Raw genomic sequence first — 57,671 nt, 5'->3', positions numbered from 1 at the left:
ATAAGACTAAGATTCAAAAGGGCAAGCGAATCAGTGTACCCGGCTGCCATGCAACGGGCTTTATTTCCTTACTATATCCACTGATAACAAAAGGAATTCTCCCTGGGGACTATCCGGTCAGCAGTTTCTCCCTTACAGGATACAGCGGCGGCGGAAAAAAAATGATAGCGGAATATGAGGATGCTAATCGCCTGGCAGAGTACAATGCTCCCAGAGAGTATGCCTTAAACCAGCAGCATAAGCACCTGAAAGAGATGAAGTATATAACCGGCCTTAGTAGAGAACCTTTATTCTCTCCTATTGTAGCAGATTATTATAGCGGTATGCTGGTCTCGGTTCCTTTCTATCTGGATATGTTAAAGGGAGTTTCTTCGCCGGAGTTTGTACAGGAGCTTTTGACGGAATACTACAAGAATGAGCTCTTTGTTCAAGTCATGCCCTTTGGGGCAGAAGCCGATAAACATGGCTTCTTAAGCGGCAATAGCTGTTCCGGCTGGGACGGACTTAAGATCTATGTTACCGGTAATAAGGAACGGATTGTTTTATCCGCACATTTTGACAATCTGGGGAAAGGTGCTTCCGGTGCAGCTATTCAATGTCTGAATCTGATGCTTGGCTGTAAAGAGGAAGAAGGCCTGGTATTATAAAGGCTGTTGCTTTTCTAAAAAGTATGTTATGATAGAGTTAATATCAGTTAAGGATGAATCTGGAACTGCAGCTGGTGTATTATCATAAAGGAAAGCATCCTTTTTATTAGAAAGGAAAGTAAATGGAGAAGAAAACCACTGCACGGCTTAGTAAGAAAGTGCATGCACATATCCTGGATGGCGCTACAAGCTATACTCACACTCATGAAGATGGCGAAGAACATAAACACAGTCACCAAAATACAAAGGCAGTCTTAAACCGGTTATCCCGGGCCTCCGGTCATTTGGAATCCGTAAAACGGATGATTGAGGATGGGAAGGATTGCAGCGAGGTACTCATCCAGCTTTCGGCAGTAATTGCAGCTCTTAACAGTACCGGAAAGATAATACTGGAAGACCATATTCAGAATTGTATTGTGGATGCAATTGAATCGGGAGACAAAACTTCCCTAGAGAATCTTAACAAAGCGATTGATAGATTTATTAAGTAAATAGATACCTATAAACATGCCCCTATCCCTATCCGGGGCATGTTTTGTATCTTATAGTAAAATATTCTTCCTGTTTGTTCTACCTAATGCATATAAATACCAGTCTGAAATATTCTGAAAAATTTTGCATAAATATCCCCCCCATAGGCTTGTTTTTAGCTGCAGGTCCGCTATAATTCAGATAGATTGTTAAACAGAAGGAGATTAATTATGCATATGGCAGATGCTCTTATTGCACCCGCTGTTGCAGCGACTATGTATGCTGCTTCCGGTGTAACAACGGCTTATTCAATAAAAAAGGTAAGACTTGAAAATGATCCTAAGAAAATACCGACTATGGGAATTATGTCAGCCTTTGTTTTTGCAGCCCAGATGATTAATTTTACAATTCCGGGCACCGGCTCCAGCGGACACTTATGCGGCGGGCTGCTGCTATCCATATTATTAGGACCTTACGCAGGATTTCTGTCAATGGTATCGGTTCTGCTGATACAATGTCTGTTATTTGCAGACGGAGGGTTATTGGCATTGGGAGCTAACATATGGAATATGGCTTTCTATGGATGTTTTGTAGGATATCTTTTAATCTACCGTCCTCTTACCGGCAAGACAATAAACAAAAAAAGTATAATGATAGCTTCTGTATTGGGAAGTGTAATAAGTCTTCAGTTGGGGGCATTCAGTGTGACCTTGGAGACCTTGTTCTCCGGTATTACCGCTCTGTCCTTCGGACAATTTTTAGCACTGATGCAGCCTATTCATCTTGCTATCGGTACCGTAGAAGGATTGATAACAGGGGCAGTTGTAATATTTTTATATAATACGAGACCGGAGCTGATTCAAAAAGGTGCACCGGAAGGAAGTTATAGTTTTAAAAAGGTAATGGTAATCATGGGAATCGCAGTACTTCTAATCGGCGGAGGGTTATCCCTTGCAGCGTCACAGCATCCGGACGGCCTTGAATGGTCTATTGAGAAAATTACAGGAAATACAGAGTTAGCTGCTAAGGATACATATTCAGATGCCGTACAATCAGCAGAAAAAATACAGGAAAAGACCGCAATATTACCGGATTATTCCTTCCCAGACAGTAATTCTCCTGTTGGAACCTCCTTTTCTGGAATTATCGGGGCTGGAATTGTAGCAGTGCTTACCATTGGCTGCGGCGTTTTGTTCAAGATGTTTCGAAGAAAAGACAGCACGGCGGAATAAAAAAACATACGAATCTTTTATCAGGAAGGCAGCTTCTTCTATTAGAGGAACTGCCTTCCTCTTCCTGCATTTCATCCCATTGCCCAAAGTTTGCAGGTAACGGAAAGGACATAAGTTATGGCTAAAATAACAGATGCAATATTTGCCGTTCATGAATTGGAGGAAATGGCAGAGAGAAAGACGGAAGTTAACAGAGTACATCCTCTGGTGAAATTAGTTGTTACCCTGATATATATGATAATAGTAGTATCTTTTCAAAGATATAATTTTTTTGGTTTATTTCCCTTCATAATATATCCTGTTATCCTATTAAAACTCTCGGACATACCTCTTAAAACATGTCTAAAAAAGATAAGCGGACTTATTCCGTTGCTTCTATTTATAGGAATATTCAATCCTATTTTTGACAGAACACCTGTATTCATTCTTGGAAGAGTTGGAATATCCGGAGGAGCAATATCCATGGTTACACTGTTCCTAAAAGGAATGTATTGCATCTCAGCTTCTTTCCTATTAATTGCAACCACAGGTATTGATGGTATTTGCTATGCATTAAGGCTTCTGCATGTACCTAATCTGCTGGTTACACAGTTTTTGCTTACCTATCGCTATATTACGGTGCTAATGGCAGAAGCCAACGATGTGTATCAGGCCTATTCCTTAAGAGCCCCCGGAGAAAAGGGCGTGAAATATAAAATATGGGGTTCTCTTCTTGGACAACTGCTGCTTCGCTCTATCGATAGGGCAGGTAATCTATATGAAAGCATGTTGCTGCGAGGATTTAACGGTGAATTTACTTATATTAGGAAGACCAGGATGCAAGATAAGGATTATGCCTATTTGGCCTTATGGCTTGGGATATTTGCAGCACTCTTTATTGGAATAAAGATATTAGTTCGGTAAGATACCGGAAAGGGCGGTTTACTATGTGGATGACAAAAGGAAAAGATACGAATAAACAAATGAAGGACAATCTTACAAAGGATACGAAAGATAGAGGTTTAATAGAATGCAGTAATTTATCATTTTCCTATGAAAGTGGTGCTCAAATCCTAAAGGATATTACCTTCTCTACGAAGGAAGGAGAGGCTGTGGGAATTGTGGGTGCCAACGGAGCAGGTAAATCCACACTTCTTCGAATACTGGTCGGGTTGGAAACAGCTTATAAGGGAGAGGTGTTAATAGATAAGATTACGGTAAAGCGGGATACTTTAGCTGCGGTAAGAGCCCATGCCGGTTATTTATTCCAGGATTCCGATAATCAGCTTTTTACTCAAAGCGTCTATCAGGATGTTGCTTTTGCACCGAGAAACTATGGACTGGAAGAGAAGGAAGTTGATAAAAGAGTTATGGAGGCCCTTGAGACCATGGGAATTACTCATTTAAAGGACAAGCAGATCTATAAGATGTCCGGAGGAGAGAAGAAAATGGCTTCCATAGCCACCTTGTTATCTATGACACCGGATATTCTATTATTTGACGAACCCTCCATAGCACTTGACCCCAGTAACCGCAGGACTTTGATTAATGTACTTAACCGCCTGAAGCTGACAAAACTGATTGCTTCCCACGACTTGGATTTAATACTGGAGACCTGTTCCAGGGTTATCTTGATTTCAGAAGGACGGATTGTAAAGGATGGACCGGCAGAGGATATCTTAAAGGATAAGGCTGTTTTGGAGGCAAATCATTTGGAATTGCCGTTATGTATGCAAGGATATATTCCGTATAAGGATGCTATTGACAAGGGAAGCAAAGAAGGCGCAGAATGATAGTAATCAGGTTAAAAAAGTATTTTTCCAACTACGTATTCAGGAGTACTAAATCGATGAATTAATATTCACGAAAGGAGTTTAAGATGGATTTAGAAAATATGCCAAGTCAGAGGCTTCGTAAGATTGCTCCGGAACTGGACCCTTTGAGAAGAGGGATGGGCTGGAGTATTGAAGATTTATCAAAACCTCAGATTATGATAGAAAGCACATTTGGGGACAGCCATCCGGGCAGCGCCCATCTTTTCGGACTGGTGGAAAAGGCCGTTAAGGGAATAGAAGGAGAGGGAGCCAAGGCTTCCAGATATTTCACTACTGATATATGTGACGGCATGGCTCAGGGGCACGACGGAATAAACTATTCGCTGGTATCCAGGGAGACCATTGCCAATATGATTGAGATTCATGGGGGAGCAACACCCTTTGACGGAGGAGTCTTTATCGCCAGCTGTGACAAAGGTGTTCCTGCTCATTTGATGGGAATCGGAAGATTAAATATACCTTCAATTATGGTTACAGGGGGAGTAATGGAGGCAGGTCCGAAGCTTCTTACCCTGGAACAAATAGGCGCTTACAGCGCGATGTACAGGCGCGGTGAGATCTCAGAAGAAGAGTTAAATTATTATAAATACAATGCCTGCCCGTCCTGCGGAGCCTGTTCTTTTATGGGGACTGCCTCCAGTATGCAGATAATGGCAGAGGCACTGGGGCTTATGCTTCCCGGAAGTGCCTTAATGCCGGCTACCTGTGAGGACTTATTAACCCAGGCGAAGGCAGCAGGAGAACAAGTCGTTAAACTTGCCAGAGAGGGAATCAAAGCAAGAGATATTGTAACATTAAAGTCCTTTGAGAATGCAGTTATGGTGCATGCTGCCATATCGGGCTCAACCAACTGCCTTCTCCATATGCCCTCTATTGCCAGAGAGTTTGGCATTGAATTGGATAGTGACAGTTTCGACAGGCTTCACAGAGGGGCTCATTACCTGTTAGATATACGGCCTTCCGGTAAATGGCCTGCCCAGTATTTCTACTATGCAGGAGGTGTGCCGGCGGTAATGGAGGAAATTAAGAGAAACCTTCATTTAGAAGTATTAACGGTTACCGGAAAAACTCTGGGAGAGAATCTGGAAGAGCTAAAGAAGAACGGATATTATGAGAAATGCTATTCCTATCTGAAAGATACAGGATTAAAGAGGGAGGATATTATTCGTCCCTATGACAACCCTATCGGAAAAGACGGAACCATAGCAGTATTAAAGGGAAATCTGGCACCGGAAGGGGCAGTGGTAAAACATTCGGCTGTCCCGAAGGAAATGCACAAGGCACTTCTTACCGCAAGACCGTTTGACAGTGAGGAAGAGGCTATAGAAGCAGTACTTAGTAAAGCAATAAAACCGGGAGATGCAGTTATCATCCGTTATGAGGGACCCAAAGGAAGCGGTATGCCGGAGATGTTTTATACCACGGAAGCTATTTCCTCTGATCCAGAGCTTGGCAAAACAATTGCCTTAATCACCGACGGACGCTTCTCCGGTGCATCAAAAGGCCCTGCCATCGGTCATGTTTCACCGGAGGCGGCAGAAGGCGGCCCCATTGCTCTGGTGGAGGAAGGGGATTTAATCTTACTGGATATAGAGAATCGTATTCTTAAACTAGCCGGAGTAAAGGGAAAGGACTTATCAGAGGAAGAGATGGGAAATGTTCTCGAGGAAAGACGTAAACATTTAAACGCAAGAGAACCTAAATATAAAACCGGTGTGTTAAGCATCTATGGAAAACATGCGGTATCCCCTATGAAGGGCGGCTATATGGAGTAGGCAAATGCCTAAGCTTAAGTTATTAAGTTATATTGGTACTATAGTAATATAATAATACAAAACTTCATATGAACATCAAAAGTCTTGTTTTAAAACATATACAGGCAATTTTAAAAAAGCAGAAAGAACGAGTGCGCCTTGGAACCAGTAAATGCGCTTTGAAACCAGCGAATGCGCTTTGGAACCAGCAAATGCGCTTTAGAATCAGCGCAGGAGTCTTTCTGCTTTTTGAAAATTGCGGTCCCATTGTGAAAGACTGTCTTTATGACTAAAAATTCTTTAAAATAAAAACATATAACTTGGAAGATACTATCATGGATAACATTTAATTTGATATGCAAATGAAAGGAAAAACCATGAGACCTTCCAAGATATATTATGAACCGGATGTTTTAGGGTATAAGTTAGGCAGGGAGCTGCAAGAAAAATACAAGGACCTTGAATGGGTAGAGATAGAAAGCCATAACAATATTGAAGAGCTTAGAACAAAAGAAAACAAGGAATTTAAAGAGTTAAAGACTCTTTTAATCCTTGGCACCAGAAAGACCCACAAGTATTCACCGAATTTTAAGGTATCCGATTATCTGGTACCCTTTACGTCTTCGGGCTGTACGGCTATGTGCCTTTATTGCTACCTGGTTTGTAATTATAATAAATGCTCTTACTTAAGAGTATTTGTCAACCGGGAAGAAATGATGAATAAGCTTATCCGCTTTTCAGAAAGAAGTGATGCGGAAAATGTTTTTGAAATCGGCAGTAACAGTGACCTGATTCTCGAGAATACGATTACCGGTAATCTGCCCTGGATTTTGGAGGAGTTCCTAAAAGCCAGTAAGGGGAAGCTTACATTTCCCACTAAATTTAATATGGTGGAGCCGATGCTAAACATAAACCACCAGGGCAGAGTTATTTTTCGGATGTCTGTTAATCCTCAGTATATTATCAGCAATATTGAAATCGGCACGGCTTCTCTTATGAACCGGATTGAAGCGCTGAATAAGGTGGCAGAAGCCGATTACCCAGTGGGTATTCTGATAGCACCGGTGATATTTCTGGATAATTGGAAGGAACTTTATAGTGAACTTCTGGATGTTTTAATGGAAAAGCTCTCTCCTAAAGTGAAAAAATCTATGTTTATAGAGATTATCTTTATGACCTATAGCTTTATTCACAGGAGTATAAACAAGGAAGCCTTTCCGGAAGCGGTTGACCTTTATGATAAAGAGCTTATGAAGGGCAGAGGTATGGGAAAATACTGCTATCGGCCGGAGCTTCGGGAGGAAGGAGAAAGCTTTTTATTAGAAGAGATAGATAAAAGATTCGGAAGGGATAAGATTCTCTATTTTAGTTAAATATAATAGGCTGGGCAGGCAGACTAATATTACAATGAAAGCTAGCGTTTAATAAAAAACCGGTTAAGACAGCAAAAAAAGCCTTAACCGGTTTTTTGATTGTATAAATCACGTAAAGAAGTTTACAGCAGGATAAGATAATATCCATATAGATGCTCACTAGGTTACTAGACAAGGCTAGTGTATATCTTAACGAATAAAATTAGTAAATACCCTTTCTTCTGGTTGAGGCAGAGGAACTCCTGTATTTTTACCCGCTTCAATACATTTAAGCAGCCAGGCCATATTCTTTCCAAGATTTCTCATAACCTGCATGCCTTCTAAATCCTGACGTACTTCCTCAGGAGTATTTCCGTGCACCATGTTCCAGTACTGGGAAGAAACTACCGGCATATTGGATATTGTAAAATATTTATTTAGCTGATCCAGGGAAGCGGTAGAACCTGCTCTTCTGCAGCTTACTACAGCAGCACCGGGTTTGTAAGAAAATCCGGTACCGGAATAAAAGAAACGGTCTAAAAAGGATGTAATGGCTCCGGAAGCCGAAGCGTAATGAACAGGGGCGCCAAAAATAAATCCATCCGCTTCTTTTGCCAGTTCCAGCGCTTTGTTAACAGTGTCATCATCATAAGCACATTTCCCGGGGAATTTATAACAGACTCCGCAATCCATACAACCTCTTATCGGTTTATTTCCTATGTGAAATATTTCAGCAGATATCTGCTCCTTCTCTAAAGTACCGGCGATTTCCTCCAGTGCTGTATATGTACAGCCGTGAATGTTAGGACTTCCGTTAATAAGTAAAACTTTCATAAATAACCATGCCCTTTCAAATCGAATTATATTTTTATTAGTAAAAATAGCTACCTTTAAATAATAACACTTAAATTCTAATCGGAAAAGAGGAAAAAGGTTGTTTTTACGAGGGGATTTGATACAATGAATGATAACTATAGAAAGTTTTAAGAAAAAAGAACATTTGAACTATGAAAGAGTGGTATTCATAAATGGATTTATATCAGAGTTTATTAAAATACAGGGAAGAAGGATACTACCCGATGCATATGCCGGGGCATAAGAGAAATACAGACTTACTCCAGATGGTAAATCCCTATTCCATTGATATTACAGAAATTGATGGTTTTGATAACCTGCACAGGCCGGAGGGTATTATAAAGAACGGCATGGAACGCTGGGCAAGAATCTATGGCTCCCTGGATACCTATTATTTGGTGGGCGGAAGTTCTGCCGGAATTCTTGCCGGAATCTCTGCTGCCACGAATAGAGGAGACAAGATTTTGGTAGCCAGAAACAGTCATAAATCCGTCTATCATGGAATCTATCTAAATGGGCTTAAGCCGGTTTATCTCTATCCGGAGAGGATAAAGAGCTTTGGTATAAACGGCAGCATTTCCCCAAAAACGGTGGAAGAAATTCTGGAGAGGGAAAAGGACATTCGATTGGTGGTAGTTACTTCGCCTACCTATGAAGGAGTGGTATCGGACATAGAAGGGATAGCTAAAGCAGCCCACCGGTACAAAATACCCCTTATGGTGGATGAGGCCCATGGTGCCCATTTGGGATTTCATCCCGGCTTCCCAAAGAACTCTGTCGCCTGTGGTGCTGATATTGTGGTTCAAAGTATTCACAAAACGCTGCCGGCCTTCACCCAAAGTGCCCTGCTTCATGCAAATAGCAGCCTGATAGCTAAGGACAAGCTTTTAAGGTATCTTTCCATTTATCAAAGCACAAGCCCTTCCTACATACTGATGGCAGGGATGGATAAATGCAGGGAGCTGCTGGAAAGCAGAGGAAAAGAACTGTTTGCAGCTTATTATGAAATGTTAACAGAGTTCTTCAAGGCGGCAGAAGAATTTAAGAATATCAGGCTATTAACCGATAATATAGTTAGGGCAGAAGGCAGTTATGCTTTTGACCCATCAAAATTGAACCTTAGTGTCAGAGGAACGGAGTATACCGGAACAAAGCTCTATCATATGCTTCTTACAGAATATAAGATACAGATGGAAATGGCAGCAGGAGACTATTGTCTGGGAATGACCAGTATTGGCGACCGGAAGGAAGGCTTTGACAGGTTGTTCCGGGCACTGTTCGAAGTGGATAAACGCTTGAGCCTGGATAACCGGCATAAAGAAAAAGCTTCTGCTAGTAAGTCCATAGATTACAGCATAAGTCCCGCCAAGGTCTTAACTACCTGTGAAGAGGCTCAGAATGCCGAAACAAAGACCATCTCCTTAGAGGAGAGCAAAGGCTTAATTGCAGCGGAGTATGTTTATCTGTACCCGCCGGGAATACCTTTATTGGTACCGGGGGAGGAGATTACAGAGGATATACTTCACCTGATAGCTGTGTATAAAGAACAGGAATTGACCATACAGGGACTAAGTGATTTTAATGCCTGCAAGATAAAGGTTGTAGTTTAGATAAGTTCATAAAAAATATATAAATAAAAGGAATGGGTAAAGGAATGCATAAGCTGTTTGTTGTTATGGGCAAAAGCGCATCAGGAAAAGATACGGTATTTAGGGATATTACTCAAAGAGAAGAGCTTTCCTTAAAAACAATTGTAGGATATACCACAAGACCGATAAGGGACGGCGAGCAGGATGGCAGAGAATATTTCTTTGTCAGTAAGGAAGCTCTGTTAACTTATCAGGATGAAAATAAAGTTATTGAACACAGAGCATATGATACCATGCACGGTGTATGGGACTATTTTACCTTGGATGACGGACAGATTGATTTCGAAACGGGCAGTTCCATTATGCTTGGCACGCTGGAATCCTATGGGCAGATTAGAAGATACTTTGGAGAAGAACGAGTGTATCCGATCTATCTGGAGGTGGAGGATGGACTACGCCTGGAGAGAGCTCTGCTGCGGGAAAAGACTCAGAAGAAACCGAAATATGCAGAGCTTTGCAGAAGATTTTTGGCAGATGAGGAAGACTTTAAAGAAGAAAATCTGAAGGCTCTTGGGATTATAAAGAGATACGACAATACAGACAGAGAACTATGTCTGGCAGAAATCCTAAAGGATATCAGGTTAAATATGGGAATTTAAAATTCTTCTATATATTTTTTTCCGGTTATGCTATAATGGAAACTGGAATTAGCATATGCAAAAACTTAAGGCACGGGTGAAAGGAAGAGAGAAGGAGAGGGAAGTATGGACATAAAAGTAAATCAAATGCAACCTGTTAATCAAACCCAACCCACTGCACCTTTGCCGGAAGCAGACGGTTCTTTTAAATTTACCCTAATCAGCAATATTGAGGAACAGGGACTAAAAGAACGGCTGAACCTGATGATGGAAGAAATCACTCAGCAGGGTAAGAAACTGGGAAAGCATATGGATGTCCGGGATATGAGAAAGTACCGGCAGCTAATCAAAGATTTTATGAATGAAGTGGTGAATCGTTCTCACAAGTTCAGCAGAGAGAACTTTCTGGACAGGAGAGGCCGGCACCGTGTATATGGTATGATAAAGCTCATCGATCAGAATTTGGACGAGTTAGCCCTAGAACTAATAAAAGATGAGAAAGACACCATTGCCATATTAAATAAAATAGATGAAATTAAGGGATTACTTTTAGATATACTTGCATAACGAAGGGACGGTAGGAAATGGCTGGATTTGGACAGATAATTGGTCATGAACAGATGAAGGAACATCTAAAGACTGCCATCAGGACGGAAACAGTCTCTCATGCCTATATCTTCTCCGGTGAAGAGGGGATGGGCAAGAAAACCTTAGCCTGGGCCTTTGCAAAAGGCATCCAGTGTGAGAATAGGGAACAGGACGGAGACGGCTGCGGTCATTGTAAATCCTGTCTGCAGGCAGAATCAAAAAATCACCCGGATATTATTTATGTGACTCACGAAAAGGCAAGTCTCGGGGTGGATGATATCAGAAATCAACTGAATAATGATGTTCTGATAAAACCCTATAGCAGCAGCCGTAAAATATATATTATTGAAGATGGGGAGAAGATGACAGAGCAGGCTCAGAATGCTTTGCTAAAGACTTTGGAGAATCCTCCCTCTTATGCGGTTATTATTCTTCTTACCAATAACATCAATGCATTTCTTCCTACGATTCTTTCAAGATGTGTTATTCTGAAATTAAATCCGGTAGGTGAAGAAGACATCAAAACATTTTTGATGCAAGTCTATAAAACACCCGATTACCAGGCAGAGCTTAGTGCGGTATTCGCCCAGGGAAACATAGGCAGGGCAATCTCCTATGCGTCCAGTGAGAATTTTGCGGCTATGAAGGACAAGGTTCTTCATCTGTTAAGGTATATAGATCAGATGGAATTATATGAACTGATTGACGGACTTAAGGATTTATCAGGGCAAAAGGAAAATATAGACGAGTATCTGGATCTTATTACATTATGGTATCGTGACATCTTAATGTTTAAGGTTACAAAGGATATTAATCTTTTATTATATAAGGGTGAATACTCTGAAATACAACGTCAGGCCAGTAAGAGAAGTTATGAAGGCCTGGAAGAGGTTATTAAGGCAGTGGAGAAAGCAAAGGTTCGCCTTAATGCCAATGTAAATTTTGACATTGTAATGGAACTTATGTTTCTTACCATAAAAGAAAACTAAGGAAAGAGGAAAGGTTATTTTATGACGACGGTAATAGGAGTTCGTTTTAGAAGAGCCGGTAAGATTTATTTTTTTGATCCTGCCGGATATGAGATAAATCAAGGCGATAATGTAATTGTCGAAACAGCAAGAGGCGTTGAATACGGTCATGTGGTAATAGGGCCAAGGGACGTAGAAGAGAACAAAATTATTCAGCCTCTAAAGCCGGTAATCAGAACCGCCACACCGGAAGACGATGAGATAGAAATTAAGAATAAAGTGAAAGAAAAGGAAGCTTTCCAGATCTGCCTGGAAAAGATTAAGAAGCATGAACTGGAAATGAAGCTCATTGATTCAGAGTATACTTTTGATAACAACAAAGTATTATTTTATTTCACTGCAGACGGAAGAATTGACTTTAGGGAACTTGTAAAGGATTTGGCAAGTGTTTTTAAGACCCGAATCGAGTTACGCCAGATTGGTGTAAGGGATGAAACAAAGGTAGTGGGAGGCATCGGCATCTGCGGAAGACCTTTATGCTGCCATACACACCTTTCTGAATTTGCACCGGTTTCCATTAAGATGGCAAAGGAACAAAATCTTTCACTGAATCCTACCAAAATATCCGGAGTCTGCGGACGTCTTATGTGCTGCTTAAAACATGAGGAAGAAGCTTATGAGGATTTAAACAGCAAGCTTCCTAATGTCGGAGATATGGTTACTACAAATGACGGCCTTCGAGGTGAAGTTCAGAGTGTAACAGTATTAAAGCAATTGGTTAAGGTTATTGTAACCCTTGAGAACGATGAGAAGGAAGTACGGGAATACAAAGCCTCCACGCTTAAGTTCAATGCGAAAAAGCGTAAAGAAAAAGTTGCTCTGGATGAAGAGCTTCGAGTACTTGAAATGCTTGAAATGAAGGAAGGAAAATCCCATCTGGATGATGTATAACAATGAGAGATGAGAGCAAGACCCCTGATATTACCCAGGAAACAATAGAGAATAAGAACAGGGCTTTAAAAGATAGTCAGGTAAGTCCGGAAACCAAGATAAACGGTGAAAGCTTTTTGCTTCCTGGAGAGAGAATAGATGAGCTGCAGCGAAACGGTTATAAGATTATACAGAACAGTAAGAAATTTTGTTTTGGTATGGATGCAGTACTCCTGTCCGGTTTTGCAAAAGTAAAGGAAGGCGAAAAAGCGCTGGATCTGGGTACCGGTACCGGGATTATACCGATTCTTTTAGAAGCAAAGACAAAAGGAGAGCACTTTACAGGCCTTGAAATACAGGAAGAGAGTGCCGATATGGCAAGGCGAAGTGTGGCTCTAAATAAGCTGGAGCAAAAGATATCAATTGTAACAGGAGACATTAAGGAAGCAGGAAATCTCTTCGGAGCTGCTTCCTTTCACGTAGTTACCAGTAACCCGCCCTATATGAATAATCTTCATGGGTTAAAGAACCCGGACCTTCCGAAAGCGATAGCAAGGCACGAGATTCATTGTACCCTTGAGGATGTCGTAAGGGAAGGAGCCAGAGTACTAAAACCGGGAGGCCGGTTTTATCTGGTTCACAGGCCTTTTCGCCTGATTGAGATAATTAATACCTTAACGGCTTATAAACTTGAGCCAAAACGTATGAGGATGGTTCATCCCTTTCTGGATAAAGAACCCAACATGGTTTTGATTGAAGCGGTAAAGGGAGGGGGCTCTATGATAAAGGTGGAACCTCCGCTTATTGTTTATAAAGAAGTAAATCAATATACAGATGAGATTTATGATGTTTATGGATATTGATTAATAATAAATTAATTATCACAAAGATTGTACCTGTGAAATCCTCTGCCCTTCTTAGGTTGTGCTGTAGAGGTAAAAATACCGGAAGTTGATTTCATAGTATGAGAAAAGAGGACAAGAAGCATGGCCGGAACATTGTATCTATGCGCCACTCCTATCGGCAATTTGGAGGACATCACTTTAAGGGTTCTTCGCACTTTAAAGGAAGTAGATTTGATTGCAGCGGAGGATACAAGACATAGTATAAAGTTGTTAAATCATTTTGAAATAAATACACCTATGACGAGCTATCATGAGTACAACAAGATTGATAAAGGACATTATTTGATCGGGCGTCTCCAAGAGGGAGAAAATATTGCCCTGATAACCGATGCCGGAACACCTGGAATATCAGATCCCGGAGAAGAACTTGTGAAAATGGCATATGAAGCAGGAATTACAGTGACATCACTTCCCGGACCTTCCGCTGTTGTTACCGGATTGACTCTTTCCGGTCTTCCTACCAGGCGATTTGCCTTTGAAGCCTTTCTGCCGTCGGACAAAAAGGAAAGACAGAATATCCTTAAGGAATTAAAGACAGAGACCAGAACAATCATTATATACGAAGCGCCCCACAGACTCTTAAAGACCTTAAAAGAGTTGGAGGAAACACTGGGGGACAGAAAAGTATCTGTAATCAGGGAGCTTACGAAAAAGCATGAAACAGCTTTTCTTACCAGTCTGTCTCAGGCAGTAAGCTACTATACGGAAGAAGAACCCAAAGGTGAATGCTTGTTAGTACTGGAAGGGCAAAAAGCAGAAGTGCTGGCAGAAAAATTGCGGGAAGAGTATGAGATGCTCTCCCTCAATGACCATATGAAGATATACCTGGATAAAGGCATGGATAAAAAAGAAGCCATGAAAGCAGTTGCCAATGACAGAGGAGTATCTAAAAGGGATATCTATCAGATGCTTTTATCAGAATAATATTCTAAAATTCCAATATTGGCTGTAAAAAATAGTTTTTAAAATAAAAAAGAAGCCTGCACAGAAACGATTATTTCGCATCTACAGGCTTCTTCTTTTGAGCTGTATTATTCGATAATACCTACTAATTTTGCTAGCTCTACAATAGATTCTTTAGAAATCTTCTTTCCATGATAATCAATAAGATTATCTTTGGATCCGTTGAAGATATCAGCAGGCTCATATTTTCTTAATATGATTCTGTCCTCGTCAACAAAGATTTCAAGGGGATCTCTTTCCCCAACTCCAAGGGTTCTTCTGAGCTCGATGGGAAGAGTGATTCTTCCTAACTCATCAAGCTTTCTAACTATTCCTGTGCTTTTCATATATATGTACCTCCTACAATACTTAATTAAAATACCATACAAATATTAGAAAGTCAATAAAGGAAATATAAAATTAAGCAATTATTTAGTATTTTATAGAAAATATTGTAATAAAAGTATTAAAAAGTAACGAAATATGTTTCCTAAATATGGTAATTTAGCGGTTTAAAGAGTTGATGTGTGATGATATTCGATAAATAAAGACAAATTCAAAGCGGATTCAACATTAAATACGACACAATACGACATACGATGTCTTGGGAATTTGTATAAGACCAAGTATTATTTTAAAAACCTGAGAATATAGTATTAGTAAAGGTTGAAATTTCTTATTGTTTCAGAAAGAGGTCAATATGCTGAATTATCTTTGGGGATTTCTAATTATTATCGGAGTTATAGTAGGAGCCTTAAACGGTAAAATAGATGCCGTAAATGCCGCTGCGCTTTCCTCAGCCAAAGAGGCAATTTTATTATGTATTACGATGTTAGGGTTCACGGCCCTTTGGACAGGGATTATGCAGGTTGCGAAAGCAGCCGGGATAGTGGATGCCCTGACAAAAGCTATCAATCCATTATTAAGGCTTTTATTTCCCGATATACCGGATAAACATCCGGCAAAAGAATACATAGCATCTAATATGATAGCGAATTTTCTAGGCCTTGGCTGGGCTGCTACTCCCATGGGATTAAAGGCTATGCAAGAATTAAAAAAGCTAAACCGGGATAAGGAAACCGCCAGCTGTGATATGTGTACGTTTTTGATTATAAATATTTCGGCACTTCAATTAATACCGGTCAATATCATTGCCTACCGTACCCAGTATGGCTCTGTTAATCCCACAGAAATTCTTGGTGCCGCTTTTGTAGCGACCAGTGTATCTACCGTTGCAGGAATTATATTTTCTCTTGTAGCTAGAAAATTAGCCAGAGAAAAATAATAAGGTTAAAAGAAAAATTGAAAGGAATGGAAAAGAACATTGAAGTTTATTCTGTATATTTCTGATTATTTAATGCCCTTTGTTATATTTTACATCGTTGGGTTCGGATTACTTATGAAAACGCCGGTCTTTCAGGAATTTACAAAAGGAGCTGAAGACGGCTTTAAGGTAGTCTTAAATATTATGCCTACATTAGTAGGGCTTATGGTAGCAATCGGAATTATGAGAGCCTCGGGAGCACTGGATTTATTGGCCGGTGGATTAAAGCCCTTGACAAATTTATTGCACTTTCCTTCTGAGCTGGTTCCGTTAATTACTGTAAGGCTATTTTCAGCATCAGCAGCTACCAGCCTTGTACTAGATATCTTCAAACAGTATGGACCGGATTCTTTTATCGGAAGACTTACTTCTATAATAATGAGCTGCACCGAAACAATTTTTTATACCATGAGCGTGTACTTTATGACAGCCGGTGTTAAGAAGACCCGTTATACCTTATCAGGAGCATTGTTTGCGACTTTTGCAGGGATTGTAACAAGTGTTTTTTTAACAAAGCTGTTGTTTTAAATTATTTGCAGAACTACATAAACTAAGCCGTAAAAGCAGCCACAACCCTAGAAATAGAAAGATGGCTGTTTTTTGTATATGGAAGTTACTATTCAGACCTGCAGCATCAGTTTAAGCGCTGAACCCCAATAGAAAATACAATAAAAGAGCTAAACTGTTTGACACAAAATCCCAAAGGGTTTATAATTAAGTTCCTTTCGCAAAGTTCGTACTACCATTCTTTCTGGCAAAATCCAGGAAGGAAGACTTGGCAAGATATGGAAATTTGATTCATTTATGGATATGTCCGGGAAACAGTAAAACTGCTTACGGATATGCCCTCTGATGATGAAAGATGTGAAGTATTACTACCAGGAGGAAATTGAATATGATTGAAGTAACAGGAGTTACTAAGACCTTTCAGGTCGCAAGACGCAGTGCTGGTTTTAAGGAAGCATTGAAGTCTTTTGTACACAGGGAATACCAGGAGGTAAGGGCACTGGACGATATTTCTTTTACCATTGGAGATGGTGAAATGGTAGGGTATATCGGTCCCAATGGTGCGGGAAAGAGCAGCACTATTAAGATATTAAGCGGTATTTTAACGCCGGACAAAGGGAACTGTTTGATAAATGGAAGAGTCCCCTGGAAGGAACGGGTGGAGCATGTTAAGGACATCGGAGTAGTATTCGGACAACGCTCCCAATTATGGTGGGATGTACCCATCCTGGATTCCTACGAATTAATAAGAGATATCTACCGGGTAAAAGAAACGGAATACAAGAAAAAACTATCAGAACTGACAGAACTTTTGGATTTGGAGGATATCTTAAAGACACCGGCAAGACAGCTTTCTCTGGGACAAAGGATGAGATGCGAGATTGGAGCCTCTTTGCTTCATAGTCCCAAAATTCTGTTTTTAGATGAACCGACCATTGGCTTAGATGCAGTCTCAAAGATTGCTGTTAGAAGTTTTATTTTGGAATTGAACAGACAACACGGTACTACGGTTATTTTAACCACTCATGATATGCAAGACATTGAGGCTCTTACAAAAAGAATATTACTTATTGGTAAGGGAAAGATTTTATTGGACGGAAATCTGGAGGAAGTAAGGGATAAATTCTCTAAGATCAGGCAGTTAACAGTTCAGTATAATGGAATGTTGCCGTTAATGACAGAGGGTATGAGGCTTACTACTACAGGAGCACAGGAACAGTCCTTAGCCGGCCAGGGAGTTCTTACTATCCAAGTGGATACGGAGATATTAAAGGTGTCTCAGGCTATTTCGTATCTGTCTTCCCAGACAGATATCATGGATATCTCGGTAGCAGGGGCATCACTTGATGATGTCGTAGTAGGCTTATACAAACAATATGAAATATAGAGGAGGGATTTTTGATGTTCGGGAAATCTACTTCTGATAATAAACTTAGAATGGGTAGTGATATAAAAAAGTACCTCTCTTTTTTTCGTATTCGTTTTACTTATGGTCTAACCTACAGGGCAGCGGCCTTGGCTGGCATCGTAACGCAGTTTGCCTGGGGAACTCTTGAAATCCTTATGTTTAAAACGTTTTATGTTTATAATAAAGCAGCCTTTCCCATGGAATTCTCTGCACTGACCTCCTATATCTGGCTGCAACAGGCACTGCTGTCCATCTATATGATTTGGTTTTTTGAGGTTGAAATCTTTGATTTGATTGTAAGCGGGAATGTCGCCTATGAATTGTGCAGACCCATATCTCTCTATAATATGTGGTTTGTAAGAAATATGGCAACCAGACTGTCAAAAGCTGTTCTCAGGGCCTTTCCCATACTAATTGTAGCTGCGCTTTTACCAAAGCCATATGGACTGTCACTTCCCAAGAGTCCGGAAGCGGCAGGGTGGTTTCTGTTATCTTTAATCTTAGCCTTTTTGGTAGTAATCAGTTTCTGCATGATTACTTATATTATATGTTTTTACACAATTTCAGCGCTTGGTGTCAGGCTTCTGGCTTCTGCTGTATCAGAGCTTTTAACCGGTGCAGTTATTCCTTTACCCTTTTTTCCGGAAAAGATAGGAAAGGTGATTTCCTACCTCCCTTTTGCATCGATGCAGAATCTTCCCCTTCGTATTTACGGGGGCGATATCTATGGAATGGAGCTTTATAGAGGAATATTACTGCAGCTATTCTGGTGTGTGGCATTGATTCTGATTGGCAGATGGATGCTAGCTCGTGGGATAAGTAAAGTAACAGTGCAAGGCGGCTAAAGGAATAGACAATTTATTCCTGCGTTAATTTGAACGGCACAACGGCACCTATATCTGCGGCCGTTGGTAGGGCGGATTACGGTACGCTGACAGTGTAAATATCTATGTGTATATGAAAGCGCATATCATGGGAGTTTATTATGAAACTATACTTTAAATATTTTAATATTCAACTAAAAAGTGCCATGGAATACAAGACCTCCTTTATCATGACTACCTTGGGCCAATTCCTTGTGGCTTTTAATGTATTCTTAGGAGTACTTTTTATGTTTCAAAGATTCAATGAAGTAAAGGGCTTCCGGTTCAGTGAGGTTTTATTGTGTTTTTCCATTGTACTGATGCAGTTCTCTTTGGCTGAATGCTTTGCAAGAGGCTTTGACGGCTTTGCTTCTCTTCTGTCCAACGGTGGTTTTGACAGGATTATGGTCCGGCCCAGAAATATAGTATTACAGGTACTTGGTACTAAAATAGAACTAACCAGGTTAGGCCGTATGCTTCAGGCAATTGTTATGCTTGTCTATGGCATTGTAAACGCACAAGTATCCTGGAATGCTGCCAGGATACTTACGGTTATTTTTATGATTATAGGGGGGACTGGGGTATTCTTCGGATTATTTGTGATATATGCGGCGCTTTGCTTTTTTACCCTGGAAGGTCTGGAGTTTATGAATATATTTACAGACGGAGCAAGGGAATTCGGAAAATATCCTATCAGTGTATATGGAAGTAAGGTATTACTGCTGTGCACCTTTTTGGTGCCCTATGCTTTGATTCAATATTATCCGTTACTGTATATACTGGGTAAAAGTGATAAGGTTTTTTATATGGGCCTGCCCCTTGCCGCATTACTGTTTCTGGCTCCATGCTTTTTGCTGTGGAGAGTCGGAGTAAAACATTATAAATCCACCGGATCCTAGTAGGAATTATTGAAAAGAATAATTCCTACGCAAGATTGGGCCTGCGAAATCCTCGGCCCAATCTTGAGGTGTAATGGAATAATTGAAGGGCGTAATTCCTACGCAAGATTGAGCCTGCGAAATCCTCGGCTCAATCTTGAGGTGTAATGAAATAATTGAAGGGCGTAATTCCTACGTAAGATTGAGTCTGCGAAATCCTCGGCCCAATCTTGAGGTGTAATGAAATAATTGAAGGGCGTAATTCCTACGTAAGATTGGGTCTGCGAAATCCTCGGCCCATTCTTTAAGCGCGTCTTACTTCTGGGTTTTTAACCAGCTGTCCATGCGTTTATCGATAATTTCGAATTGGGAGGGGCCAATATCTAAGACAAATTTATGGAATTCTTTTAGGTTGAATTTATTACCCAAGGCTTTTTGTGCTGTATTCTTTAACTCCATAAATTCCAGATATCCAACTCCATATTCCGGATAGAGGGCAGGTTCTTCAACCATAGTTGTATACAGAACCTTGGCGGTGTTCTTATCGGTGATACCAAATTGCTGGAGGTAAGAAGCGGTCTGAGCAATATTCCAGCCTTCATAATTAATACCAATATCCAGCCGGCAGTACAGGGACATATTAGCTGCCATACTGTGTTCGAGGAAAGAGGCTTCGTTATCGGAAAAGCCGGCCATGTGATAAGAATAGAATTCCACATAGGTGGCCCACCCCTCGGCGTAACCTCCAAAATTCAAAAGGCTTCGTATAGGAGTTGGATTGGTATTTCTAAAGTAAACGGACTGGTAGAGATGCCCGGGGTAACCTTCGTGTGCAAGGGTATTAAAGATTTCCTGGCCTTGATAATCAGGATTTTCGTTGATATAGATAACGTTATTTTTATAGTTATCAATAGCCGGAACCAGGTACATGGCAGGGCTTAGATAATCCTGCAGGGATTTATGCACATATTTTACTGTAAAATCAACCTTGGGGCAGGGCGGAAAGTCCTGGCTTATGGTACTCTTGAGGTAATCTAATATCTCCACCGGTTTTGTGAGAGGGTAACTTACATTTGCAGCCTCTTCATATATCTTGGAATCCTTTGATGTTAAAGCATTAAGAGCTCTTAAATTACTTAAGATTGAATTATCCAAGAGTTTAATCAGCTCTTCCGGCGAGCGGTCGGTACCGGTATTGGAAGCCAAAAGATAGCGGTAATACTCCTTGCCTTTGGGCAGCCCGGCAAGACCTCCGTCATTTTTTCCGGTGCCTTTCAAGCTGTTTAAGGTATCTATCAAAAGCTGATAGGCGGGGATAACGTTGTTTATGACAGCGTTTTTGTTGGCCTTTTCGTAAGCTTTTATTTCTTTTTTAGAGAGACCCTTATAGGAAGATACTTTATCATTAAATACCTCAATAAGATAATTATTCTCTTTATCGGCAATAAAGGCCTCACATTGTGCCAGAATACTGTCTGCAACACTATCGCTCATAAAAAGACCGGCCTTAGATTTTTGTTCTTCATACTGGCATATTTCTTTAAAATAGTCGGTAATACCGGGAAGCAGCTTTATGTAGGTATCAATATCGTCCTTGGTGTAGAAATTATACTCTGCCAGCAGCACGGGAAGCTGTGCCTGAAGGCCGGTGGTAGGTCCAAGAATTTCGTTGTATAGGGGAAAGTTACCGCTGTTCATTTCAAGGGTCCAGTAATCCTTTAAGATGTCATAAGTCAGCTTTTGCTTACTATCCAGATCACGATAGGAAAAGTCCTTTAAGGCAGCAAGATAATTCTCAGCTGCTAAGAGGGACTTTTTCATTTCACTTAAAGAATAATGGCCAAAGGTAACAGGAGGATTGGTTATACCGTAGTTCTTAGGATTAGCCAAAGAAAAATTCAGCGTAATGGTATCCTGGGTTACTTCCTTTTTAAATACCTCGTTGGTAAAGCTGTCAAAATCTTTGCGAGTAGACTCTTTATTTGTTTTCTTTTCACATCCGGACAATATTAGCATAAGTAAAAGCAGAGAAAAGAAAACAAGAAATAGCTTTCTGTGTTTTTTCATAGAATCATACCTTTCTTTGGGCAAATAGGAACCATTAGTAACACCTATATGCAAGATATAAGGTTTCTAAAAGTTTGTCAAGCTTTAAAGCCAATTATTATATGACTGTTATTAAAGCTTATGTAAGGAGGGAAAAATAAATTCATTATTCTACCGCAGTTGCCATATTCGTAATAATTGCAATTGCTTATTATAGAGGAGTCTTTTTATTGACAAGAACAAAAAGGAATGTTACTATATAGCAGAAAGGTTATAACGTTATAACGTATGATTCAATAGTACTATACTTTGAAAATTTAAGGAATCCAAGAAAGGAACTATAGCAATGAAAAATTGGGAGATTTATTTAATTCATCATTCTCATACGGATATTGGATATACGGAACGACAGGAAAAACTGATGAATTATCACAAGGATTTTATTCTGCAGGCTATACAGATATTGGACGACATACATAGCGGCAAGCTTAAAGACTGTGAGGGATTTAAGTGGCAGTGTGAGAATCAATGGCAGATTGAGAACTTCTATGCCAGTGCAACACCGGAGCAAAAGAGTAAGTTCGAGGAATATGTAAAGGCCGGCGAAATCGGACTCTCAGGCAATTACCTGAATATGACAGAATTAGTGGACAGAGAAGTTCTGTTCTCCAGAACGATGAAGGCAAAGAAGTTTGGAGAAGATATCGGTGTAGAGATTAAGAGTGGTATGTCTGCGGATATTAACGGATATGCATGGGGATATCCTGATGTTTTAGGGGAGTGTGGTGTGGAAAATCTCCTGTGTGCTCTTCACCCTCATCATGGTATGTTCCCTCTATATAGAAAGCAGCAGCCATTTTACTGGCAGGGACCAAAGAAAAATAAAGTACTTGTCTGGGAAAGTGAACATTACCATATGGGCAATGAAATGTATTTATGCCCTCATGGCGGCAGTACCTATATGCTGTTCGATGATATTCGTACAGAACAGGCAGGAGGGTTTAGAACTTCCGGGATAGAAGAAACCGAACAAAAAGAACTTGAGATTGCACAGACAAGGTTACTCAGATATTGCGCTAATCTGGAGCAGGAAGAATATCCCCTTGATTTCTTCCCGTTAATGGTTTCCGGTGCAATTACGGATAATGCCCCTCCTAATGCGCTTATCGCTAAGAGGGTAAATGACTTGAATTTACTCTTTAAAGGAAAAATTACAATAAAAATGGTTACTTTGGATGAGTTTTTTGCCAGGGTAAAAAGAAGTAAGGAAAAAATTCCGACCTATGAGGGAGACTTCACGGATTGGTGGGCTGACGGAGTGGGGTCTACCGCAAATGCGGTAAAAATATGCAGGGAAGCCCAGAGAAAATATGACCTGTGTAAAAAACTCGATCCGGAGCAGAAACTTGGCAATAGCAGTCTTTTAGAGGCTGCCGCAGAAAATATCATGTTGTATGCTGAGCACACATGGGGGTATTCCTCTTCCATATCAGAACCCTGGGATTCCCTGGTTGCTTGTTTGGAGAAAAAGAAAGATGCCTATGCTATTAATGCAAACACGGATATTTCAAGAAATCTGGATATTATTCTTTCAAAACTGGGAGAAGTCTCGATCGATGCGAATAAACACCAACGGTATAAAGTAATAAACCCGCAGCCGCTTCGTTACCAGGGCACTGTCAAGCTTTACATAGAGTACTGGGAGTACATAGATGGAAATCCATTGAATCCCGGTGCAGTTATTGAAGCTTACGATGAAAATACAGGGGAAAGACTTATATGCCAGGGACACAGAATATCCAGAGCCCATGAAGTTGAAGTTGTTGTAGACCTGGCCCCCGGTGAAGAAAAGATAATAAAATTAAAACAAAACTTTGAAAATGCTTCCACTATCAAAAACCATGCACATATCGGTGCTGAAGGAGTGAAGGATATTGAGGTAGACGGTGAATATCTGGAAACACCGTTCCTTGTTGAAACAGACTATTTCAAAGTGGAATTCTCCAAGGAGAAAGGAATTGCGTCCATACTTGATAAAAAGACAGGGAAATTCATAACAGAGGATTGTGCAGAAGGGGCATTTACAGGTATCTATGAATTTACACCAATGAAGGATAATAATCCCTGTGAAGTGCGAAGACAGATGGGAAGAAATCGCTGCAGTATTGCCACAGAAAGAAGTACGTCAAAACTTACGGACATTGTTATTACGGAAAGCGGCAGTGTCTTTGTAACAGCAAAGCTATCCTATGAACTTCCGGGCACCAGATATTACAGTGTATTTCTAAAAGTCTACAAAACAGCTCCCTTACTGGAGGCAAAAGTGTGCCTGCATAAGGAAAGTGTATGGGAACCGGAGAATCTATATGTAGCCTTACCTTTTACAGCAGGTGAAGGGGAGACCTTTGTAGAAAAAACCGGTTGTATTATACGGCCCGGTATTGATCAGCTTCCAGGAACCTGTCAGAATTTCTACCTGATACAAAACGGTTTGGTTCGGACAGGAAAGGATACAGATATTATAGTAGGTACAAAGGACGCACCTCTGGTTACTTTCGGGGAAAGAAAGGCAGCTCCAATCCGGTTATGTGATGGCAATAACACCGAGCTTAACCGTTCGAAGGCGTATTCCTGGATTATGAATAATTTTTGGGAAACAAATTTTAAAGCAGATTTAGGGGGCTTTTATGAATTTACTTACACGGTATTTACAGGCAAGCATGCTTCACCGGAAGAAGCGATGGAATGCTGTAAGGCAGTGAATGAAGGCGTTTTAGGATTTTATATATAACTTTGAGAGGAATAGAGGACATTATGACATACGATTTGCTGCTGGATATAGGTGGAACAGGCATAAAAGGAAGTTATTACTGTTTGGATGACAATAAGACATCACAAATGTACTATTTTCCTTCCAATGCAGAGAAAGGGAAAGAAGCTATTATACAGCATTTCATTTCGTTATGCGCTCAGATATGGGAAGGTATTACCGAAGAGGGAAAGACCATACGAAGTATACGTATGGCTTTTCCCGGACCATTTGATTATGGAAAAGGAATCTCTTTGATGCAAGGCCTGGCCAAATACGAAAGCTTATATGGTGTATCTATTCCCCATGAGATGATAAAGGGAGGAATAACCGATAAGGTAAAATTCACATCTGGAGACAGAATGGATTTCTTATTCATAAATGATGTGGAAGCATATGCACGGGGAGTTATGCATAAAAGAAAACTCCATGAGGGATACCGGGTAATATATCTGTGTATCGGTACCGGAGCAGGTACGGCCTATTCCATAAACGGCAGCATTTCGGATGATATACAGGAAGGAATTCCGGAAAAAGGCTGGGCATACCCTGTTCCCTTCCAGTCCTCCATAATAGACGACTATATTTCAGTAAGAGGAATTAATAAATTGTCCCTGAAGTATTGCAATAGGCTGTTAACTCCATTAGAATTAAGTGAAATGGCTATAGCCGGTAATAGGGGAGCCATAGCAGCTTACAAGGAGTTTGGTGAGAACTTAAATGCTGCTTTTTTACCTCTTTTAAAAAGCTTTAAAGCAAATACTTTTGTCATAGGCGGAAATATCAGCCGCTCCGGCAGCTTATTTCTTTCAAAAATAGAAGAAGAGTGTGAGAAGCAGGATATTCATATTATGGTGGAAGAAGATACTTCAGGATTAATAATGGAGGGATTAACCGGGCTTTAAGAAGATACCCGGGAGATGGAGGAAATGGCAATGACACTGGATAGGGGGAAGGCCGCAGTGGCACTATATCTGCAGATATCCCAGCAGATTGCAGAGGCAATTGAACACGGAGAATATACTACGGGACAAATAATTCCCAGTGAAAAGCAGCTTCAAGAACAGTATGGCGTCAGCAGAATGACAGTCAGGCTTGCAGTAGGAGAATTGGCTAATAAGGGCTATGTAGAGCGCATGAGAGGTATTGGTACTGTTGTTACCTATGGAAAAATTGAAGAGAATTTAAAAAGGGTTATCAGTTTTTCGGAAGAAATGCAGCTTCATGGCATCCAAATGCAGACGAGTTATTGTGAGATTAAGCTGGTGAACGCCACTGAAAAAGTAGCGGGTAACTTAGGTATAAGTGTAAACTCAGCCGTATATGAGCTGACTCGTGTCAGATGTGCCAATAATAAGCCTCTGGTGTACTCCGTAACATATCTTAAAATGCAAAACCTGCCTTTAGATGCAGGCTTATACAGTGATTCTTTGTATAAGGTTCTAAAGGAAAAGTACAACATTAATATTACGCGGGCGGGAGATCAGCTGGAGGCGACACTGGCAGAGGGAGCAGTTGCCAAATACCTGGAAGTTGCCCAAGGGTTTCCCACCTTTAAAAGGACAAGAGTAGCCTATGATCAACAGGATAATGAGGTGGAATACTCAATCTGCTATTATCCTGGGGATAAATACCGATACTCTGTTAATCTTTAATAAAGAAGGTTGATTATGTATAGTTACCACTCTAAACACAATTATGATGTAAATCCGGGTATTAGGATAAATGATCGGGATGAGGACGTCTTAGTTGGAAATAATAAGCTGCTGGAATTAATAATAAGTCAGATAAAGCAAGGGAATAAAATCTTTGTATTCGATATATATCCCGGTGTTGATAAGAACAGCCTGTTGTCGCTCCTAGGAGAAATTAAGACAGGTCAGCTCATTGATACGGATAATTGCAAGCTTTCAGATGAAGAATTATACCGCAGATTTGACAGGAATATCACAGAGGACCGCGTTTTTGGATATATGACTGGGGACCGTCTGGAGAACTGTTTTGATAAGATAAAAGTTTCTGCGTTGATGACACAGTTAGAAAAAAACGAGGGAAAGGTTATTTTTCTGATTGGCGTGGGAGCGAGCCTTTTTGCCAAGGGAGATATTCATTATTATGCAGATATAACCCGTTGGGAGATACAGCTTAGATATCGTACCGGAGCAGCTAACTGGATGTTCCATAACCCGGAAGCGCCGATACTTACAAAATATAAAATCGGATTTTTCCTGGAATGGAGACTGGCTGACACTCATAAGGAAGAAAATTTTGACAAGGTCGACTATTGGATTGATGCCAATGTCAGTAATGAGCTGAAAATAATAGACCGTGGTACTTTCCGCCGGGCATATTCCACAATATCCAGAGAGCCCTTTCGAATGGAACCTTATTTTGATAAGAGTGTCTGGGGAGGCCAGTGGATGAAGGAAACCTTTGAGTTAGAGCCGGAAGCGGATAATTACGGCTGGTCCTTCGATGGTGTCCCGGAAGAGAATAGTGTAAGATTTTGCTTTGGTAAAAATTCAGTTACATTTCCTGCTATGAATTTAGTCAGGTTGTATCCGGTGGAACTGCTTGGCAGCCGGGTTTATGAAACATTTGGAGCAGAGTTTCCAATTCGATTTGATATGCTGGATACCTTTGAGGGAGGAAACCTTTCTCTTCAAGTACATCCCACCCTTGATTATATAAAAAATACCTTCGGGATGAGCTACACCCAGGATGAAAGCTATTATATTCTGGATGCAACGGAGGACAGCTGTGTCTACATCGGTCTAAAGGAGGGTGTTGACAGGGAGGCAATGCTTGCGGAGCTTAAGGCAGCCAACCGCGGGGAACTACTATTTGATACGGAAAAGTATATAAACCGCATACCTGTAAAGAAGCATGATCATATATTAATCCCGGCCGGTACCGTTCATTGCTCCGGAAAGGATACACAGGTACTGGAAATAAGTGCGACTCCTTATATATTTACTTTTAAGTTATGGGATTGGGGGCACATAGGATTGGATGGACTTCCAAGACCGGTGCATATAGAACATGGAAGTAAAAATATTCAATGGAACCGGGATACCGGCTGGGTTATGAGTAATTTAATCCATCAGGAAAAACTATTGACCGATACCGGCAGGTGTATTATTGAAAGAACCGGTCTTCATGAGTATGAATTCATTGAGACTCTCAGGTATACTCTTAGCGGTGAAGTTGAGATATCACTGAAAGGTTCCGTGGCAGTGCTTAATCTTATAGAAGGTAAAGAAGCATGGCTAAAGAGTAAAAATGGGGAATGGACGCCAAAGAAAATTCATTATTGCGAGACCTTCATCGTTCCGGCCGGAGCAGAAGAATTTGTGCTGGAAGCATTGGAAGGAGAAAAAATAAAAGTTATCGTCGCAACGGTAAGATAGCACAAAAAAGCAGGGATAATAACTTCTCTGCTTTTTTTATACCAGCTTACAGGGAAAACAGAGTTGACAAAATTTAACCAGGGTGTTATGCTAAAACTCAATTGATGTATGATGTCAAACTTAATTGACTATACTATATCTTATATCAAAAGGCTGTGAAAAGAAGAGTAGATAATATTTTGCGCGGACAGAGAGCCCTTGAATTGCTGAGAGAGGGTCACGGAAAGGTTATTGAAGATGGTCTTGGAGCTTCGCACCGAATGGGAGACCTTTAGGCTGCGACGGGAGCACCCGTTATCATGACAACCTGTACGAACTATAAGAAGAGAACCGCTTATGGGAAGATTAGCAGGAAAGAGGGTCCGCCAGGGCTGAATTAAAGTGGTACCACGGGAGCATGTTCTCGTCTTTATATAAGAAGACGGGGGCTTTTTTTATTTTAGGAAGGAAAGGCAAAGCTTCTGTTTCATAAACAAACTTAGAATAATCTAATTGTAATAGGAGGCATATTTATGTGTAATTGCAAAAAACCTTATTATATCACGACTGCCATTGCTTATACCTCAGGTAAACCCCATATTGGTAATACCTATGAGATTGTATTAGCTGACAGTATCGCAAGATTTAAAAGGCAACAGGGATTAGATGTATTTTTCCAGACCGGAACGGATGAACACGGTCAAAAAATTGAGAATAAGGCAGCGGCAGCAGGTATAACACCGAAGGAATTTGTAGACGGTGTAGCCGGACAGATTAAGGATATCTGGGATTTAATGAATACTTCTTACGATAAATTTATCCGTACTACCGATACTTATCATGAAGAGCAGGTTCAGAAAATCTTTCAGAAACTCTATGAGAAAGGTGATATCTACAAAGGTTTTTACGAGGGATTATATTGTACGCCCTGTGAATCCTTCTTTACACCATCACAGCTTGTAGACGGAAAATGTCCGGACTGCGGAGGCGAGGTACAGCCTGCCAAAGAAGAGGCTTACTTCTTAAAGTTAAGCAACTATACGGACAGACTGATTGAGCATATCAAGACACATCCCGAATTTATACAGCCGGAGAGCCGAAAGAACGAAATGATGAATAATTTCCTGCTTCCCGGACTCCAGGACCTTTGTGTATCCAGAACCTCTTTCAAATGGGGTATTCCGGTAAGCTTTGATACAAAGCATGTAGTTTATGTATGGCTGGATGCGCTGAGCAACTATATTACCGGATTGGGTTATGATACAGATGGTAATCACGGCGAATTATATAAAAAATACTGGCCGGCAGACCTTCACCTTATCGGAAAGGATATCTTAAGATTCCATACAATTTACTGGCCTATTATGTTGATGGCTCTTGATATACCTCTGCCCAAGCAGGTATTTGGTCATCCCTGGCTGCTGCAGGGAGAAGGCAAGATGAGCAAATCCAAGGGCAATGTTCTCTATGCCGATGAACTGGTATCTTATTTTGGTGTTGATGCAGTAAGATATTTCGTGCTTCATGAGATGCCCTTTGACAATGATGGTGTCATTACCTGGGAGCTGATGGTAGAAAGAATGAATTCCGACCTTGCCAATACTCTTGGAAATCTTGTAAACAGAACCATATCCATGTCTAATAAATATTTTGAAGGAATTGTCAGAAATGCAGGAGTTAAGGAACCCGTAGATGCAGAATTAGAGGAGCTGGCAGTTAAGACCTGTGATAAGGTAGTTGCTAAGATGGAGCAGCTAAGAGTAGCAGATGCACTGACTGAAATCTTTACCCTCTTTAAGAGATGCAATAAATATATTGATGAAACCATGCCTTGGGCCTTAGCAAAGGAAGAGGATAAAAAGGAAAGACTTGAAACTGTCCTTTATAATCTGGTAGAGAGCATTACAATCGGTGCCAGTCTCTTAAAGGCTTTTATGCCGGAAACCTCAGACAAAATTCTTGCCCAGTTAAATACAGAACTTAGAGATATTGAGAACCTGAAGACCTATGGCTTATATCCTAACGGCAATCAAGTTACCAAAACTCCTGAAATATTATTTGCAAGACTGGATATGAAAGAGGTACTGGAGAAGGTTGAAGCTACAAAAGCAGCCGAAAAAGTAGCTGAAAACATTGAAAAAGATGCAGAGAAAGAGGGAGCTGCAAATGAAGCAGCAGCGGTTATTGACCTTCCTGCCAAAGAAGAAATTACTTATGATGATTTTGCTAAAATGCAGTTTCAGGTAGGTGAGATCATTGCTTGTGAAGAAGTTCCAAAGTCCAAGAAACTTCTTTGCTCCCAGGTGAAAATCGGAAGCCAGGTAAAACAGATTGTATCCGGAATTAAGGCATATTACACACCGGAGCAAATGGTCGGAAAGAAGGTTATGGTATTAGTTAACCTAAAGCCTGCGAAACTTGCCGGAATATTATCAGAAGGAATGTTGCTATGTGCGGAGGACGAGAACGGTGACCTTGCACTTATGATACCGGAAAAGAATATGACACCCGGAGCTGAGATCTGTTAACTTAAAAGAACCCCCTGTATAAACTAATGTACCGGCCTCCAAGCGTTAGAATTTGATCTAACTTTGGGGGGCCGGTACACTTTTATACAGGGGGTTATTTATTAAGAATTATTTCGTTAAGGAATCCCGGAGCAGCTTAATAAAGATACCTCCAAGTACGGAACGGTTCTGGAAGCCTATTTGACGTCCGGTTACGGTATCATACCAATCGGTGAAGGGAACCCGGCTGTTGGTTTCACTAAGAGAACGCCAAAGAGAATCAATAATAGTATCAAAAAGTTCTTTGGAGTTACAAAGAGTGGCTACCCATACCATCCAGTCTGATTTTGTGTAGGTATTTCTTGAATCCAGGGGAAGACCGTACTGGTTCATTTGTGTTAAATAATAGGCGGCTTCTTTCACTGGGATTTCTTTTGAAAAGACATTCAGTCCGAGTATTTCATCCCATACCATATTATATTTCATACTCCAGGTTCCTGCGGTGCCAAAGGTCAGCTTGTAGTGATCCTCTTCTGCACTCTTTGATTCCCATTCTGCGGCCATTTCTCTGGCAATTCCAAGGTATTCAGCAGCCAGATCAGTTTTTCCAAGCATTTCACTCATTCTGGAGAAGGCAGCGAGAGCAACGATCGCCTTTATGGAGAGATTGGCATTATGTGCCAGATGTCCGGCAAAGTCGTCTGTACATAGCTGGTTCTCAGGGTCCAGACCATTTTCTTTAAGATAATCTGCCCATTTGCAGAGAAGTTCCCAATTCTTAGAAGCAAAATCTGCATTCCCATCCTGGACACTGACTGTTGCAGCCATAATCAGCATATTACCGCATTCTTCCACCGGCATCTGATATTTGTGCAGAAGCTTTCCGTCTTCCAGACCATAGACCTGGCCATTGGCTTTCGGATAGCAGCCCACATCGTGAGGAGCGAATTCAAAAGGCCAGGCTTCGGATGCCGCATATTTAAAGATAGGACGCATCATGCCCTTAACCAGCTCTGTGTTGTATAACAGGAATAGCGGAATAGAAGGGTAACTTACATCTACTGTTGCCATACAGCCATTGCTGAAATTTTCTTTGGATAGAAATAAGACATTGCCATCTGGATCTGCTACGAGCTTATGTGCTGCAATTGCTTGTCTGTAAGCTAAGGATAACAGCTCATAATATTTCTCACCGCCTGCGGCGATAGCATCCGTCTTTAATGTATTATTAAAGGTATCACACTTTTTAAGTACTTCCTGAAAACTTAGAACACTGCATTCTAACATTTCATTGAAAGAAGAGAAGGAACGTGTCCAGTATCCGGTCAATTTTTCATGAAAGTATTCTACGGAGTAGATGTCATTATACGCTAATACCAGATAAGAAGAAGCCTCTCTTTCCGGTGTAATACTGCCTAAATCAAGCATACTTGCAAGTACCGGCCATGTATTCGATACAGAGACCGCGTCTTTTAATACCTCACCTTCGGCGATGGTACCCTCTGTGATAAAAGTCTTCCTTAAATCAGCGTTACCGGTGCAAACGACGGAACCGGCAGCTTTTGCTACAGCCAGATTTACGGAACCCCAGTCGATACGCAAATCATCGCCAACACGGTTTAAGACCTTCTGTTCAGCGTTCTGAGCATATACGCAGGAAATATCATGAAAATCATTGTGTCCCAGTGATACTTCCTGCTTGGTGTTATTTATACACCATTCAGCGGTTATATCAAAATAGATACGGACCTGATGAGCTTTTCCGTCCACGGAAGCAGCGCTAAAGGATATGTAGGAAGCGGGTCTTGCTAACAGATCAAGATCATCCATCAGAAGAGGAGTTATAAAGCTGGCAGTTAATTCGATGCCGCCGTCAGTAAAGGTATAGATTGTGGAAAGCGGTTTGATTTCCAGCTTTGTTTGACTCATGGCAGGGCAATCCGGATAATCGGGCTTACCAGCGCTTGGAGAGAGCTTTCCGGCAAATATATAAGGATTGCCGTCTACTAGTACAATTCCGGTCATGGAGTTTTTCGCTCCTGTCCAGTGACGGGTATAATCTCCGTTTAGTCTGTCGGACATAGACCAAACATTAAAATAGGGATCCACTGTAACCAATGGAATAGCGGGTGCTCTGAACTGGGTATTCATAATATCCTCCTTTAAATAACTAATAAGTTAATAATATAACTAAAATGTAAATAAATTATAAAAAACATAATTTAGATTGTCAATAGAAATTTTAGTAAAGATAATATATATTAGGCATTAAGTTAATTTCTTTATTTAAGTCTAAATAAATTATTTTTAATAAGTTTTCTTGACTAGTTAACTCATTGGTTATACAATAGAGCATAAAGTTATGTTGGAAAGGATATAGCCAATTTTATGAAAATAGATGTAAATACAGATAATATCAAGTTTTTTGAAGCGCTTTCTTCGGTGACTCGCATACGTATAATAGAAATGTTATCCAATGAGCCAAAGAATGTAAAAGAGATTGCAGAGGCCCTTAACATGTCATCAGCAATTGTGACCAGACATATTCAACAGCTGGAAGATGCGGGTATAGTAAAGTGCAGAAATTCCTCCGGCATCCGTGGCATCCAGAAAATTTGCAGTCTTGACATGGACCAGGCAGTGCTGTTCTTTCAGCAGAAAGAAAAGCAGGAGAGTGCCATCAGACATTCAATACCTGTGGGACAGTACCACGCTTACAACATCACTCCTACCTGTGGATTATCATCGGATTCGAAGATTATCGGTTATCTTGATGACCCAAGATACTTTGCTGATCCGGAGCATATAAAAGCCAATATAATTTGGTTTGGCAGCGGTTGGGTTGAGTACCGTATACCGAATTACATGCTGGGGAACCAGGAGGTACAGTACATCGAGATATCCTTGGAGATCTGTTCGGAAGCACCGGGATATAATGAAAATTGGCCTTCGGATATCAGCTTCTCTCTCAATGGAATTGAAGTAGGAATGTGGACTTCTCCCGGAGACTTTGGTGCCAGCAGAGGAGTATTTACACCGGATTGGTGGAACCATGAAACCCAGCACGGCTTACTAAAAACTTTGTTAGTCAATACAGCGGGAAGTTATATGGACGGTGTAAATATTTCAAAAGTAAAAGTAGAGGACCTTGGTATCAGTTATGGCCAGGATATCGTTCTAAGAATAGCAAATCCGGCTACAGCCAGAAATGTAGGAGGTATCACTCTTTTTGGAATGAATTTTGGAAATTACAATCAAGATATTAATGTAAGAATTGATTACAAAAATAAAGAGAAAATGTAAAGCGGCCTATAAAAAGCCGCTTACATCTTATAAGGTCATTTTAAATGGGCATAGTCCCTGCCTTAAGACATCATTTTATCCAGTTCTGGATTCATGGCATAAAAGTTCTTGGCATCCAAATGTTCCTGTACTCTTACCAGTGCTTCTCCAAAACGCTGGAAGTGGATTACTTCTCTTTCTCTGAGGAAACGAATGGGTGCTACAATGTCAGGGTCAGCTACAAGACGAAGAATGTTATCGTAAGTGGTTCTGGCCTTTTGCTCTGCAGCAAGGTCTTCTGTTAAATCCGTCAGGGCGTCACCTTTTGACTGGAAAAAACAGGAGTTAAAAGGAACACCGCCGGCAGCCTGTGGCCAAAGACCGGTGGTATGATCGATATAGTAAGCATCAAAACCGGCTGTTTTAAGCTGGTCTAAGGTCAGATTTTTAGTCAGCTGGTAGACAATGGCACTAATGATTTCCATATGGGCCAGTTCTTCTGTTCCGATATCTGTTAATAATCCGGTTACCTCCTTATAAGGCATGGAATAACGCTGGGACAAATAGCGCATGGAAGCGGCTAATTCACCGTCTGGCCCTCCGAATTGGCTGATAATCAAAGATGCCATCTTAGGGTCAGGAGTAGTAATTTTCACTGGAAATTGTAATCTTCTTTCATAGGTCCACATTTTACATTGCTCCTTCCCATGGCCATGGGCAGTGAACCCAGTACCACATTGTATTTTCTTTTACACGATACTGCTCAATAGGTCCATAGGCAGTCTCATATTCCGATAAAGCTTTTTCTCTTTCTACTCTGAAGGTTTCATAATAGTCTAATGCTTCCTTGTCAAAAGGATGAGTATCCAGGAATAATCTTACATCATCCAATGCAAAGCTTACTTCCTGCAATTTTTTCATTGCATTACATTTTGCATCACTCATAGTAAGGCACCTCCTGTTCCGTAAAAAGATAGCTCGTATTCTTTAAAGATGGTTCCGGCCTGAAGGCCCTGAGCCGGTTCGTATAAATCTTTAAAACACTGTTTTTTTATTGTTACCATGGCAAGTGGCATTGTTTCAGGTATATCTGCTTCCTGATTGTCACAGGGAAGAACTGGAATCCCTTCAATTGGTGTATCTTTTGGCATGATATTTAATTTTGCCTGTGGTGTGTTCATAGTAGACTCCTTTCTTAAAATAATAAAATCAGCATATACTAATCCTGTTTTATTATTTAAAAGGTGTTGACGGTTTTAAAAGGTATTTTGGTTATGAAAAGAACAAAAATGTTCTTTCATTATAGTTTTTCTCCTGGGAGCAATAAGATTCAGGTAAATACAGATAGACAAGGAAATGACTGACTAATATGGAAGAAACCATTGGACAAACTGATAGAATATCACTTATAATGTCTAAATGGAATTCTAACGTAAGCCATGTTAGATTTTACCTGTATAAATTATTGAAAGATAGGAATACAGGATTTGATTTTGTATTAAATTAGCATCAGGTAAAAATTGAAAAAATAAAAAAATGGTGTTTAAGACTTACACTTATGAGTCAAATTCCTCTGTTCAGCTATATCAACAGAGAGTAAGGTAGAGCTTGACGAAGACTTGATGATGAATAGATTACAGCGGATATTCAGAAAAGAGGTTGTTATGATATTTGAAACCCATGCACATTATGATGATGAAGCATTCAATGACGATAGAGAGGAATTAATTGATAGTTTCTCCAAGGAAGGAATTGGCTGTGTGGTAAACATAGGAGCGAGTCTTGAAAGCTCCAGGGCATCTTTGGCGTTGGCAGAGAAGTATCCGTTCATTTATGCAGCTATTGGTGTACATCCAAGTGAGACAGCAGAGCTGACGGAAGAGAACTTTACATGGCTAAAGGAAAATGCGATAAATCCGAAGGTAGTTGCAATAGGTGAGATAGGTCTTGATTATTACTGGGACACTCCGGATAGGGATATACAGAAAAGATGGTTTTTACAGCAGATGGAACTTGCAAAGGAAGTAAATCTGCCTGCGGTAATTCATAGCAGAGATGCCGCGGAAGATACGCTTAGAATGATACAAAGCAGTAATTTAGCGTCAGTGGGAGGAATTATCCACTGCTTTTCTTACTCAAAAGAGATGGCAAAGGCCTATATTGATATGGGCTTCTATCTGGGTATCGGTGGAGTGCTTACCTTTAAAAACGCTAAGAAATTAAAGGAAGTAGTAGAATATGCACCCATGGAAAGTCTGGTATTAGAGACAGATTCCCCTTATCTGGCACCGGAACCAAACCGTGGCAAGAGAAATTCCTCGTTAAACTTAACTTATGTGGCACAAAAAATTGCTGAAATAAAAGGCCTGGATTATGAAACAGTGCTTAAAGTTACGGAACAGAATGCCAGGGCTGTATATCGAATAATCGAGAAATAATAGATGCTTTCGATGATGTGAAAAGAAGAGAGAGAAAAGTACTTCCTGTAATATATAAAAGCATACCGGAAGTGGAGACAGAAAGGAAGAATGGATGGCAACACTTGGGAATCCAAAGGAAACAATTGAAATACTGAATAAATATCACTTTATTTTTCAAAAGAAATACGGGCAGAATTTTTTGATTGATACCCATGTTCTGGAGAAAATCATTAAGGCAGCAGAGGTAACAAAAGAAGATCTGGTAGTCGAAATTGGGCCGGGCATCGGAACACTTACCCAATATCTGTGTGAAGCAGCCAGAGAAGTGGTTGCGGTGGAGATTGATAAGAACCTGATACCTATTCTGGGGGATACTCTTTCTGCCTACGAGAATGTTACTATCTTAAACGAGGACATTCTAAAAGTTGATTTGAACAAGCTGGTACAGGAAAGAAATGGAGGAAGGCCCATTAAGATTGTGGCAAATCTTCCCTATTATATCACAACACCAATTATCATGGGACTTTTTGAAGCCCATGTTCCGGTTGCCAATATAACCGTTATGGTGCAGAAAGAGGTTGCAGACAGGATGCAGGCAGGCCCCGGCAGCAAAGATTATGGAGCGCTGTCCTTAGCGGTTCAGTATTATGCCAAACCTTATATTGCGGCAAACGTACCTCCAAATTGTTTTATGCCAAGGCCTAATGTAGGATCTGCGGTAATCAGACTTACGCTTCATGAGGAAAATCCGGTGTCCATAAAAGATGAAAGTCTTTTATTTAAGTTGATACGTGCCTCCTTTAACCAAAGGCGGAAGACACTGGCCAACGGTCTTAACAATAATGCTGAAATAAAGCTTTCAAAAGAGCTAATTACGGAAGCGATTACGGACCTTAACTTTTCTCCCAGCATCAGAGGAGAGGCACTCACATTAACGGATTTTGCCGCACTAAGTAACATAATATACGAAAAGCAGAACAAAGGCAGGGATTAGTTTAGTCAGTAGATAATGTCGAAATTTGGTTTTTCGTATTGACATATCTTCCATGGGATGATATCTTTGACTGCGAAGTCAGATGATAGGTCAAAGCCCAAGTTTAGATGGGGATGGCGTGAAATAAACATTTCACACAGCGTTGACGACATGGAGGATTAGTATAATGCATTCAGAGAAGATAACAGGCAATATCATTGTAGGACAATCAGGCGGTCCCACTGCAGCCATCAATTCCAGCCTTGCAGGCGTTTATCAGGGAGGAAGAGAATTGGGAGCTGGAAAGGTACTTGGAATGCTTCACGGAATCCAGGGACTTTTAGAAGGGAAGCTGGTTGATCTGTCGGAAAAGATAACCTGTGATTTGGATTTGGAGCTGTTAAAGAGAACACCAGCGGCCTATCTTGGGTCCTGCCGTTACAAACTGCCGGATTATAAGAAGGATCCAAAAGATTATGATAGATTATTTGAAATATTAAAGGAACAGAACATCGCTGCTTTTTTCTATATCGGCGGCAATGATTCTATGGATACTATAAGAAAGCTTTCAGAATATGGGGAACTTAAGGGAAGCCCTATACGTTTTATCGGAATCCCCAAAACCATAGACAATGACCTTGAGATAACGGACCATACACCCGGGTATGGAAGTGCTGCGAAGTTTATAGCATCTGCCACCAAGGAGATTATCAGAGACAGTCTGGTGTACAACCAGAAGAACCTGACCATTATCGAAATTATGGGCAGGCATGCCGGCTGGCTGACAGCGGCGGCAGCTCTGGCAAAGGGAAATGACTGTGAAGGTGCGGACCGTATTTATCTTCCGGAAAAAAACTTTGATAAAGAGGTATTTTTAAAGGATATCGCAGCTTTGCAGGAACAAAAGCAATCTCTTGTGATTGCAGTTTCAGAGGGAATTCACCTGGCAGATGGTAGATTTGTCTGTGAGCTTTCCGATAAGGATTTCTATGTGGACGAGTTCGGGCACACCATGCTAACAGGTGCGGGAGCCTATCTGTCTGCCTTGGCAAAGAAGGAACTTGGCTGTAAGACGAGAGCGGTTGAGCTCAATACGTTACAAAGATGTGCATCTCACATAGCCTCTCATACAGATATTGAAGAAGCCTTTGAAGTCGGCAGAAGAGGTGTGATGGCGGCGGCAAAAGGTGTGACCGGAGAAATGGCTGTTATCAAAAGGGTTTCGGATTCTCCTTACCTTTGCACTTATGAGACTCACAATATCAAGCAGATTGCGAATATGGAGAAAAAGGTACCCATGAACTGGATTAACGAAGGGGATGACGGAATGAAGGAAGAATTTATCCGTTATGCCAGACCGTTAATTATGGGTGAGGTAATGCCGGTGATGGTTAATGGATTACCGAAACATCTGGATTATATCTGTGATTGATAAGTGGGATATAAATATCTATATTTATAAACGGAGCGAAAAGGGCAGTCTTTTTCAAAGGGACGGCAAATTACACAAAGCAGAAAGACTCTGCGATGATTTTAAATCGCATTTGCTGGTTCCAAGGCGCATTCGTTCTTTCTGCTTTGTGTAATTTGCCTGTAAATATATTGAAAGAGGGCTTTTGATGCTTAGATATAATTATAGATTAATAAACATTTGTTTATTGAACTATCATCCTCTAATGTAAATAAATAAAAACCTTCCAACAAAAAATCAGTTGGAAGGTTTATTGACGTGAACATATCTTCTCAAAGGTCACCTTTCAATTAAGATGTGCCATATATCGTCTCCAGTAAATCCACTTTTTCGATAAACAGATTCAGGATTTGTAATATTACTTCTTAGCCCGGATACTGTTACGAAATCAGCAATTCTTTGCATCTTACCAAGACATTTATTTAATAGAACACTTGCAAGGCCCTGACCTCTGTATTCCGGTAAGACTTGGAGCCATTCTATAATTCCTTCTTTTGCTGTAGAGTCATAATCTGCAATGATAGAGCCGACCATTTTATTCCCACTATAGAGGGCTAACCATAATTGCGGAACATAGACTTCAGTTTTTGTCCATTCTTCAATCTGTGATATATCAACCTCAATACCAAGATGCTTATAGGAAAGATTGATTAGCTCTGCCAGATATGGGTATTTCTCTTGAGGTATTATATCTATAGAGAACTCTGTTGCAAGTACAGTTTCATTTATATGTTCCAAAGTATGAAACAACCGAAAATAGTCTGTGTCTTCATAATCTGGAAATAAATCTTTTGAAAATACGCGGTCATGGACAATTCGCATATTTGGGGGAGGATTTATCCTCTGAGCTTTCCAATAAGGAATGGAGCTTACACCGCAAGGATTCTTAAGATACTCCTCTAAGTTCATATTTATTCACCTAGACAATAGTAACCAAGGTGTTCTTTGCCAATGACTCTTTTACATTAATAACCTTCTGATTGCTGCTGCCTCTCCAATAAAGCTTCGTATCTTTGAGCGCTTCTATAAATCTTCCATCCACTAGTATGTCCAGCTTATCCATAAGAGGAAGATATTTTACTTCATCCCAGGAAAAGCCTGTGTAAAGCCAGATATTCTTATTCGGGAATTTCAAGCTTATTTCTGTAATCAGCTTTTCTACATCCTTTCGATTCTCAGGATGCAGCGGGTCTCCGCCGGAGAAAGTAATGCCTTCTATGTAGGGCTTTCTTAATTCTGCAAAGATTTCTTCTTTTGCAGCTTCATCAAAGGGCAGTCCTCCGCAGATATCCCAGGTTACAGGATTTTGGCAGCCCTTACAGCCGTGATTGCAGCCGGCTACCCATAATACCACTCGAAGGCCGGTTCCGTTAAGCATATCGTCTTTGGTTATGTTATGATAGCGCATTACATGCTTTTCCTTTCCTTGATTTCTGCCATCTTTGCAGCATTCAGACGGGTGTCTCCCTTAACTCTTGAGTAGGAGAGATAGCCGTTCATACGGTCAATCTTGGTTAAGTTGGAGCTGCCGCATTTCGGGCATACATCCATTTCCAGCTCCTGATGTCCGCAGTCATCACAGTAAGCGAGAGAAATATTAACACCTTCATATAAGCCCATTTCCATAGAACGTCGTATCAAAGCTTTTATCGCATTGGTATTGTAGTCAATTGGGTATTTCACATACTGAATCTTACCGCCATTGGAAAGGTTCCAGAAGCGGTTCTCCAGATCCTGTTTCTGAATAGGTGTAATTTCTTCTGTTACATGGCAGTGAAAACTATTGCTGACATATTCTCTGTCGGATACATTTTCAATAAGGCCGTATTTCTTTCGAAACTGCTGTACCTGCAGTCCGCACAGACTTTCAGCGGGAGTGCCGTATATTGCATATAAGCGGTGGTCTTCGTCTTTAAACTGATTAATCTTATCATTTATATAAGCTAATACTTCAATGGCAAAGGTTCCGTCTTCTGCCAGGGATTTCTTATTGTATAACTGCTGCAGTTCGTTTAAAGCCGTAATTCCAAAGGATGCGGTAGCGGCATCCAGTAAAGGTTTTATCTTATCATGAATTCCTAAATGTCCGCCATAAAAACCACCTTCGCAGTAAGCGAGAGGATTGGTGGAGGCACGAAGCTCTCCCAGATAATCGTAGGTACGAAGGTGAAGCTTACGGATTAAGCCCAGGTAATAATCTAACACCTCATAAAAATCCTTTCCTTCCTGTCTTGCCTTTGCTAAAATCATAGGAAGATGAAGACTTACGGCACCGATATTAAAACGACCGGTAAAGACAGGAGTATCTTCTTCATTTGCGGGATACATGCCCCCTTCTTTATACCAGGGTGAAAGGAAAGCTCTGCAGCCCATGGGACTAATAATCTGTCCGTATTTTTTATACATACTGGGAACATACCCCTCCCCTGTTAGACTTAACCAGTCAGGGTACATAGTCTTACTGGAACAGCGGATACCGGCTTCAAATACCTCCTCTAACTCACAGCCTTCTCCATGAAGATTCTCATCATAAAGAAATACAATCTTGGGAAAGAGCACCGGCTTCTTGCATTCCTTTTTGCCCTGCCCTTTTCTGCGGACATCTAAAAGTGCGATGGAAGCCATTTTGGCAAAGCGCCCGGTGCCGGTTCCTGCGGTAACAGTTATAAAGGGATAATCGCCGCGGCTGGAGGCAACTGTGTTGAATTTGTATTCCCAACCCTGGAAACCTTGTTCGAAATCTATCTTTACGTCATGAAGAGCTTCTTCTTCGGCTCTTTCTGAGGGGATTCCAAGGAAAAGATATTTTTCATATAAGAGCTTGTAGGATTTTTCTGCATAAGGCTCAAGTAACAGGTCCACACTTGGAACGGTAAAGCCGCCATACTGCTGGCTTGCTGCACTAAGTACAATATCTCCGATGACGTCAAATGCTACATTCAAGGTCTTCGGCTCGTTGTACCAGAGATTCCCCATCTCGAAGCCGCCCTCCAGAACACTTTTTACATCGAACAGACAGCAGTTCATAGTATCTCTTCTTGCTGACATATCATGAATATAGATATAACCGTCTCTTGCTGCCTGTAATTCCTCAGTGGTAAGGAAGAATTTCTGGTAGAGCTCTTTATTTAATTGATTGAAGATAAGACTTCTTTTCGTAGATACCAGTGCGCTGTCGGTATTACTGTTCTCCTTGTCCCCGATATACATAATGGACTGGCTTTTTTTGTAGACTTCATCTAACATATGTACAAAATCCTGCTTGTAATTGCGGTAATCGCGGTAACTCTTGGCTACAGCCGGGTTGGTCCTCTCCAGAGCGCCTTCAACGATGTTATGCATTTCGGCTATGTATATCTCTTCCCTGTTCATGGATAGAACTTTTTCTTCAACAAATCTACAGATAAAATCATGCTCTTCCTCTGTAAATTTAATTAATGCGCGCTGTGCAGATTTGTCTACTGCCCAGATGACTTTTTGTACATTAAATTCTTCCTTTGTATTATCCTTTTTAACTACTCTAATCATTTGAATAAAAACCTTCTTTGCAGTGTATTTGTTTGGGTCGTGACCCATATTGTGTAATATTATAACACAAACACACAAGATATTGTAGTCCAAATTTAAAATTAAGAAAAATTTATCTTTGGAACTATCAATAAATAATCACGCAATGACCCATTTATACGAGTAATTATAGTGAATAAAAGGCTTGGATAATGGTATTTGAGAGAAGAAATATAAGAATCACAAAATGTTAACAGAAAGATTTTTTACTTTCCTAATGTCAGGATTTATGCTATCCTTTTATAGCAGACTGAATATATCAAAGGAGTTAATCGGAATGAATCTGCTGAATGTAGAAAAGATGAGCAAAAGCTTTACAGATAAAATACTATTTGACAAAGTCTCTCTTGGTATTAACGAAGGAGATAAAATCGGCGTTATTGGCATTAATGGTACCGGAAAATCAACCCTGCTCAAGATAATTGCCGGGTTGGAAGAGCCTGATGAAGGCGGAGTTGTCAAAGGAAAGAGCATACGGATAGAATATCTGCCTCAGATACCGGAATTTGACGAGAGTTTAAATATATTAGAAAATGTGGTCAAAGGTAAAAAAGCAAAGGAAGAATACCGGGATTTAGAAGGAGAAGCAAAAGCAATGCTTCTAAAGCTTTCCATTCCTGATGCATCAGGAAGTACGTCTACTTTATCAGGAGGGCAGAAAAAGAGAGTAGCTCTGGTAAGAACTCTGCTGACCCCAGCTGATATCCTGGTGTTGGACGAGCCTACCAACCACTTGGACGATACCATGGCAGAGTGGCTGGAAGATTATTTAAGAAAATACCAGGGAGCCTTTTTAATGGTAACCCATGACAGATACTTTCTGGACAAGGTAACCAATAAGATTGTAGAGATTGACAAAGGCTCTATCTATACCTACAATGCCAATTACACCAAGTTCTTAGAACTGAAAGCTGCCAGAGAAGATATGGAAGCTGCCACGGAACGGAAGAATAAGAGTCTGTACCGTATGGACCTGGAATGGATGATGAGAGGTGCCAGAGCTCGTTCCACAAAGCAAAAGGCTCATATCATGCGTTTTGAAGAGCTTAAGAACCGCAAAGTGATAGAAGAGGATAAGGCGGTTGAGATTAATGCGTTTTCTTCAAGACTTGGTAAAAAGACCATTGAAATTAATGACGTATCAAAGTCATATGGCGATAAGGTATTGTTCCGGGATTTCACATATATTATGTTAAGAGGAGACAGGCTAGGCATTGTTGGCCCAAATGGCAGCGGAAAATCCACATTGCTGAAAATCATAACCGGAATCCTTCAGCCGGATGAAGGCACCGTCATAACCGGAGAAACAGTAAAGATAGGCTACTTCTCTCAGGAAAACGAATATATGGATCAGAATATGAAGGTGATTGATTATATCAGAAGTGTGGCAGAATATATTGAGACAGCCGAGGGTACCGCCACAGCCTCCCAGATGCTTGAAAGATTCTTATTTACCGGAAGTTTACAGTATTCCCTTATCTCCAAGTTATCAGGGGGCGAGAGACGAAGGCTTTATCTCCTTAAGGTGCTTATGGAGGCACCGAATGTTCTGATCCTGGATGAGCCTACGAATGATCTTGACATTACCACCCTTACTATACTGGAAGATTATCTGGAGAGCTACGATGGTATTGTGCTGGCAGTGTCCCATGACAGGTATTTTCTCGACAAGATGGCAGAGAGAATCTTTGCTTTTGAACCGGGTGGTGTAATCAGGCAATATGAGGGTGGATTTTCTGATTATAAGGACAAAGTATTAGAAGAAAAGGAAGCGGAAGAGAAGATTCAGGCAGCCAGAACACCGGCTGTGAAAGGCACAGAAGCCGGAGAAGCTTATAAATCCAGGGAAAAGCAAACAAAATTAAAATTCTCCTACAAAGAGCAGCGGGAATATGATACCATTGAGGACGATATCTCTTCTTTGGAAGAACGTATTGCAGCTCTGGAAGGTGAGATTATAAAAGCATCTGCAGACTATACAAAATTGAATACACTGATGGCTGAGAAAGAGGAGCTTGAGGTGGCCTTAGAAGAAAAGATGGATCGGTGGATGTATCTAACAGAACTTGCAAAGACAATAGAGGAACAAAAAAAGTAGAATCTATTTTATTATTTATTGAAGGAGGAATTAAACATGACAAAGATTGAACTTGTAAGAGGAGAAATGGTAAAGGCTATGAAGGCAGGAGATAAGGGAAGAAAAGATGCTCTCTCTGCACTTCTTACCGCCCTCAAGAATGTAGCTATTGACAAAAGATCAGACTTAACAGAAGAGGAAGAAAACGCAGTTGTTTTAAAAGAAATGAAACAGTTAAAAGAAACGCTGGAAGCAGCTCCATCCGATAGAACGGATATTATCGATGAGTGCAACTTAAGACTTTCTGTTTTAGGCGAATTTGCACCGGTATTCTTAAGCGAAGAAGAAATTAAGCAGGAGATTCAAAATGTCCTTACGGAGCTTGGAATCACAGCTCCTACAGCGAAGGATAAGGGAAAAATCATGAAGGAATTAATGCCAAGAGTGAAGGGAAAATCAGACGGTAAGCTGGTAAACGACCTGGTTGCTGCAGTATTTGCAGAATAAATTCAGTCTTTCTTTGGTCATAAAAAGACTCCCGATGCAATATAATTGTTGTAAATAACAGTTCTAAGATTGTACCAGGTTAGGATAATCTTAAATCCTGCGATTACTCTGGCACAGGAAAAGGGAGTCTATTATGGCTGATTATAAAAGACAGGTTTCATACATTTATCTGTATGAAGAAGGAAAAAAGAAGAACAACATAGGCTATGCCAGAGTTGAGGCGAAAAACGGACAGTGTAAATATACCATACATATAACGGCTCTGGGATTAAATGAGAAACAGCTGAAGGTCTATGCATTTCGCAGAAGGAATGCAGGGATAGAGGGCATACTTCTTGGCACAGTCTTGGTAAAAAATAATACCGGTGACTTTAAGATAATTACAGATGTTTCTCATATTATGAACTCTCCCTATGGAATGAATGATATGGGGGGGATAGTACTTTTATTCTCTGAAAGAAAATTCTTTGCAACAGAATGGGACAGTAAGCCAATTACAATGGCAATGGTGGCAAATATAGACAGGAAAGAAGAAAAGAAACCCGAGAGAGCAGCAGACAGGGAAAAAGAGGAAACCAAGGGAATGAAAGCTGCCAATTTGGCTGAAGTACTCTTTGAACATGCAAAAGCTCCGAAGGAAACAGAGACTATTCCTCCTGTCAGGGAAACAGTAAGAAATGATAAATCCCTCAAAGATCTGCTAACACCTAACCTCAATATTTCTCTGGATAAAAAGCCGGAAAGTGATACCATTGAGGAAGAAAGAGTATTAGACGATTTTCTACGGGCAAAGCCTGCAGCTGAACCGGATGAGATGAAAAAGGTTGGCAGTGAACCTCAGAAGGCTGTTCCTGATACCGAAAACGTAACTGATGTTCAAAAACGGACAGATAATAACGTTAAAGAGTCAGAGAACATGATAGAGACTGAGAATAATATAACTGAGGCTTTAGATAATATTGAGATTCAAAAGAATGTAACATTCGTAGAGAATAATCAAGAAACAGCAGGTTATACAGCAGACGCAGAGAATAATCAAGAAACAGCAGGTTATACAGCAGACGCAGAGAATAATCAAGAAACAGCAGGTTATACAGCAGACGCAGAGAATAATCAAGAAACAGCAGGTTATACAGCAGACGCAGAGAATAATCAAGAGACAGCAGGTTATGCAGCAGAAGCAGAGAATAATCAAGAGACAGCAGGTTATGCAGCAGAAGCAGAGGATAATCAAGAGACAGCAGGTTATGCAGCAGAAGCAGAGGATAATCAAGAGACAGCAGGTTATGCAGCAGAAACAGAGAATAATCAAGAGACAGCAGGCTTTGTAACAGAGGCAAAGAATAATATAGCGGCAGAAGATAAGGTAACAGAGATTAACAAAGTAGAAAGAATTGAAGAAGTTGAGCCGCCGGAAGAGCTTGAGAGCACACTGGAATCAGAAAAAGAAGCAACGCCGGATTTAAGGGCAACGCCAGTCTTTGAAGACCATCCCCTGGCAAAACAGATTTATCATAATTTTCCGAAGATGTATCCTTTTGAAGACAATGAGATAGCCTGGTGTGCCAGAATTGAACCCAAGGATATCGGAATGCTTCCTATGGAATTATGGGGCCTTGGGAATAATAGTTTTCTTCTTCATGGGTATTACAGCTACCGGCATCTGATTTTTGCAAGAGTAAATGATAAGACCGGTCAGAATTATATTCTTGGAGTGCCCGGAATTTATCATAACAGGGAAAAATTCATGGCGAAAATGTTTGGTTTTGAGAATTTTAAATGTGCTAAGAAAAAACCCCAGAGAACCGGAGAATTCGGTTATTGGTATATACCTGTGCTACTTAACCGTCAGGGATAATAAATAAGCTGCCATAACAGCCTGCAAGCTGTATGGCAGCTTTTATTATGTAGGTTACACTACAATTTCATTGATAAAAGCAAACCGTACATGATCCTCCCATTTGTGATTGATCTTTATACTGGATACAGCAAGGCCCTCATATTGAAAGCCCAGTTTCTGAACCAGATGAATGGAGCGTAGGTTCGAGGGCATAATATTTGCTTCAATCCGGTGGATTTCATAATCGGAAAAGAGAGTTTTCATGGAGTCTCTTATGGCTTCAATTGCATAGCCTTGGCCTAAGAAACGATGGTCGAACTTATAGCCTAGCTGGCAGGTAAAATAGGAGCCTTTTACAATGTTATAAAAATTTACAGAGCCTATAATAGTATTAGGGTTATTTTTTAAAAACACCCAATAGCGGAGAAGCTTGGACTGCTGCATTAGATTATATTCAATTGATAAGGATAGCCGCTGGTAAGAGGGGGTGTAGAAATTAATGTCTCTTTCCGGTTCCCAGGGCTCGAAATGTTCTTTGTTTTGTGCATAAAAGCTCAAAACTTTATCTGCTTCATTAGGGTGAAGGACTCTAAGCTGTAACCTGTCAGTCTGAATGCTCATCTGCATATGAATTCTCCTATGCCAGTTAAATTGTAAAATCCGATAGATACAAAAATCTGTGCCTGCTATATAAAACAGTGGTAAAATGCGGTAGACTAATCAACGCCCCTAACTTCGACCTTTGAGACATAGGGAAGGAGGAGCCTGCGAATTTCGTCAAGTTCATCCTTTGTATAACTGTGAAAACCAGGAGATATTACATCCTCAGATTCTTTGTAGGACTGAAGATAATATGCTCTGGCACCTTTAAGCCATTCTCCGATTGCTATAAAATCCGAAGGAATATGAAATTCCTTGGTTATTGTTGTCCGAAACTCGTAATCAATATTGCCGTTAAGCAAGAGCTGAATACTTTCTGAGATATTTTTTAAAGAGAAGTTCTTCTTTCCGATGGTATCAGAATACTTTTCAGGGCTGTTTTTAATATCCATTGCAACATAATCGAGCAGTCCCTCTGATATCAATTGTTTTAACAGGATAGGGTTACTGCCGTTAGTATCCAGCTTAATAAGATAACCCATATCCTTGATTTCTTTTATAAAGTCAGCAAGGCCAGGCTCTAGCGTAGGTTCACCGCCTGTAATGCATACACCTTCCAAGATTTCTTTTCGCTTCCTTAATGTTGCAAGTACTTCTTCTTTTGGAATGGCAGGAAGACTGTCCGGGTATAGTACCAGGGAAGCATTGTGGCAGAAGGGACATAGGAAGTTACAGCCGCCAAAAAAAATTGTTGCGGCCAGATGCCCAGGGTAATCTAATAATGTAGTTTTTTGAAAGCCGTGTATTCTCATATAAACACCTGTATGCACTTTATGGATGCCAAATTCTTTCGTAGATTAGTTGAGTTGTTTTTGACAGTAGTATCAACGCTACTGTATGCTTTAGGAAAATTCTTATATTATATATATGTTTTGCAGTCTGACAATATGAAAGTAATTACTTGCCCGGAAAGTGTACTCGTAGTATATTAATAATAGCAAATATCCACGGATTCGTCCAGTGGCTAGGAAGGATATGACAATTATATATGGATATGAAATATATGAAGGAAGCCCTAAAGGAAGCAAAAAAGGCAGCCAAGATCGGAGAAGTGCCAATAGGCTGTGTAATCGTTTTTAAGGATAAAATTATCGGAAGAGGTTATAATAGAAGAAACACAAAAAAAACCACATTGGCTCATGCAGAGATTACAGCCATACAAAAGGCCAGTAAAGCAATGGGAGACTGGCGCTTGGAGGACTGTACCCTCTATGTGACACTTGAACCCTGTCAAATGTGCTCAGGTGCAATTGTACAGGCGAGAATAAAAGAAGTGATTGTAGGGGCAATGAACCCCAAAGCCGGGTGCGCCGGCTCTATCCTTAATATCCTCCAGATGGAAGAATTTAACCATCAAGTGGAATTAACCACAGGTGTAATGGAAGAGGAATGTAAAAAAGTTCTGCAGGATTTCTTTGTTGATCTTAGAATCCGCAATAAAAAAGAAAAAGAAGAAAGCAAAGAAAAATTGCTGCAAACCGGCAATTCTTCACAGCTTGACACCGCAAAGGATGCTACTTGACTTTGCATTAAAAATAAAGTATACTGAACAGGCAAGATTCGAGAAAAAAGAATTCTGCCTTCGATTTACAACTTAACCATGTTATAAAATTTCCGTGCAGCCGGGGAGATAGCGGTGCCCTGTACCTGCAATCCGCTACAGCAGGGGTGATGTCTTGCCCAGGGTGATATACTGTAGGGCAGCCCCTTATAAGTGATGTTGACGTTTGGGTCTTACGCAACAGGAATTCGTGAACCGTGTCAGGTCAGGAATGAAGCAGCACTAAGCGAAAACTCTTGTGTGCCGTGAGGGTGCCTGAACCGAGTTAACTGTAAGGGTAACGCTTATGGTATACATTCAAAGCAAGACGCACGGATTAAAATATATATAGATTATACCATTATGTAAGGATGTCGTCACAGTATATGTGAGCGGCATTTTTTATTTCTTCTTTTTTTAACAGAATATATTTAGCTTATTGGTCCTTTTTTACTATACCCGTAACAGACAAATATGCAAAATTCATCTTTCGGATTGTCATATTATAGATTATAATGGGATTATACTCAAAAGATAGATGAGGTGGGATATGGGAATAATAATTAATCACAATGCAGTAAATCAAGTAGATAAGAATACAACAATCTATCTGGAAGGAGAACAGATAAAGGGAGTATCAATTATCCTTAAGGGCAGGGTGCTTGCCAAAAGCAAAGGAAGCCGGGTGCTTCTTGGAACTGGTAATTTTATCGGGATTAGTGATTTAGCCTTTGGTAATTATCATTGCACCTATGAAGCCTTTGATGAAGTCTTGTTTTATAGCTTTCCGGTAAAGAACACGGAAGAGATAACAGATATCTTTAATATAAATAAGGACTATAAAGGATTAATGTCAGCCTCTTTATCACGGTATGTGTCTGAGATAGAAAAGATATATACAAAGCTTCATAATGCGGCAGAGGATGTCTATAATTTTTCTGATAAATATCACAAGAAATATATAGAAATCGGAAATAAGCTGGGATATTCCGTTACCCCGGTAACAGTATTAACGGAACTGGAACCATATATTGAAGAGTCTATTTTAGACGACAGAAAGCTGGAATACTATAAGGAATGCGCTAAAATATCAGTGGATCACTGGAAAGCCTTCTGCTCCTACGGGGAGATTGTAACGTTATATACCCTGGAAGATACCCAGGAATTAATCAGCCTTATGCTGACAGAATGCGGCAGGATGGCAGATTATCTTGAGAAGCTTATACTTGGACTTATTAACAGTTCGGATAATTGCCTCTATAAGGGGTATGCTTCCCTTGCAATCAGCATTGAAGAAACCGGCGGAGATAACAGAGAGTTAATCCGGGTGGTGGATGCCATCATTGAACATATTAATAATCTGGAGAATATTTTTGAAGAAAAGCTTGGGAAAAAGTGCAGTGTTGACAGAGCTCGCATGCAAGAGATTTATTACATGCTGATATCCAAGACCTCCAATCGTAAAGAACAGGTTGATAATAACTTCCAATATACAGAAAACGAAGCAAAAGAAGTAACATCCGTACTGGAAGGAAGTTTTCAGCAGATATGCAATTATGCCATGTATGATTTGGAAAAAACAGAGGATATGGCACAGGGACTGCTGGACTTTATTAATTTGAGGGATAAATTTTCAACAGACGATAGAATCAGGGTGCTTCGCAGAAGGCTTACCCAGCATTTCTATGAAATATATGAATTGGTATTTTTAAAAGCCTGCAAGGACAGTAATGTTCCGAAGGTAATTGATCTTTTCTTGAAATACGGTTTTCTGGATGAGCGCCTTCTAACGACAGATCAGCTGAGGGAATTGTATTTCCTGGATGATGAACTGCTTAAGCAGACCGGTTTATGTAAGGTTTATGATATTAAATCCTGGCTGCTTTGTGTATATAATGGCGAGAAGGAACCATCTAAGAACGAATTCGATCAGGAATATCCGGACTGGCTTCGGAATAACCGTAAAAGAGGGGAGATTACGGAAGAGGGAGAGAAAGATGCCCTCGTCAATCCTGTACTTCGAGTAAAATATGAGATGCAGAATATGTTCCGTTATAACAGCAAGGTAGTAAACGGTCAATTCAGCACTTTTGTACCCTTTTTATGGGGAGAGAGTATTGTAAAAGGTTTTCAGAATATGTTATTAACGCCTAAGCGCGTTAATGACACAATCCAAAGCCTGCTTGAAATTGACTATTCTGTCTTCCACCGTGAGATAATGTATGTAAATCAGCAAAAGGGAATTGCAAAAGAATATGTAATGCAGCCGGTATATCCGGATATCATTCTTATGCCGGTAATGGGCTTTCACGGAGTAATGTGGCAGGAAATTACTGGGAAGAAGAAGAGCAGGGAAGGACGTTTTATATTTCCGATCTTTGTGGATGCCAACTTCAATGACATGATGATTAAAGTACTTGGCAAGTTCCGCTGGGAACTTTGCAGAAGCATACAGGGAAATGCCTGGAATAATATTAAGGAGAAATCTCTGACTTCGGAGTATGCCGATTACATTCAGTTTTACCGTAAGAACCGAGAGATTTCCGAAGAGATGCGTGAGAAAATCAAAGCGCAGATACAAAAAGGTAAAAACAATTACAGGGAAATCTTTGTAATTGATTACGAAGGATGGATGAAGAGCGAGTCTACCGGAGCTGTCAGGCTCAACCGCTTTGCCCGAGAGATTGTTGCTACTTATTGTCCTTTTAAAAAGGAAATCCGTGAACGGTTAAAGGGAATGCCTTTATTTTCAGAAGCCATGGAGCGGTTCTCAAGGAATACCATAAAGAAAATTAAGGACATCGAATTAAGGTACCGGGTCATTGAAAAAGAAGGCGGAGAACTCACACAGGAACTGAAAGATACCTTGAGTTTTTATAAGGACTTATAAGAGGGCTTAAGCTTATATTCTCATAGTACTCATTGATAAATAATAATTAAGATTCGTTTAACAAAAAGGCTGCTGTAGCATTACAGGGCCTTTTTTGCGTGCCTGATATCAATAGCTCCTGACAGTCGGAAAGATTACTAAAAGGGTTTTCCGGAAAAATAGTTACATGTATTTACCATTTGATTTGCGATTGAAAGAGCCGGGAAAGAACTTGTATAAATACAGTGAAAATGGTAAGATAGATGAAATAAAGCAAATATTTGCAATATTGGTGACGAAAAGGAGGCTGCTATGGAACGATATGATAATATAGTAAAGATAGAAGAAATCCGTAAGTTAACAGATGAAGGGCAATACCAGAGAGCTGTCCGAATCCTTGACACCATGGATTTGCACAGGATAAAATCGCTGACGGATTTAAGTATACTTGCAGATGTGCTGACAGAAAATGAACGATTTGACGAAGCGATGGAGCTTCTTAACCGTATATATGATAAATCCAAAACCAGACGTGTTATTTACCAGATGGTAGAACTGGCGATTAAGCAGAAAGATGTGGAACAGGCAGAGGAATACCTGCTTCGGTATCAGAAAGCTGCGCCTCATGATTCTTACCGTTTTATTTTTCGATACTATATTGATAAACTGAAAGGAGAACCAGCAGATACTCTTATTGATTCACTGGAACAACTAAAAGAATTCGAATATATTGAAGTTTGGGCATATGAACTTGCAAAACTCTATCACAAAGCAGGAATGAAAGATAAATGTATCCGTGAATGTTCCGATATCATACTCTGGTTCGGTGAGGGCATCTATGTAGATAAGGCAAAGCTTCTAAAAGCTTATTATGTTGGTGAGATTGACCCGGTGCACATCCTGAAGGCAAAAGATAGAAACGAGACAATCCAGAGGCTGGGACTTGATAAGACAAAGGACTATCGAAACATCAGAGAGCAGATAAATGAATATTTGTCAGGGACGGAAGAGGAAAGGGCAGAATCCCTTGAGGGAACTGGAGAGGAAACGAAGACAGTACCAGAAAGGCATACACAGCAAAGAGGAAATGCGATAACAGAATCCAAGATACCGGAAGCTGTAACCGCAGATTTCAGGAGCACAGATTCTAAAATGGCAGAACCAGAAGAAACAGCAGGGAATGACCATGTGGAATATAACCATGCTTTTTTTTATGAAAACGGAAAAGTCCGGGAAATGGCAGCAATAAATAAAGCATTAGAAACAACAGAAAAAGAAGAAACCGAAGAAGATGGAGAAGCAGCAGAAAAGGGAGTAACCGTAGGAAAGGTAAAAATAGCAGAAACGGAAGTAACTGAAGGAAAATCAGCAACAGAAGGAATGGCAGAATTAGCAGAAACCGAAGAAACAGCAGAATCGGAAGATAAGGCAGAAACTAAAGAAAATGAAGTAAAAGAAGTTATAAAAGAAATAGAAGCAAGAGAAGAGATAGAAGCAAAAGAAAAAATAGAAACAAGAAAAGAAACAGAAGCAAGAGAAATAACAGAAGAAATAGCAGAAACGGAAGAAACAAAAGAAACAGAAATAAATGAAGAGGCAGCAGAAGAGAGTATATTCACCTTGTTTGAAAAAGCATCCTTTGATTATCAGAAAGAACTGGGCGGATTTCTATTATCAGAAAAAGTTAAAACACAATTCCGTCGTAGTCTGGAAGGAATACTTTCAGATTCTTCTAACAGCAGATTTTTGTGCATTATCGGAGAAAAGCAGAGCGGTAAGACCTCTCTGGCTTTAAAGATCTGCAAAGGCTTATTTTATCTGAACTGGATTAAGTCTGATAGAATTGCAAAGATTTCCGGTGAGAATCTAAATAAAGTGGACATACGAAAACAGAAAGAGAAACTGAATGGCTGCTCCCTTATCATAGAGAACCCGGGTGAGATTCAGGCAGAGGCAGCGAAAGGTTTATATTCTTTTTTCAGAGGCATGGGAGATAACATCTTCGCTATTCTGGAAGGAAGCCAAGAGGAGATTAGTCGCTTTTTAGAAGAATATCCTTTGTTAAAAGAGTATTTTGCTTATGAAATTTGTCTTACTACATATACTTTAAAGCAACTGGTACTCTTTGCCGTAGGATACCTGGAAAACAATAATTATATATTAAAAAGTGAAGCAAAAGAGGCCATTACCAATGCAATAGAGTCAGCAACCACAGGAAACGACCCAGATGCCTATGGGAAAGCGATGAAACTCGCAGTTAGAGCAAAAAAAGCTGCAGGAGAAAGATACAAGGCACTGTTAGGGGACATACTAAGCAGCGGAAAACTCACAGAAGAAGACCTGTTATATATTACCAAGGAGGATATAATAGCTGCCGAGAAATAATAGTGTAAGGAATTGAAAAGATAATAGGATATAAAAAATATAAATTGGGAAATGTGACGGAGGAATTATAGTAGGATGGGAAACCAGATATTTGTAATCGGGCATGTCAATCCGGATACGGACTCTATCTGTTCAGCAATTGCATATGCACACCTGAAGCAAAAGCTGACGGGAGAAGATTACGTAGCAAAGAGGGCAGGGCATATCAACTCTGAAACGAAATTTGTACTAGAAGCCTTTAAGGTCAGTGCGCCAAGTTACCTGCCGGATGTCCGTACACAGGTGAAGGATATTGAAGTCCGCAGAACAAAAGGCGTGAAGAATGGGATATCCTTAAAGGAAGCCTGGTCCTATATGAGAGAGAGTAATGTGGTTACACTTCCAATTGTAGACGGAGAAGATCACCTGGAAGGGCTTATTACTGTAGGGGATATTACAAAATCCTATATGGATGTATACGATAACCGGATACTTACAAAAGCTGCAACACCTTGCAGAAACCTGGTAGAAACCCTGGAAGGGGAGCTGATTGTAGGTACAGGAGAGGAAACTTTTCATAACGGAAAGGTTTTAATAGCCGCAGCCAATCCGGATCTAATGGAAAACTATATTGAAAAAGATGATGTGGTGATTCTGGGAAACCGCTATGAATCCCAGCTCTGTGCAATCGAGATGAATGCGGGTTGTATTATTGTTTGTGATGGCGCCAGTGTTTCCAAGACGATTACAAAGATGGCTCAGAATAATAATTGTATTATTATTAAAACTCCTTATGATACCTTTACTGCAGCCAGATTGATTAACCAGAGTATACCAATCCGCTTTTTTATGACAGATAAAGATATTCTGTATTTTACAAAGGAAGATTATATCGAGGATATAAAGGGAATTATGGCTCAGAAGAGGCACCGGGACTTTCCTATCTTGGATAAAGACGGTCACTACTATGGGATGATCTCCAGGCGTAACCTTTTGGGAGCCAGAAGAAAGAAGCTTATTCTGGTGGATCATAATGAGAAGTCTCAGGCAGTTGACGGCCTGGAAGACGCAGAAATACTGGAAATTATTGACCATCACAGGCTTGGCAGTCTTGAAACGATCAATCCGGTATTTTTCAGAAATCAGCCCCTTGGCTGCACGGCTACGATTATTTATCAGATGTATCAGGAACATCAGATTGAGATAGAACCTCAGATAGCAGGACTATTATGTTCCGCCATACTTTCAGATACCTTGGTATATCGTTCTCCCACCTGTACGGAGATGGATAAACAGGCAGCTGAAAACCTGGCAGTGATTGCGGGAATAAAGACAGAAGAGTATGCAACAAGAATGTTCGCTGCGGGCAGTGATTTGACCAACAAGAGTCCGGAAGAGATTTTTTATCAGGATTTTAAGAAATTTACCGCCGGAGATATTACCTTTGGCGTGGGGCAGATAAGCTCTATGAGCAGGGAAGAGCTGGATAAAATAAAGGAGTCTCTGGTTCCTTATATGCAAAAAGCTTACCATGAACACGGTGTTGAGATGCTATTCTTTATGCTGACCAGTATTATGGATGGCTCGACTGAGTTTTTGTACCAGGGAGCAGGGGCCAAGGAGCTGCTAATCAATACCTTTCATTTTAATAAGAATGATAAAGCATTTCACCTTGAGAATGTGGTATCAAGAAAGAAACAGGTTATTCCTGCACTGATGCTGGCTTTACAGGAGAACTAATTCTGGTAAAGCCAGTTTAAGCAATTTTTATCAGTCTTGAATTTTAAACTGAAGGGTAACAGGAGTCTTAAGATTCTTGCCGCCCTTTGATTTTACGTTTCTTGTTATGGTTAATATATAGGATTCATTTTGGGAATAAGGCTCTAAGGGCTCTATCTCTATGTATTTATTAATAGTGTCATAACGGATATAAGTCTTTAAAGGCAATTGATTGAGAGTAGTTACGTAAAGATTTCTATTATTAACAGTAGCAGGATCAAGAGGAGCAGTAAACTTAACACGCCAGACAAATTTGCCGGTGCGGAATTTAAGGGATTGCTTTACCTTATCCTGAACATTCTGTGTTACGGATTCTATTAAGATTATATTGTCAGCCATTTTCATGCCTCCTTAACAATATTGTATGGTTAGCGGTATGTGCGTTATTTACTTTTAAGTAAAATATAGTTTCATAAAATTATTATACAATAGAATGTATAAAAATGATAGTGTCGAAATTCGAGGAATAAGAGAAGAAGTAAGAGGAAAAGGAAGTCTCCTCACCCAGATTTTGTACGCGTGCTATAGCACGCAGATGGGAGTTAAATATGAACAAGGAATTTTGGAAACCCGGGAATATGCTCTATCCCCTGCCTGCTGTTATGGTAGGCTGCAAAGGAAGAGACGGGAAGAATAATATAATTACAGTAGCCTGGACGGGAACGGTTTGTACGAATCCGGCTATGGTATATATTTCCCTTAGAAAAATAAGGCATTCCTATGGTATTATAAAAGATAGTGGTGAATTTACCATAAATCTGACAAACGAAAGTCTGGTACGGGCGGCTGATTACTGCGGTGTCAAATCCGGTAAGGATGTAGACAAGTTCAAGGAGATGAAATTAACTCCTGTAAAAGGGGTGTATGTGGACGCTCCCTGTATTGGAGAAGCTCCGGTTAATATTGAATGCAAATTAAAGGAGATTATTCCCCTTGGCTCCCATGATATGTTTTTGGCGGAAGTGCTGGGAGTTCATGCAGACAGCAGGTATATGAATGAAAAAGGTAAATTTGACTTAAACCAGGCTAAACCTGTGGTGTATTCCCATGGAGAATACTACGGTCTTGGTGAGCTTATGGGAACCTTTGGATATAGTGTAAAAAAATAAGCAGGATGAAATCCTGCCATTCGGGAAAAAATAAAAAATGCTTGGCTAGGAGTAATAAAGATGTTATAATCACTACATTATGTGCGAAAGGACATGCCTATGAAAAATGTTGTTTTAATTGGAATGCCTTCAGCCGGTAAAAGTACCATTGGAGTTATCCTTGCTAAGGTCTTAGGATATCAATTTCTTGATTCCGACCTATTAATTCAGGAGCAGGAAAGTGAATTATTAAAGGATATCATTGACAAAAGAGGAATAGATGGTTTTCTGGCTATTGAAAATCAGATTAATAGTAAAATAGATACTGTAAATACAGTGATTGCCACAGGTGGAAGTGTTATTTACGGAAAAGAAGCAATGGAGCACCTTCGTGATATCGGAATTGTTGTTTATATTAAATTGTCGCTGAATACGATTACCGATCGTCTGGGGAATATAAAGCAAAGAGGGGTCGTCTTAAGAAAAGGACAGGATCTTAAGATGCTTTATGAGGAGAGATGTCCTCTTTATGAAAAATATGCACATGTTACAGTGAATGGGGAACAGTTAAACACAGAGGAGCTTATGGAGAAGATAGCGGAGGAAATCCGCAGCTTTATCAAAAAGCCGCTCTAGGATTACAGAAAATGTGAAAAGTTATTTACAAACCTTAATGTTATGGTATAATCAAGAAGGTTTATGAGAGCTTAGTTATTTTCGAATGAATACAAATGAATGAATTTAATATAGAACAAAATGATGAAACCTCTTTGCTTATAGCATAAGGGAAAGAGGTTTTAGTTTTATGTGGAAGTAAG

50 protein-coding genes, 1 other RNA gene and 1 other annotated feature (1 of these 52 cut by a window edge) are annotated in these 57,671 nt (G+C 40.3%); of the genes, 38 read left to right on the top strand and 13 right to left on the bottom strand.

Annotated elements, in window-relative coordinates:
- The 7 genes from argC to bsdcttw_RS24635 all read left to right on the top strand — a co-directional run.
- A protein-coding gene (gene argC, locus bsdcttw_RS24670; RefSeq protein ID WP_185257399.1) for an N-acetyl-gamma-glutamyl-phosphate reductase crosses the window boundary here: on the top strand, positions 1 to 647 show its 3' portion. The gene continues 301 nt to the left of window position 1, outside the view; 647 of the gene's 948 nt are visible here — the last part of the coding sequence; its start codon lies off the left edge, out of view; the stop codon is at positions 645 to 647.
- 122 nt (positions 648 to 769) lie between these two features.
- Positions 770 to 1,138 carry a metal-sensing transcriptional repressor gene (locus tag bsdcttw_RS24665; protein WP_185257398.1) on the top strand — a complete coding sequence of 123 codons (369 nt, stop codon included), beginning with the start codon at positions 770 to 772 and terminating at the stop codon, positions 1,136 to 1,138.
- Positions 1,139 to 1,348: 210 nt separating this feature from the next.
- A complete protein-coding gene (locus bsdcttw_RS24660; RefSeq protein WP_185257397.1) occupies positions 1,349 to 2,350 on the top strand; it encodes an energy-coupling factor ABC transporter permease in 1,002 nt (333 codons plus the stop codon).
- Positions 2,351 to 2,467: 117 nt separating this feature from the next.
- Positions 2,468 to 3,253 (top strand): cobalt ECF transporter T component CbiQ, encoded by a 786-nt coding sequence (gene cbiQ / locus bsdcttw_RS24655; protein WP_185257396.1) that lies wholly within the window; start codon positions 2,468 to 2,470, stop codon positions 3,251 to 3,253.
- A 23-nt stretch (positions 3,254 to 3,276) separates the two neighbouring features.
- Positions 3,277 to 4,122: an energy-coupling factor ABC transporter ATP-binding protein gene (locus bsdcttw_RS24650; protein ID WP_330602338.1), complete on the top strand. Its 846-nt coding sequence runs from the start codon at positions 3,277 to 3,279 to the stop codon at positions 4,120 to 4,122.
- Positions 4,123 to 4,208: 86 nt separating this feature from the next.
- A complete protein-coding gene (gene ilvD / locus bsdcttw_RS24645; RefSeq protein ID WP_330602337.1) occupies positions 4,209 to 5,939 on the top strand; it encodes a dihydroxy-acid dehydratase in 1,731 nt (576 codons plus the stop codon).
- A 356-nt stretch (positions 5,940 to 6,295) separates the two neighbouring features.
- Positions 6,296 to 7,291, top strand: a complete 996-nt coding sequence (locus tag bsdcttw_RS24635; RefSeq protein ID WP_185259953.1) for an SPL family radical SAM protein — start codon at positions 6,296 to 6,298, stop codon at positions 7,289 to 7,291.
- A gap of 189 nt (positions 7,292 to 7,480) precedes the next feature.
- On the opposite strand, the gene bsdcttw_RS24630 is transcribed toward bsdcttw_RS24635, so the two are convergent.
- A complete protein-coding gene (locus bsdcttw_RS24630; RefSeq protein WP_185257394.1) occupies positions 7,481 to 8,104 on the bottom strand; it encodes a flavodoxin family protein in 624 nt (207 codons plus the stop codon).
- A 194-nt stretch (positions 8,105 to 8,298) separates the two neighbouring features.
- On the opposite strand from bsdcttw_RS24630, the gene bsdcttw_RS24625 reads away from it, so the two are divergent.
- The 7 genes from bsdcttw_RS24625 (at position 8,299) to rsmI (ending at position 14,667) form a co-directional block, all read left to right on the top strand.
- Positions 8,299 to 9,735, top strand: a complete 1,437-nt coding sequence (locus tag bsdcttw_RS24625; RefSeq protein ID WP_185257393.1) for an aminotransferase class I/II-fold pyridoxal phosphate-dependent enzyme — start codon at positions 8,299 to 8,301, stop codon at positions 9,733 to 9,735.
- A gap of 44 nt (positions 9,736 to 9,779) precedes the next feature.
- Entirely contained in the window at positions 9,780 to 10,373 is a 594-nt protein-coding gene (locus tag bsdcttw_RS24620; protein ID WP_185257392.1) for a guanylate kinase, read from the top strand.
- Positions 10,374 to 10,478: 105 nt separating this feature from the next.
- On the top strand, positions 10,479 to 10,919 hold the full coding sequence (locus bsdcttw_RS24615) for a YaaR family protein (protein WP_185257391.1): 441 nt from the start codon (positions 10,479 to 10,481) through the stop codon (positions 10,917 to 10,919).
- Positions 10,920 to 10,936: 17 nt separating this feature from the next.
- The gene (gene holB, locus bsdcttw_RS24610; RefSeq protein ID WP_185257390.1) at positions 10,937 to 11,929 is read left to right on the top strand and encodes a DNA polymerase III subunit delta'; all 993 of its coding nucleotides are present in this window, start codon (positions 10,937 to 10,939) and stop codon (positions 11,927 to 11,929) included.
- A gap of 21 nt (positions 11,930 to 11,950) precedes the next feature.
- On the top strand, positions 11,951 to 12,859 hold the full coding sequence (locus tag bsdcttw_RS24605; RefSeq protein WP_185257389.1) for a PSP1 domain-containing protein: 909 nt from the start codon (positions 11,951 to 11,953) through the stop codon (positions 12,857 to 12,859).
- Between the two features lie 2 nt (positions 12,860 to 12,861).
- Positions 12,862 to 13,701 carry a tRNA1(Val) (adenine(37)-N6)-methyltransferase gene (locus tag bsdcttw_RS24600; RefSeq protein WP_185257388.1) on the top strand — a complete coding sequence of 280 codons (840 nt, stop codon included), beginning with the start codon at positions 12,862 to 12,864 and terminating at the stop codon, positions 13,699 to 13,701.
- Positions 13,702 to 13,824: 123 nt separating this feature from the next.
- Complete coding sequence (gene rsmI / locus bsdcttw_RS24595) at positions 13,825 to 14,667, top strand: 16S rRNA (cytidine(1402)-2'-O)-methyltransferase (protein ID WP_185257387.1); 843 nt, start codon at positions 13,825 to 13,827, stop codon at positions 14,665 to 14,667.
- Positions 14,668 to 14,774: 107 nt separating this feature from the next.
- Here the strand turns inward: rsmI and bsdcttw_RS24590 are convergent, their stop codons facing one another.
- Complete coding sequence (locus bsdcttw_RS24590; RefSeq protein ID WP_185257386.1) at positions 14,775 to 15,032, bottom strand: AbrB/MazE/SpoVT family DNA-binding domain-containing protein; 258 nt, start codon at positions 15,030 to 15,032, stop codon at positions 14,775 to 14,777.
- 353 nt (positions 15,033 to 15,385) lie between these two features.
- On the opposite strand from bsdcttw_RS24590, the gene bsdcttw_RS24585 reads away from it, so the two are divergent.
- From bsdcttw_RS24585 to bsdcttw_RS24565, 5 genes are all read left to right on the top strand, one after another.
- Positions 15,386 to 15,970, top strand: a complete 585-nt coding sequence (locus bsdcttw_RS24585) for a nucleoside recognition domain-containing protein (RefSeq protein WP_185257385.1) — start codon at positions 15,386 to 15,388, stop codon at positions 15,968 to 15,970.
- Between the two features lie 39 nt (positions 15,971 to 16,009).
- Positions 16,010 to 16,537 (top strand): spore maturation protein, encoded by a 528-nt coding sequence (locus bsdcttw_RS24580; protein WP_185257384.1) that lies wholly within the window; start codon positions 16,010 to 16,012, stop codon positions 16,535 to 16,537.
- Between the two features lie 367 nt (positions 16,538 to 16,904).
- Positions 16,905 to 17,903, top strand: a complete 999-nt coding sequence (locus bsdcttw_RS24575; protein WP_185257383.1) for an ABC transporter ATP-binding protein — start codon at positions 16,905 to 16,907, stop codon at positions 17,901 to 17,903.
- A gap of 14 nt (positions 17,904 to 17,917) precedes the next feature.
- Positions 17,918 to 18,769, top strand: a complete 852-nt coding sequence (locus bsdcttw_RS24570) for an ABC transporter permease (RefSeq protein ID WP_330602335.1) — start codon at positions 17,918 to 17,920, stop codon at positions 18,767 to 18,769.
- Positions 18,770 to 18,909: 140 nt separating this feature from the next.
- Entirely contained in the window at positions 18,910 to 19,686 is a 777-nt protein-coding gene (locus bsdcttw_RS24565) for an ABC transporter permease (protein WP_185257382.1), read from the top strand.
- Between the two features lie 294 nt (positions 19,687 to 19,980).
- Here the strand turns inward: bsdcttw_RS24565 and bsdcttw_RS24560 are convergent, their stop codons facing one another.
- The gene (locus tag bsdcttw_RS24560) at positions 19,981 to 21,732 is read right to left on the bottom strand and encodes a DUF885 domain-containing protein (protein ID WP_185257381.1); all 1,752 of its coding nucleotides are present in this window, start codon (positions 21,730 to 21,732) and stop codon (positions 19,981 to 19,983) included.
- A 325-nt stretch (positions 21,733 to 22,057) separates the two neighbouring features.
- On the opposite strand from bsdcttw_RS24560, the gene bsdcttw_RS24555 reads away from it, so the two are divergent.
- From bsdcttw_RS24555 to metG, 5 genes are all read left to right on the top strand, one after another.
- Positions 22,058 to 24,502: a glycoside hydrolase family 38 N-terminal domain-containing protein gene (locus bsdcttw_RS24555; protein WP_185257380.1), complete on the top strand. Its 2,445-nt coding sequence runs from the start codon at positions 22,058 to 22,060 to the stop codon at positions 24,500 to 24,502.
- A gap of 23 nt (positions 24,503 to 24,525) precedes the next feature.
- Positions 24,526 to 25,425, top strand: a complete 900-nt coding sequence (locus tag bsdcttw_RS24550; protein ID WP_185257379.1) for an ROK family protein — start codon at positions 24,526 to 24,528, stop codon at positions 25,423 to 25,425.
- 30 nt (positions 25,426 to 25,455) lie between these two features.
- Entirely contained in the window at positions 25,456 to 26,175 is a 720-nt protein-coding gene (locus bsdcttw_RS24545; protein ID WP_207726467.1) for a GntR family transcriptional regulator, read from the top strand.
- Positions 26,176 to 26,190: 15 nt separating this feature from the next.
- A complete protein-coding gene (locus bsdcttw_RS24540; protein WP_185257377.1) occupies positions 26,191 to 27,930 on the top strand; it encodes a class I mannose-6-phosphate isomerase in 1,740 nt (579 codons plus the stop codon).
- Between the two features lie 146 nt (positions 27,931 to 28,076).
- Positions 28,077 to 28,344 (top strand) — a binding site (T-box leader).
- Between the two features lie 98 nt (positions 28,345 to 28,442).
- The gene (gene metG / locus bsdcttw_RS24535) at positions 28,443 to 30,437 is read left to right on the top strand and encodes a methionine--tRNA ligase (RefSeq protein WP_185257376.1); all 1,995 of its coding nucleotides are present in this window, start codon (positions 28,443 to 28,445) and stop codon (positions 30,435 to 30,437) included.
- Positions 30,438 to 30,545: 108 nt separating this feature from the next.
- Here metG and bsdcttw_RS24530 read toward each other — a convergent pair whose 3' ends face one another.
- Complete coding sequence (locus bsdcttw_RS24530) at positions 30,546 to 32,567, bottom strand: glutaminase family protein (RefSeq protein ID WP_185257375.1); 2,022 nt, start codon at positions 32,565 to 32,567, stop codon at positions 30,546 to 30,548.
- 237 nt (positions 32,568 to 32,804) lie between these two features.
- Between bsdcttw_RS24530 and bsdcttw_RS24525 the strand changes: the two genes are divergently transcribed.
- Positions 32,805 to 33,719 (top strand): ArsR/SmtB family transcription factor, encoded by a 915-nt coding sequence (locus tag bsdcttw_RS24525; protein WP_185257374.1) that lies wholly within the window; start codon positions 32,805 to 32,807, stop codon positions 33,717 to 33,719.
- Between the two features lie 62 nt (positions 33,720 to 33,781).
- Here the strand turns inward: bsdcttw_RS24525 and bsdcttw_RS24520 are convergent, their stop codons facing one another.
- The 3 genes from bsdcttw_RS24520 to bsdcttw_RS24510 are packed head-to-tail and all read right to left on the bottom strand — an operon-like array spanning position 33,782 to position 34,879.
- On the bottom strand, positions 33,782 to 34,387 hold the full coding sequence (locus tag bsdcttw_RS24520) for a manganese catalase family protein (RefSeq protein WP_185257373.1): 606 nt from the start codon (positions 34,385 to 34,387) through the stop codon (positions 33,782 to 33,784).
- A gap of 1 nt (position 34,388) precedes the next feature.
- Entirely contained in the window at positions 34,389 to 34,643 is a 255-nt protein-coding gene (locus bsdcttw_RS24515; protein ID WP_185257372.1) for a spore coat protein CotJB, read from the bottom strand.
- Complete coding sequence (locus bsdcttw_RS24510) at positions 34,640 to 34,879, bottom strand: spore coat associated protein CotJA (protein WP_185257371.1); 240 nt, start codon at positions 34,877 to 34,879, stop codon at positions 34,640 to 34,642. Before bsdcttw_RS24510 ends, bsdcttw_RS24515 begins: the two co-directional genes overlap by 4 nt.
- 483 nt (positions 34,880 to 35,362) lie before the next feature.
- Here bsdcttw_RS24510 and bsdcttw_RS24505 point away from each other — a divergent pair, with 483 nt between their 5' ends.
- From bsdcttw_RS24505 to bsdcttw_RS24495, 3 genes are all read left to right on the top strand, one after another.
- A complete protein-coding gene (locus bsdcttw_RS24505) occupies positions 35,363 to 36,136 on the top strand; it encodes a TatD family hydrolase (protein ID WP_185259951.1) in 774 nt (257 codons plus the stop codon).
- A 94-nt stretch (positions 36,137 to 36,230) separates the two neighbouring features.
- Positions 36,231 to 37,112, top strand: a complete 882-nt coding sequence (gene rsmA, locus bsdcttw_RS24500) for a 16S rRNA (adenine(1518)-N(6)/adenine(1519)-N(6))-dimethyltransferase RsmA (RefSeq protein WP_185257370.1) — start codon at positions 36,231 to 36,233, stop codon at positions 37,110 to 37,112.
- A 166-nt stretch (positions 37,113 to 37,278) separates the two neighbouring features.
- Positions 37,279 to 38,523: a 6-phosphofructokinase gene (locus bsdcttw_RS24495; protein WP_185257369.1), complete on the top strand. Its 1,245-nt coding sequence runs from the start codon at positions 37,279 to 37,281 to the stop codon at positions 38,521 to 38,523.
- Between the two features lie 318 nt (positions 38,524 to 38,841).
- Here the strand turns inward: bsdcttw_RS24495 and bsdcttw_RS24490 are convergent, their stop codons facing one another.
- Genes bsdcttw_RS24490 through nrdD form a run of 3 tightly spaced genes read right to left on the bottom strand, consistent with a single transcriptional unit; the run spans position 38,842 to position 42,090 of the window.
- Positions 38,842 to 39,471, bottom strand: a complete 630-nt coding sequence (locus tag bsdcttw_RS24490) for a GNAT family N-acetyltransferase (protein WP_185257368.1) — start codon at positions 39,469 to 39,471, stop codon at positions 38,842 to 38,844.
- A 10-nt stretch (positions 39,472 to 39,481) separates the two neighbouring features.
- Positions 39,482 to 39,970, bottom strand: coding sequence for an anaerobic ribonucleoside-triphosphate reductase activating protein (gene nrdG / locus bsdcttw_RS24485; RefSeq protein WP_185257367.1), 489 nt, complete (start codon positions 39,968 to 39,970; stop codon positions 39,482 to 39,484).
- Positions 39,970 to 42,090, bottom strand: a complete 2,121-nt coding sequence (nrdD, locus tag bsdcttw_RS24480; protein ID WP_185257366.1) for an anaerobic ribonucleoside-triphosphate reductase — start codon at positions 42,088 to 42,090, stop codon at positions 39,970 to 39,972. The genes nrdG and nrdD overlap by 1 nt, the downstream gene beginning before the upstream one ends.
- A 316-nt stretch (positions 42,091 to 42,406) precedes the next feature.
- Here nrdD and bsdcttw_RS24475 point away from each other — a divergent pair, with 316 nt between their 5' ends.
- From bsdcttw_RS24475 to bsdcttw_RS24465, 3 genes are all read left to right on the top strand, one after another.
- Positions 42,407 to 44,227: an ABC-F family ATP-binding cassette domain-containing protein gene (locus bsdcttw_RS24475; RefSeq protein WP_185259950.1), complete on the top strand. Its 1,821-nt coding sequence runs from the start codon at positions 42,407 to 42,409 to the stop codon at positions 44,225 to 44,227.
- 36 nt (positions 44,228 to 44,263) lie between these two features.
- The gene (locus tag bsdcttw_RS24470) at positions 44,264 to 44,713 is read left to right on the top strand and encodes a GatB/YqeY domain-containing protein (protein ID WP_185257365.1); all 450 of its coding nucleotides are present in this window, start codon (positions 44,264 to 44,266) and stop codon (positions 44,711 to 44,713) included.
- 133 nt (positions 44,714 to 44,846) lie between these two features.
- Positions 44,847 to 46,571 carry a DUF6128 domain-containing protein gene (locus bsdcttw_RS24465; protein ID WP_185257364.1) on the top strand — a complete coding sequence of 575 codons (1,725 nt, stop codon included), beginning with the start codon at positions 44,847 to 44,849 and terminating at the stop codon, positions 46,569 to 46,571.
- Between the two features lie 54 nt (positions 46,572 to 46,625).
- On the opposite strand, the gene bsdcttw_RS24460 is transcribed toward bsdcttw_RS24465, so the two are convergent.
- Together bsdcttw_RS24460 and bsdcttw_RS24455 are read right to left on the bottom strand one after the other, a co-directional pair.
- The gene (locus bsdcttw_RS24460; RefSeq protein ID WP_185257363.1) at positions 46,626 to 47,180 is read right to left on the bottom strand and encodes a GNAT family N-acetyltransferase; all 555 of its coding nucleotides are present in this window, start codon (positions 47,178 to 47,180) and stop codon (positions 46,626 to 46,628) included.
- An 89-nt stretch (positions 47,181 to 47,269) separates the two neighbouring features.
- Entirely contained in the window at positions 47,270 to 47,965 is a 696-nt protein-coding gene (locus tag bsdcttw_RS24455) for an anaerobic ribonucleoside-triphosphate reductase activating protein (protein WP_185257362.1), read from the bottom strand.
- Between the two features lie 236 nt (positions 47,966 to 48,201).
- Here bsdcttw_RS24455 and tadA point away from each other — a divergent pair, with 236 nt between their 5' ends.
- The 5 genes from tadA (at position 48,202) to bsdcttw_RS24430 (ending at position 55,726) form a co-directional block, all read left to right on the top strand.
- Positions 48,202 to 48,735 (top strand): tRNA adenosine(34) deaminase TadA, encoded by a 534-nt coding sequence (gene tadA, locus bsdcttw_RS24450; protein ID WP_185257361.1) that lies wholly within the window; start codon positions 48,202 to 48,204, stop codon positions 48,733 to 48,735.
- A gap of 92 nt (positions 48,736 to 48,827) precedes the next feature.
- Positions 48,828 to 49,089, top strand: an RNA gene (gene ffs / locus bsdcttw_RS24445) — signal recognition particle sRNA large type.
- Positions 49,090 to 49,303: 214 nt separating this feature from the next.
- Positions 49,304 to 51,643: a Crp/Fnr family transcriptional regulator gene (locus bsdcttw_RS24440; protein ID WP_185257360.1), complete on the top strand. Its 2,340-nt coding sequence runs from the start codon at positions 49,304 to 49,306 to the stop codon at positions 51,641 to 51,643.
- A 291-nt stretch (positions 51,644 to 51,934) separates the two neighbouring features.
- A complete protein-coding gene (locus bsdcttw_RS24435) occupies positions 51,935 to 54,007 on the top strand; it encodes a tetratricopeptide repeat protein (RefSeq protein WP_185257359.1) in 2,073 nt (690 codons plus the stop codon).
- A gap of 75 nt (positions 54,008 to 54,082) precedes the next feature.
- Complete coding sequence (locus bsdcttw_RS24430) at positions 54,083 to 55,726, top strand: putative manganese-dependent inorganic diphosphatase (protein ID WP_185257358.1); 1,644 nt, start codon at positions 54,083 to 54,085, stop codon at positions 55,724 to 55,726.
- 30 nt (positions 55,727 to 55,756) lie between these two features.
- Here the strand turns inward: bsdcttw_RS24430 and bsdcttw_RS24425 are convergent, their stop codons facing one another.
- Positions 55,757 to 56,104 (bottom strand): Ig-like domain-containing protein, encoded by a 348-nt coding sequence (locus bsdcttw_RS24425; RefSeq protein ID WP_185257357.1) that lies wholly within the window; start codon positions 56,102 to 56,104, stop codon positions 55,757 to 55,759.
- A gap of 209 nt (positions 56,105 to 56,313) precedes the next feature.
- Here bsdcttw_RS24425 and bsdcttw_RS24420 point away from each other — a divergent pair, with 209 nt between their 5' ends.
- Complete coding sequence (locus bsdcttw_RS24420) at positions 56,314 to 56,874, top strand: flavin reductase family protein (RefSeq protein WP_185257356.1); 561 nt, start codon at positions 56,314 to 56,316, stop codon at positions 56,872 to 56,874.
- A gap of 93 nt (positions 56,875 to 56,967) precedes the next feature.
- On the top strand, positions 56,968 to 57,489 hold the full coding sequence (locus bsdcttw_RS24415) for a shikimate kinase (protein ID WP_185259949.1): 522 nt from the start codon (positions 56,968 to 56,970) through the stop codon (positions 57,487 to 57,489).
- Positions 57,490 to 57,671: the final 182 nt, after the last annotated feature.

The sequence above is a fragment of the Anaerocolumna chitinilytica genome (assembly GCF_014218355.1).
In the GTDB taxonomy this organism is placed as follows: Bacteria; Bacillota; Clostridia; order Lachnospirales; family Lachnospiraceae; genus Anaerocolumna; species Anaerocolumna chitinilytica.
The sequence above is the reverse complement of the archived record's forward strand: the minus strand, read 5'-3'. Positions and strand labels throughout refer to the sequence as shown.

Bases quoted from the DNA above. Each gene is read 5' to 3' on its own strand.
- bsdcttw_RS24665 (WP_185257398.1), top strand. From the start codon at position 770: ATGGAGAAGAAAACCACTGCACGGCTTAGTAAGAAAGTGCATGCACAT.
- bsdcttw_RS24660 (WP_185257397.1), top strand. From the start codon at position 1,349: ATGCATATGGCAGATGCTCTTATTGCACCCGCTGTTGCAGCGACTATG.
- cbiQ (WP_185257396.1), top strand. From the start codon at position 2,468: ATGGCTAAAATAACAGATGCAATATTTGCCGTTCATGAATTGGAGGAA.
- bsdcttw_RS24650 (WP_330602338.1), top strand. From the start codon at position 3,277: ATGTGGATGACAAAAGGAAAAGATACGAATAAACAAATGAAGGACAAT.
- ilvD (WP_330602337.1), top strand. From the start codon at position 4,209: ATGGATTTAGAAAATATGCCAAGTCAGAGGCTTCGTAAGATTGCTCCG.
- bsdcttw_RS24635 (WP_185259953.1), top strand. From the start codon at position 6,296: ATGAGACCTTCCAAGATATATTATGAACCGGATGTTTTAGGGTATAAG.
- bsdcttw_RS24630 (WP_185257394.1), bottom strand. From the start codon at position 8,104: ATGAAAGTTTTACTTATTAACGGAAGTCCTAACATTCACGGCTGTACA.
- bsdcttw_RS24625 (WP_185257393.1), top strand. From the start codon at position 8,299: ATGGATTTATATCAGAGTTTATTAAAATACAGGGAAGAAGGATACTAC.
- bsdcttw_RS24620 (WP_185257392.1), top strand. From the start codon at position 9,780: ATGCATAAGCTGTTTGTTGTTATGGGCAAAAGCGCATCAGGAAAAGAT.
- bsdcttw_RS24615 (WP_185257391.1), top strand. From the start codon at position 10,479: ATGGACATAAAAGTAAATCAAATGCAACCTGTTAATCAAACCCAACCC.
- holB (WP_185257390.1), top strand. From the start codon at position 10,937: ATGGCTGGATTTGGACAGATAATTGGTCATGAACAGATGAAGGAACAT.
- bsdcttw_RS24605 (WP_185257389.1), top strand. From the start codon at position 11,951: ATGACGACGGTAATAGGAGTTCGTTTTAGAAGAGCCGGTAAGATTTAT.
- bsdcttw_RS24600 (WP_185257388.1), top strand. From the start codon at position 12,862: ATGAGAGATGAGAGCAAGACCCCTGATATTACCCAGGAAACAATAGAG.
- rsmI (WP_185257387.1), top strand. From the start codon at position 13,825: ATGGCCGGAACATTGTATCTATGCGCCACTCCTATCGGCAATTTGGAG.
- bsdcttw_RS24590 (WP_185257386.1), bottom strand. From the start codon at position 15,032: ATGAAAAGCACAGGAATAGTTAGAAAGCTTGATGAGTTAGGAAGAATC.
- bsdcttw_RS24585 (WP_185257385.1), top strand. From the start codon at position 15,386: ATGCTGAATTATCTTTGGGGATTTCTAATTATTATCGGAGTTATAGTA.
- bsdcttw_RS24575 (WP_185257383.1), top strand. From the start codon at position 16,905: ATGATTGAAGTAACAGGAGTTACTAAGACCTTTCAGGTCGCAAGACGC.
- bsdcttw_RS24570 (WP_330602335.1), top strand. From the start codon at position 17,918: ATGTTCGGGAAATCTACTTCTGATAATAAACTTAGAATGGGTAGTGAT.
- bsdcttw_RS24565 (WP_185257382.1), top strand. From the start codon at position 18,910: ATGAAACTATACTTTAAATATTTTAATATTCAACTAAAAAGTGCCATG.
- bsdcttw_RS24560 (WP_185257381.1), bottom strand. From the start codon at position 21,732: ATGAAAAAACACAGAAAGCTATTTCTTGTTTTCTTTTCTCTGCTTTTA.
- bsdcttw_RS24555 (WP_185257380.1), top strand. From the start codon at position 22,058: ATGAAAAATTGGGAGATTTATTTAATTCATCATTCTCATACGGATATT.
- bsdcttw_RS24550 (WP_185257379.1), top strand. From the start codon at position 24,526: ATGACATACGATTTGCTGCTGGATATAGGTGGAACAGGCATAAAAGGA.
- bsdcttw_RS24545 (WP_207726467.1), top strand. From the start codon at position 25,456: ATGACACTGGATAGGGGGAAGGCCGCAGTGGCACTATATCTGCAGATA.
- bsdcttw_RS24540 (WP_185257377.1), top strand. From the start codon at position 26,191: ATGTATAGTTACCACTCTAAACACAATTATGATGTAAATCCGGGTATT.
- metG (WP_185257376.1), top strand. From the start codon at position 28,443: ATGTGTAATTGCAAAAAACCTTATTATATCACGACTGCCATTGCTTAT.
- bsdcttw_RS24530 (WP_185257375.1), bottom strand. From the start codon at position 32,567: ATGAATACCCAGTTCAGAGCACCCGCTATTCCATTGGTTACAGTGGAT.
- bsdcttw_RS24525 (WP_185257374.1), top strand. From the start codon at position 32,805: ATGAAAATAGATGTAAATACAGATAATATCAAGTTTTTTGAAGCGCTT.
- bsdcttw_RS24520 (WP_185257373.1), bottom strand. From the start codon at position 34,387: ATGTGGACCTATGAAAGAAGATTACAATTTCCAGTGAAAATTACTACT.
- bsdcttw_RS24515 (WP_185257372.1), bottom strand. From the start codon at position 34,643: ATGAGTGATGCAAAATGTAATGCAATGAAAAAATTGCAGGAAGTAAGC.
- bsdcttw_RS24510 (WP_185257371.1), bottom strand. From the start codon at position 34,879: ATGAACACACCACAGGCAAAATTAAATATCATGCCAAAAGATACACCA.
- bsdcttw_RS24505 (WP_185259951.1), top strand. From the start codon at position 35,363: ATGATATTTGAAACCCATGCACATTATGATGATGAAGCATTCAATGAC.
- rsmA (WP_185257370.1), top strand. From the start codon at position 36,231: ATGGCAACACTTGGGAATCCAAAGGAAACAATTGAAATACTGAATAAA.
- bsdcttw_RS24495 (WP_185257369.1), top strand. From the start codon at position 37,279: ATGCATTCAGAGAAGATAACAGGCAATATCATTGTAGGACAATCAGGC.
- bsdcttw_RS24490 (WP_185257368.1), bottom strand. From the start codon at position 39,471: ATGAACTTAGAGGAGTATCTTAAGAATCCTTGCGGTGTAAGCTCCATT.
- nrdG (WP_185257367.1), bottom strand. From the start codon at position 39,970: ATGCGCTATCATAACATAACCAAAGACGATATGCTTAACGGAACCGGC.
- nrdD (WP_185257366.1), bottom strand. From the start codon at position 42,090: ATGATTAGAGTAGTTAAAAAGGATAATACAAAGGAAGAATTTAATGTA.
- bsdcttw_RS24475 (WP_185259950.1), top strand. From the start codon at position 42,407: ATGAATCTGCTGAATGTAGAAAAGATGAGCAAAAGCTTTACAGATAAA.
- bsdcttw_RS24470 (WP_185257365.1), top strand. From the start codon at position 44,264: ATGACAAAGATTGAACTTGTAAGAGGAGAAATGGTAAAGGCTATGAAG.
- bsdcttw_RS24465 (WP_185257364.1), top strand. From the start codon at position 44,847: ATGGCTGATTATAAAAGACAGGTTTCATACATTTATCTGTATGAAGAA.
- bsdcttw_RS24460 (WP_185257363.1), bottom strand. From the start codon at position 47,180: ATGCAGATGAGCATTCAGACTGACAGGTTACAGCTTAGAGTCCTTCAC.
- bsdcttw_RS24455 (WP_185257362.1), bottom strand. From the start codon at position 47,965: ATGAGAATACACGGCTTTCAAAAAACTACATTATTAGATTACCCTGGG.
- tadA (WP_185257361.1), top strand. From the start codon at position 48,202: ATGGATATGAAATATATGAAGGAAGCCCTAAAGGAAGCAAAAAAGGCA.
- bsdcttw_RS24440 (WP_185257360.1), top strand. From the start codon at position 49,304: ATGGGAATAATAATTAATCACAATGCAGTAAATCAAGTAGATAAGAAT.
- bsdcttw_RS24435 (WP_185257359.1), top strand. From the start codon at position 51,935: ATGGAACGATATGATAATATAGTAAAGATAGAAGAAATCCGTAAGTTA.
- bsdcttw_RS24430 (WP_185257358.1), top strand. From the start codon at position 54,083: ATGGGAAACCAGATATTTGTAATCGGGCATGTCAATCCGGATACGGAC.
- bsdcttw_RS24425 (WP_185257357.1), bottom strand. From the start codon at position 56,104: ATGGCTGACAATATAATCTTAATAGAATCCGTAACACAGAATGTTCAG.
- bsdcttw_RS24420 (WP_185257356.1), top strand. From the start codon at position 56,314: ATGAACAAGGAATTTTGGAAACCCGGGAATATGCTCTATCCCCTGCCT.
- bsdcttw_RS24415 (WP_185259949.1), top strand. From the start codon at position 56,968: ATGCCTATGAAAAATGTTGTTTTAATTGGAATGCCTTCAGCCGGTAAA.